Raw genomic sequence first — 57,671 nt, 5'->3', positions numbered from 1 at the left:
CGACGACTGGCCGGAATCATCCGCCAGGCCCGGCAGGACGGCATCAACAAGATATTCTATCAGAATCAGTTCCCGGAGTCGGTCGTCGAGGTCATCGCCCGTGACATGCAGGCCCGATACATCGAAATCGACCCCCTCGAGGAACAGGTCATCGAAAATATCGACCGAATCACCGACTTAATCACCCTGCCATGACCCTGGTCTCTCTACACGACGTTTCGGTCGCTTACGACGGCCATGAGGCGCTACAGCATGTCAACCTCGAAATATTCGACCGCGATTTCCTCGGGATCATCGGACCCAACGGCGGCGGTAAAACAACCCTCGTCAAGGCTATTCTGGGGGCTATACCCTACTCCGGAGTCATTCAATATGCTCCGGAACTCTTCCGGGGTCGCGAACGGCTGATCGGATACATGCCCCAGATCGCACACTTCGACCGCGCCTTCCCGATCTCCGTATTCGAGGTCGTTCTATCCGGGCTGCAAGGCCATCACGGATTCCGGTCGCGATACTCCCGGCAAGACAAACTGCGGGCCATGGAGCTGATCGCACAATCAGGACTCGAAAACGTGGCCCGCCACCCCATCGGCGAGATATCCGGCGGGCAGATGCAACGCGCCCTGCTTGCCCGCGCCATCATCTCCGAACCCCGCCTGCTGATCCTCGACGAACCCACGAACTTCGTCGACAACCGCTTCGAAAAGGAGCTCTACAATACGCTCCGAGAGCTGAACAGCCACATGGCCATCGTCATGGTCTCGCACGACATCGGAACCATCTCCAGCGTCGTCAAGCAGATCGTTTGCGTCAACCGACACGTACATCGGCACCACTCGAACATCCTTACTCCCGAACAACTGCACAATTACGACTGCCCGATTCAGCTGATCACCCACGGAACCATTCCGCACACCGTCCTGGAGCACCACCCCGGCGACTGCTGCTCCGACCACGAATAGGCCCGGCAGTCACCGTAATTCGACTATACCACTGGGAATCACCGTATTACGACTAAAGCCGGCATTGACGCTTCCAAGGTGGATGCAGCCCCTGCAAAACAAACAGGGAGGACATCCCAACGGATGCTCTCCCTGTCTTATCGTCGGCCGGCTCTGCTCCGGCATCCTCCGGCAATCGAACGGCTACTTGGCGCCGTTGATCGCGCTCAGTTTCTCGAACAACTTGCCAAATGAATCCTCCATCTCGGCCCGAAGCGCCGCGTAGTGCTTGCGGACCAACGAACGATTATGAGGCTCGGCCGGGTTCATCGCTTTGACGAACAGATCGTTGCGAACGGAAACTGCCTCCTGCATCACCTCGAAGATCTCCTTCTCCTTCGAAGGCTGAAAACAGATTGCCATGTCGCAGTCGAATACAACCTCCTCGAGGCGGTAGTCGATCTCCTTCTTCAGGACACGTAAATTTGCCATTGTATCTCGGTTTTAGAATTTTTGCTTCGACAAAGGTAGCAATTCCTTTCGGATTAACAAACCTTTTCCCCCGATTTGCTGTCTATTGCCCTACCCTACAGAAAACCAACCACAAAAGACCCGGCCTGTTCAGGTCGGGTCTCCATTCGGCTGTCAGTCGGTCGGAAAACAGGCTGGCCGGAATAACTCTCCGGGCTGAAAAGATATCGCAAGGCCCGCATCGAGGCTTCGAAGGGTCAGTCTCCAGGGGCCGAGGATCTGGAATCGGGATCCGGACCGGGAACGAGGGGCGGGAACGAGGACCGGGAATGAGGGGCGGGAACGAGGGGCGGGAACGAGGGGCGGGAACGAGGGGCGGGAACGAGGGGCGGGAACGAGGGGCGGGAACCGGGAAACAGAACCGGAATTCGGAAACCGAACGCCGGGAATCAGACTCCAAACGCAGAACTCCGAACCATCACATCTTCTCGAGCTCCTTATAGGTCTTGCCCGTGGCTCGGGCCGCCTTCTTGGCTGCCTTGGCCTCCTTCCTGGCAATCTTCTTCGCGGCCTTCTCCTGTGCCCGGGCAATCTTGGCCGCCTTACGTGCATCCCGTTTGGCCTGTCGTACGGCCGCCTTCGAATCCTTCTTTACGGCGTGTGTCTCCTCGCGAACCGCCTTGCGAACCTCCCCCTTGTCGGGCATCTCGACAATCACGCCGTTCACATCCTCCTCAACCACCACGTAATCCTGTGCCGGAGCTGCCGGTTTCGGCGCCGGAGCCGGCTTCTTGATCAGCGTACGCTCCTCCACAACCCGATCCGTCGCGTAGCCGATCATCACCTCAACACGCCGCATCGGTGGCAGAATCTCCTCGGCCAGGTAGTTCCAGACCGCCGGATTGCGCTTCAAGTCCTGCTCCTTCGCCATCGGCGGCTGCGTCCCGTCGACGATCCCGAGAACCATCGCGCGATCGGGAACCGACGACGAGGCTATCGCTGCGTGGGTCGTCTTCCAATCCTCGGCTACGGATTTCACCGTTACGTTATAATGCTTCGAAAAGTTATACTTGCCGTCAACGTACGCCTTGAAATCATTCGCCCGCTGAGCCGCCAGCTTCTCATTATAGGCCACACTGCCGTCCGGCGAGGCATAGCCCGTGATGATCACCTCGCAGACCCGACGCGTCGTGTCCTGCATCAATCCCTCCACGAAGCTGTTCAGCTCACTCAGCGCCTGGGCATTGCCCTTCAGGGCCGCATTGAGCTTCGCCACGCTGATCCGATAAAGAACCGAATAGTCCACATCCGACATGCTGCGGATCAGATAACGCCGAACCTGGTAGTCGCCCTCGACCCGATCCGACAACATCACGGTATCGGCGGCTGGAATCGTGGCCTTGACCGCCGTCTGCGCCGTCGCTCCGGCAGCGCCCATCATCGCAACCGACAGTGCGATGGTTGATACAATTGTTTTCACGTTTGTTGAGTGTTGGTTTACGAACACTCCCATTCACAAGTTTCGTACCACAAAACCCCTGGCATCGGTTGCCACGCCAAAGCCCGGACACAAAAAAACAGAGGTCCCGAAATTCGGAACCTCCGTTTCGTTCTCTCGTTACGGGGTTTGTCCGCAGGATGGAGACTGGATGCGGCTTATCCTCGAGACCCCTGTCCCAGTCGCCCCGGGGGGGGCACCCATCCCTGGCTACCCGCCACGACTACATGCGCTCCGGAACGTCGATGCCCAGCAGCGACATGCCCTTACGGATTACGCGGGCCACCTGTGCGGCCAGCGCCAGGCGCATCGACCGCGTGGCGGCATCCTCCTCCTTAAGGATCGAGTGGTCGTGGTAGTAGCCGTTGAACTGCTTGGCCAGGTCGTAGACGTAGGCCCCGATGAGCGACGGCGCAAAGTTCTCCCCGGCGGCCTTCACCGTGGCCGGGTACTCCGTCAGCATCTTCACCAGGTCGATCTCCTCCGGAAGCAGCGTCACCTCAGGGGCAATCTCACGCGATGCCTCTACCCCGCTCTCCGCTGCCTTGCGAAGCACCGAGCAGATCCGCGCGTGCGTATACTGGATGAACGGACCCGTATTGCCGTTGAAGTCAATCGACTCGCGCGGATCGAAGAGCATCGTCTTCTTCGGGTCAACCTTCAGGATGAAGTACTTCAGCGCCCCGAGGCCCACCATCGTCGAGACGGCATTGGCCTCCTCTTCCGTGCAGCCGTCCAGCTTGCCCAGCTCGGCCGACATCTCGCGCGCCGTCTTCACCATGTCGGCGATCAGGTCGTCGGCATCGACCACCGTGCCCTCGCGCGACTTCATCTTCCCCTCGGGAAGCTCCACCATGCCGTACGACAGGTGCGTGATGTGGTCGCTCCACTCGGCGTAGCCCAACTTCTTCAGCACCAGTTTCAGCACCTGGAAGTGGTAGTTCTGTTCGTTGCCCACCACGTAGATCATGTCGTCGAGCTTGTTGTCCTCGAAACGGCGGTAGGCCGTACCCAGATCCTGCGTCATGTAGACCGACGTGCCGTCGCCGCGAAGCAGCAGCTTCTCGTCCAGTCCGTCGTTGCGAAGATCGATCCACACCGAATTGTCCGGACGGCGGTAGAAGACCCCCTTCTTCAGACCCTCCTCAACAAGCGATTTGCCCAGAAGGTAGGTCTGAGACTCGTAGTAGACCTTGTCGAAATCGACGCCCAGCGCCTTGTACGTCACGTCAAAACCCGCGTAGACCCAGCTGTTCATCTTCTCCCACAGCGCGTAGACCTCCGGATCCTTCGCCTCCCACTTGCGCAGCATCTCCTGCGCCTCAAGCATGATCGGTGCGTGTTTCTTGGCATCCTCCTCGCTCTGCCCCTGCGCCATCAGCTCCTTGATCTGCGCCTTGTAGTGCTTGTCAAACTCGACGTAGTATTTGCCCACCAGGTGGTCGCCCTTCATGCCCGATGACTCGGGGGTCTCGCCTCCGCCGTAGAGCTTCCACGCCAGCATCGATTTGCAGATATGGATGCCGCGGTCGTTCACCAGGTTGGCCTTGATCACCGTGTGGCCGTTGGCCTTGAGAATCTGGGCCACCGAATAGCCCAGCAGATTGTTGCGGATATGGCCCAGGTGAAGCGGCTTGTTCGTATTGGGCGACGAGTACTCGATCATGATCGTCCGACCCGTCGACGGCGCCTCGCCGTAGTGCTCGTCCGAGGCAAGATCCGTAAAGCGACCCTTCCAGAACGACGCATCCAGCACCAGATTCAGGAAGCCCTTGATGACGTTACAGGAGCGGATCTCCGGCACGTTGGCCGTCATGTACTCGCCGATCTCCTGCGCCGTGGCCTCCGGCGATTTCCGGCTCCGGCGCAGCAGTGGAAACGTGACCAGCGTATAGTCGCCCTCGAACTCCCGCCGCGTCTTCTGAAGCTGCAGCTGCTCGTCGCCCAGCGGACCGTACAGCGCCTCGACCGACCGCCGAACCGCTTCCGTAAGATAACTTTCAATATTCATTTCTCTGTCCGATTTTGACCGCAAATTTAACGTTTTTCATCGAATTACCAATCCCTTCCGCCCCTTTCTTTTGGCTTTTCACCCGACTTCCATTATCTTTGCACATCGAATCACCCCTTATCCGATCATGGAAATCCTCATCATCGCCCTGCTGATCCTGCTCAACGGCATCTTCGCCATGTCCGAAATGGCCCTCGTCTCCGCCCGCAAGTCCAACCTCGAAATGCAGGCCCGGCAGGGCAGCCGGGGTGCCCGCAAGGCGTTGCGGCTGGCAAAGGATCCCGACCGTTTCCTCTCGACCGTACAGATCGGAATCACGCTGATCGGAATCCTCACGGGTATCTACTCCGGGGACACACTCGCCGCACGCTTCGGCGAACAGCTCGCACGCCTGGGGCTCTCGCTGCGTTCGGCAACGGCCATCGCGCAGGTCGTCATCGTCATCCTGGTCACCTATCTGACCATCATCTTCGGCGAACTCGTCCCCAAGCGTATCGGCATGAATGCCGCCGAAAAGGCCGCATCGATCCTCGCCCGACCCATGGGCGCGCTCTCCACGATCGCTTCGCCGTTCGTCTGGCTGCTCGCAAAAAGCACCGCCGCAGTAACCCGTCTGCTCGGGCTCCAGAAGGCCGAAAGCAAGGTCACCGAAGCCGAAATCCGATCGATCATCCAGGAGGGCGCCGAGGACGGCGAGGTCCAGGAGGTCGAACAGCAGATCGTCGGTCGCGTCTTCTCGCTCGGTGACCGGACCGTCGAGTCGATCATGACACATCGCAGCGAAATCGCCTGGATCGACGTGGCAATGTCCGTCGACGAGATCAACCGGATCGTCGCCGAAGCCCCCCACAACCGGTATCCCGTCGGTGACGGAAGCCTCGACAAGCTGCTCGGCGTGGTCTATCTCAAGGACCTCTTCCTCCACCTCAACGAGCCCGGTTTCGACATCCGCAAGATCCTGACCCCAGGCAAGTTCTTCCACGAAGAGTTCGAAGTCTACAACGCCCTCGAACAGCTCCGATCCGAACAACTCGGATACGGCATCATCTGCGACGAATTCGGCGTTACGCGCGGAATCATCACCCTGAAGGATATCTTCGAAGCCCTGGTCGGCGAACTGCCCGATCCGCGCGAGGAGCCCGACATCGTCCGCCGCGACGACGGCAGCTCGCTCATCGACGGGCAGTGCCCCTTCTACGACTTCCTGGCCGCATACGGAATCGAGGACGATATCCCGTCGAACGCATACAACACCCTCAGCGGCCTGATCCTCGATCTGCTCGGACACATCCCCTCGACCGGAGAAAAGGTCGAATGGCGGGGATTTACCTTCGAAATCGTCGACATGGACGGTGCCCGAATCGACAAGATCCTCGTCGTATACCACAAACCCACCACCGAAGAGGAAGCATGAAAATAGCTGATCTGGAACTCGGCGAACAGCCCCTGCTGCTCGCCCCCATGGAGGATGTCACCGACCCCTCGTTCCGATACATGTGCAAGCGCTTCGGCGCCGACGTCGTCTACACCGAGTTCATCTCCTCGGACGGACTGATCCGCGACGCCGCAAAATCGCTCAAAAAACTCGAAATCGACGACGCAGAACGTCCCGTCGGCATTCAGATTTACGGACATCTGATCGAACCCATGGTCGAGGCCGCACGTATGGCCGAAGCCGCCGGCCCCGACATCATCGACATCAATTTCGGCTGTCCGGTCAAGAAGATCGCCGGCCGAGGCGCCGGTTCGGGCATGATGCGAACGCCCGACCTGATGGTCGAAATGACCCGGCAGATCGTCCGCGCCGTCCACACCCCCGTCACCGTCAAAACCCGGCTGGGCTGGGACGACACCTCGAAAAACATCGAGGAGATCGCCCTCCGTCTGCAGGATGTCGGCATCGCCGCCCTGACCATTCACGGCCGGACCCGAGCCCAGATGTACCGCGGCGTGGCCGACTGGACCCTCATCGGAACCGTGAAGAACAACCCCCAAATCCACATCCCCATCATCGGAAACGGCGACGTCGATTCGGGCCCCAAAGCCAGGGAGATGTTCGACCGTTACGGCGTCGACGGCGTGATGATCGGCCGTGCCACCTACGGACGGCCCTGGATCTTCCGCGAAATCAAGCACTTTCTCGCGACGGGCGAGGTGATGCCCCAGCCGTCGGTCTCGGAACGTGTGGCCATCGCCAAGGAGCACCTGCACAAGTCGCTCGAAATCAAGGGCGATCATGTCGGTATTCTCGAAATGAGACGCCACCTGACCAACTACTTCAAGGGGCTGCCCGACTTCAAGTCGACACGGCTGAAGCTCGTCACCTCGCTCGACATCGACGAATTGTTCTCAACGCTCGACTACATCGCCGAGCGTTGGGGCGATTATGACCTCTCGGCGGCCGTGCCCGCTCCCCTCTCCCACGACCTCTGACGCCCCGGAGAAGAGGCTTAGGAGGTGCCGGAAGAAGGTCGGAAAAGCCGGCCTCCCCGCAGGAAGACCGGCTTCTGTCATTCGTCCGGAGCTGCGTCCTACAGCAGCACCCGCTCAATATAGGCCTTGTAGTCCTTGACCACCGGCGTGTAGTTCTCGTCCTCGAACAGCGGCGACGAAATCAAAAAATCCGCCGACGAACGGTTCACTGCCGTCGGAACGTTATACAGCGTCGCCAGCCGAAGCAGCGCCTTCACGTCCACATCGTGCGGCTGGGCCGACATCGGGTCCCAGAAGAAGATCAGGGCATGGATCTTGCCATCGGCAATCATCGAGCCCAACTGCTGATCGCCGCCCAGCGGGCCCGATTTCAACAGCGTGATCTCCAGTTCGGGGGTCTCGTTGCCCTCCGTCTGCTGCTCCAGATGGTGAGCTCGAGCCCGCAGCGTCCGCTCAACCATCTTGCCCGTAGTTCCCGTGCACACCAAGTGATGACGGCTCAGCTTCTCACTGTTCCAGTCCACCCACTCCGCCAGGTCACGCTTCATGTTGTCGTGCGCGACCAAAGCCAACACTTTCGGTTGCTTTTCCATATCCCTCTCTGTTTTTAGTAGCGGAACGGCTGACACCGCTCCGTCGGTCATTCTCTTCCTCGGCCGTTCTCTCTCCCGGTCATCCTCTTCCCCGGTCATTCTCTTCCCCGGTCATTCTCTCCCCCCCCCGGCGGCCGGCGCTACTTCGCGTCTGCCTCGCCGGCAGGCTCTTCGGCTGGCTCTTCGGCAGGCTTGAACTCCGTGAAGCCCGCCTGCAGCAGGATATTATACCACGAGAAGCACTTCTTGATGTCCGATACATGCACCCGATCACGGTCGTACTCCGGAAGAACCTCCGCAAAAGCCGCCTTCAACTGCTCGGGTGTCGATTTCGGGCTGATGGCCTCCTTGCCCCCCGTGTGTTCGTAGATGCGCGTAAAAACATCGGCCAAGGCAATGTCATCCCCTTCGGTAAACATCGATATGTCCGACAGCGCACTCACCCGTGCACTCGCCGAAGCATTCATCCGGTGGCCGTCCAGAAGCGACTCCACAATCACGCCTCGCGTCGACTGCGCCACGTATTTATACAATCCGGGTTGCCCCGTAATAGCCAGAATCTCTTTCAGTTCCATAATTTGTTTCTCTTATTGCTTGTTGGGTTCATAAATGATCGTTTCTCGCTCGCAACCGACCCAATGCCGGCCCGTCAATCCTGCTTCACGTGAACGTCCATCTGCGGGAACGGAAAGTTGATCCCCGCCTTCGGCAACTCCTTGTAGAAGCGTTCGTTATATTCGTAGAAGACAGTCCAGTAGTTGGCATTCACCGTCCACGCCCGGATCTTCAGATTCACCGAACTGTCGGCCAGTGCCTCGACAACGACGACCGGTGCCGGCTGCGGAAGAATCCGTTCGTCGGCGGCAAACATCGCCAGAATCGCCGCCCGGGCCACGTCTACGTCGTCGCCGTAGGAGATCCCTACCGTCCAGTCGACCCGTCGTTCGGGGGCTGTCGAATAGTTGTCGATGATGGCCGTGGCGATCGAGTTGTTCGGGATGTAGATCGTCTGGTTGTCGTTGGTCGTGATCACCGTCGAGAAGAGCTTGATCTCGCGCACCGTGCCCGACTCTCCCTGTGCCGAAATGTAATCGCCTACCCGGTAGGGCTTCATCAGCAGGATCATCACGCCGCCCGCAAAGTTCTGCGCCGTGCCGCTCAACGCCATACCGATGGCCAGCGTCGCGGCCGATGCCACCGCAATGAGCGACGTCACGTTGACGCCCAGCGTCGAAACCACGATCAGGATCAGCAGCAGCATGAAAACCGCACGCACCGAACTCCGCGTAAAGGCCCGAAGCGAAAGTTCCACCTTCCGATGCTCCATCGCCACGTCAATCAGCCGGACCAGACGCCGCATCAGCCAGCGCCCGATATAGTAGATCACCAGCGCGATGACGATCTTGATCACCACCCACAGCGTCTCCGACAACAGATTCTGAGCAACCTGACTGAAATCCAGATTCACCAGCCGGTTCACCGCCTCGGCAAAATTCGCCTTCTGCACACTGTCCGGTACAATGAGCGGAGCCGCCGGCTCCTCGGCCGCAACGGCCGCAAGTATTCTCCACATAGCTTTCTCCAGTTTTATCAACCTGTCGTCACCCGCAAAAATGCATCCACCTGTGCCTCTCTGCGCCGGACTCTCCTGTTTTATGTGCAAAAATAACCAAATTTTGCAGAACTTTATTAACTTTGTCTAGGCTTTTTGCCCCAATCACAAAATCCTACCCGTGACAGCATGCAGAACAACGTCGAAATCATCCAGATAAATATCTCCGGGGAAGACAAACCCGGAATGACCTCCTCGCTCACCGAAATCCTCGCCCGATACGATGCCTTCATCCTCGACATCGGTCAGGCGAACATCCACCAGTCGCTGACCCTCGGCATCCTGATCAAAACCTCCTCCGACAAGTCCGGGTTCATCATGAAGGAGCTCCTGTTCAAGGCCTCGGAGCTGGGCGTGATGATCCGATTCACCCCGATCTCCGAGGAAAAATACAACGACTGGGTCAGCCGCCAGGGCAAAAACCGATACATCATCACCCTCTTGGGACGGACCGTCACCGCTCGGCACATCGCCGAAGTGACGAAGGTCGTCGCCGAACACGGCCTGAACATCGACGCCATCAAGCGTCTGACCGGTCGCATGCCCCTCAAGGAGGACAACCGTGCCGCAAAATCCTGCATCGAACTCTCCGTGCGCGGATCGCTCACCGACGAGGAACGAAGCACCATGCACGAAGGATTCATGAACCTGTCCGAATTCGGCCTCGACGTCTCCTTCCAGAAGGACGACATCTACCGCCGCAGCCGTCGCCTGATCTGCTTCGACATGGACTCCACGCTCATCGAAACCGAAGTCATCGACGAACTCGCCGAACGCGCCGGCGTCGGTGACCAGGTCCGCGAAATCACAGCCAGCGCCATGCGCGGCGAAATCGACTTCTGCGAAAGCTTCACACGCCGCGTCGCCCTGCTCAAGGGCCTCGACGTCTCGGTCATGGAGGATATCGCCCGGAACCTCCCCATCACCGAAGGTCTCGAACGCATGATGACCGTCCTCAAACGCGTCGGTTACAAAACCGCCATCCTCTCCGGCGGTTTCACCTACTTCGGAAACTACCTCCGCCAGAAATACGGCTTCGACTACGTCTATGCCAACGAACTCGAAATCGAAAACGGCAAACTGACGGGCCGTTACGTCGGCGAGGTGGTCGACGGCCGGCGCAAGGCCGAACTCCTGAGGCTGCTCTGTCAGTTCGAGTCGATCAACATCGCCCAGTCCGTGGCCGTTGGCGACGGCGCAAACGACCTTCCGATGCTCAACCTCGCCGGCCTGGGAATCGCTTTCCATGCCAAACCGAAGGTCAAGGCCACGGCCCGCCAGTCGATCTCAACCATCGGCCTCGACGGAATCCTCTATTTCCTCGGCTTGAAAGACTCCCGAATCGAAGCATGACGCTTTGTCCCATCAACCGGTCGGACGGCACCGGCGGTCCGTCCGTTGCGGCCGCGCTTACGGCTCGATCCCGACTTGGACGGATGGCCCGACTATCGGTGCTGATCCTCCTCGGAGGCGGACTTCTCTGCGGCTGTTACGACTCCCGATTCGGATCCCCGGAGCGGGATGATACCGTTGAACCCGTCACATCCTCCATTGCCGAACTGAGAAAACGCTTCCTCGGAACCCCGTTCGTCGTGAACAGCGACATCTCCGTCAACGGCCGGGTCGTCTCGTCGGATCAGGCCGGGAACTTCTATCGCTCGATCTGCATCGAAAAGGAGCAGGCCGCTCTCGAAATCCTGACCGGCATCGATCAGTCGCACAACCTGTTCCCCGTGGGGTGCTCCGTGACACTCCGTCTGAAGGGACTCACCGTCGCCGAAAAGTTCGGGGTCCTGCAGGTCGGCGCCCAACCCCAGTCCGGAAGCGGATATGATGTCGATTACATCGGTTCGCTCCCCGCTCTGGAAAAGTGTCTCGTCCGCAACTCCGAGGAACTCGTCGATCCGCAGCCCGCCCGCTTGACCATCCCGGAGCTCGACCCCCTGCTATGCGGTACGCTCGTCAGAATCGACAACCTCCAATACACCCCCGAATCCGAAACGGAAAGCGGGTGGAGCGGATACCGAAAATTTGTCGACCCGGACGGCTGCGCCATCCACTCCTATGTCCGGGACTATGCCGACTTCGCCGACAGAGAGATCCCCGAAATGGTCATCTCGCTGATCGGAATCCTCCAGTACGACGACTCCGGCGAAGGTCGTTTCCTGATCAAACTCCGCGATGAGACCGATTGCCTGTTTTAGTCTGGGGGTACTGATGTGGGCCGGCAGTTGCGACAGGAGCTCCTCCTCCGAATTCAACGAAACTCCCCTCGAAACCGAAATCTCAATCGCCGGACTCAAGGCCCTGTGCGACTCGCAGGGAAGCACCACCATCTCCCGCGATGCCGCCATTTGCGGTAAAGTCGTGGCTAACGATCTTTACGACGAATTCTACCACGAAATCATCATCGAAGACGACAGCGGCGGCATCACAATCGCCATCAACGACAACAACCTCAACAAGACGTTCCCGTTCGGTGCATGGGTCGAGGTGCATTGCAACGGTCTGGTGCTGCATGACTACGGCGGAAAAATCGAACTCGGATCCGCACCCGACTCCTACGGAAACAGAGGTATTCCAAGCAGCGAAATCAATCGGTATATTCGCGTCAAAGAGTCCCAGGGCGAGTTGCCACGGGCCGTAAAGCTCTCGTTCGACGAGGTGCAGAGCCGCCATGTCGACACCCGCGTGCGTTTTGACGGAGTGCGATTCGCCGAGGCCGGAAACGCCTGGTGTGACACCGATCCCGAAACCGGAGAACTCGTGACGACCGAACGCGAAATCATCGATTCCAACGGAAACCGGTTTCGTGTCAGAACGTTGGGCAAATGTCACTATGCCGGCGAAGCGTTGCCCAACGGCCAAGGCTCCCTGTTCGGCGTGATCGACTATTTCAACGGTGAATTTTCCCTGCGGGTCACCTTTCATGAATTCGTCTTCCAGGCCAACGCTTTCCCGGAACGGGTCATCTCGGACGGTCCTCCGAACGGCCTTTCGCCGTCGTTGCAGGCGCCTGTCGGTCGTGAATACGACATCCGACCCTGACAAGCAGTCATACGATGGCTCCTCCGGGGTTGATCGCGCCCGGATCTGATTGTGTTTCGGAAATGATTATCCGCCGGGGATGATTGCGTGCCCGGTGTGAGATTGCGCGCTCCCGGTGTGAGAGATTGCGCGCTCCCGGTGTAAAATTACGCGCTCCCGGTGTAAGATTACGCTCCCGAAATGGAACTCCCGGAGTGAAATGAAACTCCCGGAATGAAATGGCGCGCGTCGGAAAAAACGAAAGACTCCGCAGCTAACGCTGCAGAGCCTCCCAAAGCATATCCTTCAGGGGCTGGATGTTGAGCCCCGTGACCGACGAAATAAAGACCGACGGAATTCCCTCGGGAAGATGTTCGCGCATCTGCCCGATCAGTTCGTCGTCGAGCATGTCGCACTTGGTGATGGCCAGCAGCCGCTCCTTGTCCAGCAGTTCGGGGTTGTACTGCGTCAGCTCGCCCAGCAGAATCTCGTAGTCGCGGCAGATGTCGTCGCTGTCGGCCGGAATCATGAACAGCAGCACCGAGTTGCGCTCGATATGGCGCAGGAAGCGCGTCCCGAGGCCCCGTCCCTCGTGGGCCCCCTCGATGATGCCCGGGATGTCGGCCATGACGAACGACTTGTGGTCGCGCACCTCGACGATCCCCAGGTTGGGCTCGAGCGTCGTGAAGGCGTAGTTGGCGATCTTGGGTTTGGCCGCCGATACGACCGACAGCAGCGTCGATTTCCCGGCATTCGGAAAGCCCACCAGCCCCACGTCGGCCAGCACCTTCAGTTCCAGCACGAAAGCCCCTTCGTCGCCCTCTTCGCCCGGCTGCGCATAGCGCGGCGTCTGGTTCGTGGCGCTCTTGAAGTGCCAGTTGCCCAAGCCGCCGCGGCCCCCCTTCAGCAGCACAAGACGTTCGCCGTCGGCCGTCACCTCCCCCACCGTCTCGAGGGTCGTCGTGCCGTCCTCCTGCTCCACCACACGCCGCGCTACCGTCCCCAGCGGAACCGGGATCACGATATCCTTGGCATCCTTGCCCGATGAGCGCGCTCCGGAGCCGTTTTCGCCATCCTCGGCAAACTGGTGGCGCTGGTATTTGAGGTGGATCAGCGTCCAGTACTGGCGGTCGCCCACCAGCACAATGCTTCCGCCCTTGCCGCCGTCGCCGCCGTCGGGGCCGCCGAAGGCCACGAACTTCTCCCGCCGGAAGTGGGCCGAGCCCGCTCCGCCGTGGCCCGATCGGGCAAATATCTTGACGTAATCCACAAAATTCGATCCTGCCATACGCTGTATTTATTAGGGGTATCCGGATAAATCCGCCTGCAAAGATAGTACAAAAAATGCAGACCGCGAAAACGGTCTGCACTTGAGCCTTTACAAAGGAAGAGATTCATGACCAGATCCGACCAGCAGGGACGGGTCCGGGAAGATCTGATCTGGAAGAGTCCAGCCCGAGAGGAGCTGCCCCCGGGGAGGATGGGCTCTCCTCCGGCATCATCGGTCCTCAGCCTCAGACGTGCGCCGCCACGTAGTCACCCACCTCCGAGGTCGAATAGCAACGCCCGCCCTCGCGGACCAGATCCTCGGTGACAACGCCTGCCTCAAGGGCCGTATTCACCGCCTCGCGAACGGCCGCACCCTCCGCCTCGAGCCCCAGGTGTTCGAGCAGCATCGCCGCCGAGAGAATCGTCGCCATCGGATTGGCGATGTTCCGCCCCGCAGCCTGCGGGTAGGAGCCGTGGATCGGTTCGAACAGAGCCACCTCGGCCCCGACGCTCGCCGAGGCCAGCATGCCGAGCGAGCCGCTGATGACACTCGCCTCGTCGGTCAGGATGTCCCCGAACATGTTCTCCGTCACGATCACGTCGAAGTGCGCCGGCTGTCGGATGAGCTGCATCGCCGCGTTGTCGACGAACATGTAGTCAACCTTCACCTCGGGGTACTCCTTCGACACCTGCTGCGCCCGCTCTCGCCACAGCCGCGACGTCTCCAGCACGTTGGCCTTGTCGACCACCGTCAGACGGCGCCGTCGCGACATCGCCAGCCGGAAAGCCACATGAAGTACGCGGTCAATCTCCTCAACCGTATAGCTGCATGTATCGAAGGCCCGGCGGCCATCCTCGTCACGACCCTGCGGACGTCCGAAATAGAGACCGCCCGTCAGTTCGCGCACGCAGATGAAGTCCGTCCCCCGCACCACCTCCGGCCGCAGCGGCGAACGGTCAACCAACGACTCGAAAAGCGTCACCGGACGCAGGTTGGCAAAAAGACCCAGCGACTTGCGCATGCGCAGCAAACCCTGTTCGGGACGCACCTTCGACGTCGGGTCGTTGTCGTACTTCGGGTCCCCGATGGCCCCGAACAGCACGGCATCCGACGTCTGACAGATGCGGTGGGTCTCCTCCGGGTAGGGATCCCCCGTGGCGTCGATCGCCGCGGCGCCAACCTGCGCCCGACGGTATGTGATCCGGTGACCGAAGCGCTCGGCCACCCGGTCCAGCACCTTCACCGCCTCCGAAATAATCTCCGGCCCGATTCCGTCACCGGGCAACAATGCGATCCTGATTTCCATGATTCGTTGGATTGGTTTCTATGATGTTCAACATTTTGATCGTCGCCTTGATCGCCGCTTCGGTCTGATCGGCATCCAGCCCGTGGGTCCGGAACGTGCGGCCGTCGGCCTCCCACGTGATGATCGTCTGCACGAAGGCATCCGTGCGGCCCCCCGGCGGAATCGACACCGCATAGTCCACCAGCATCGGGAAGCGCCGCCCCAGCTGCTCGCGGTAGATCTGGCGCAGGGCCCGCATGAAGGCGTCGTACTGTCCGTCGCCCGCCGATGTCTGCTCGTAGGGCTCGCCGTGGATCTCGATGCGCAGTGTCGCAACGGGGTGCAAACCCTGTGCCAGCGAAAGACTGTAGTTCAGAATCCGAACCGGTGCGTCCGTCTGGTCGTAACGCAGCACGTCGGCAATGATATACGGCAGGTCGTCCAGCGTCACCAGCTCCTTCTTGTCGCTCAGCTCCACGACCCGCTCGGTCACCTTGCGCATCGCCGCATCGTCCAGGTCGATGCCCAGCAGTTCGAGGTTCTTCAGGATGTTCGCCTTCCCGGAGGTCTTGCCCAGCGCATATTCGCGCACCCGGCCAAAGCGCTCGGGAAGCAATTCATTACAGTATAGGCCGTTCTTATTGTCGCCGTCAGCGTGAACCCCCGCGCATTGCGTGAAGACGCTCGCTCCGACAATCGGCCGGTTCGCCGGTATGCGGACGCCCGTATAGGACTCCACCGTGCGGCTCACGCGGTAGATCTTCCGCTCGACAATGTCGGTCCGGCACCCCAATCGGTCGTGGAGCACCGCCACGGTACTCGACAGCGGCGCATTGCCCGCCCGTTCGCCCAGTCCGTTGACCGTCACGTGAACCCCCCGGAAACCCGCCCGCACGGCCGCCGCCGTATTGGCCACGGCCAGATCGTAGTCGTTGTGGGCGTGAAAGTCGAAACGAAGGGTCGGATAGCGCGTCGTCATCTCCCGGCAGATGCGCTCCGTCGTCCACGGATCGAGGATCCCCAGCGTATCGGGGCACAGAAAACGTTCGACCGGAAGATCCGAAAGACCCTCCACCATCGAATAGACGTAATCCGGCGCGTGCTGCATGCCGTTCGACCAGTCCTCAAGATAGAGATTCACCCGCATGCCCCGATCCGCGGCCCGCAGAATCTCGGCCCGCACGTCGGCAAGGTGCTGCGCGGGCGTACGGCGAAGCTGCTCCTCGCAGTGGCGACGCGAACCCTTGGCCAGCAGATTCACCACGCGGCAGCCCGCCCGCCAAAGCCACTCGACAGAGATTCCTCCGTCGATGAAGCCCAGCGCCTCGATCCGGTCGAGATGGCCCCGCTTGCGCGCCCACTCCGTAATGGCCCGTACGGCCGCCTCCTCGCCGGGAGAGACCCGCGCCGAGGCGATTTCGATCCGGTTGACGCGAAGCTCCTCGAGCAGCAGACGCGCTATGGAGAGTTTCTCCCGCGCGTTGAACGACACACCCGAGGTCTGTTCGCCGTCACGAAGCGTCGTGTCGAGGATCTCCACCCCTGCGGGCATCGGCGTCGTCATCGGACCGCGTGTGTTTTTTCGTACGACTCGATCTGCGGAAGAATGCTCCGCAGGTAGTCCACATCGTCGTAGCCGTTCTGCAGGCACCGCTTCTTGTAGGCGTCGATCTCGAACGGCGTGCTCTCGCCGCTCGCCTCGATCGTGAAGCGCTGGTGGTCCAGATCGACCGTGAAGAGCGCCTGCGGATCACGCCGGATCGCCTCGAAGATCCGCTGCAGGAACGACTCCTCGACCCGAACCGGCAGCAGCCCGTTGTTCAGTGCATTGTTGCGGAAGATGTCCGCGAAAAAGCTCGACACCACCACCCGGAAACCGTAGTCGGCAAGCGCCCACGCGGCATGTTCGCGCGAACTCCCGCAGCCGAAGTTGCGCCCCGCCACGAGGATCTCTCCCCCGTAGCGCGGATCGTTGAGCGGAAAGGTCGCAACGGGAGCTCCAGAGGCGTCGTAACGCCAGTCGCGGAAGAGGTTATCGCCAAAGCCCTGGCGCTGGGTGGCCTTCAGAAAGCGGGCCGGGATGATCTGGTCGGTATCGATATTCTCCACCTCGACGGGTACCGCCCGCGAAGTGAGGGTTGTGAATTTGGGTATGGACATGGTTTTAACTGCATTTTGCATCCGGCATCGGGGCGGTCATGGAGATTCCGCCATGCGGGTTCCGTCATGCGGGTTCCGTCGTGCCGGAAAAGTTTCTGATTCTGCGTATCAAAGTTCCTCGCCGAAGAGTTCGCGCGGGTCCGTAATGCGGCCTGTAACCGCCGCGGCCGCCGCAACGGCTACTCCCGAGAGCAGCGTCCGGGCGCCGGGGCCCTGTCGCCCCTCGAAGTTGCGGTTCGAGGTCGAAACACTGTATTTCCCCGCCGGGATCTTGTCGGCATTCATCGCCAGGCAGGCTGAGCATCCCGGCTGCCGCAGCTCGAAGCCCGCCGCCGAAAGGATGCGGTCGAGCCCCTCGGCCCGCGCCTGCGCCTCGACGCCCTTCGAACCCGGAACAATCCAGGCCGTCACGCCGTCGGCCCGGTGACGCCCCCGGACCAGCTGCGCAAAGCGCCGAAGATCCTCGATCCGACCGTTCGTACAGCTCCCGACGAAGACGTAGTCGATCGGATGGCCCTGCAGGCGTTCACCCGCCCGGAAATCCATATAGTGCAGCGCCTTCGGGTCGGCATCCGCCGGGATCGTCCCGTCGACGGCCATTCCCATGCCCGGGTTGGTGCCGTAAGTGATCATCGGTGCAATGTCGGCCGCATCGAAGCGGTACTCCTTGTCGAAAACGGCGTCCGGATCGCTGTAAAGCTCTCGCCACCGTCCGACGGCCGCATCGAAGGCCGCTCCCTGCGGCGCCCGTTCACGCCCCCGGAGGTATTCGAAGGTCTTCTCGTCGGGGGCGATCATCCCGCCCCGCGCACCGCACTCGATGCTCATGTTGCAGACCGTCATGCGACCCTCCATCGAGAGCGAACGGATCGTCGAGCCGGCAAACTCGATGAAGTGGCCCGTGCCGCCCGAGGCCGTGATCCGCGAAATAATGTAGAGGATCACATCCTTGGCCTCGACACCCGGGCGCAGCGGTCCGTCGACCGTAATGCGCATCGTCCGGGGCTTGGTCTGCAGGATACACTGGCTCGCAAAGACCATCTCCACCTCCGACGTCCCAACACCGAAGGCTACGGCCCCCAGCGCTCCATGGGTCGAGGTGTGGCTGTCGCCGCAGACGATCGTCATCCCCGGCTGCGTGAAGCCCAGCTCCGGGCCGATGATGTGTACGATCCCCTGGCGCGGATTCCCCACACCGAAATGTTCGATGCCGTACCGTGCGCAGTTGGCCGCAAGGGTCTCCACCTGACGCCGCGACTCGGGGTCCTCGATCGGCAGGTGCTGGTTCACGGTCGGGATGTTGTGGTCGGCCGTCGCCGTGATCTGAGCCGGCCGCGCCACGCCGATTCCCCGGCGTTCGAGCCCCGCAAAGGCCACCGGCGAGGTCACCTCGTGGATATACTGGCGGTCGATATAGAGCACGCACCGCCCTCCGTCCTCGACACGCACCGTGTGCGCATCCCAGATCTTGTCCAAAAGTGTCCGTCCCATAAGCTACTCCTCCCCTTTACGTTCCGTCACGTTCAGCGCCCGCAGTGCATCGAGGAAGGCCTCGATCGACGCCCGAGTCGTATCCGTATGCGCGGCAAAGCCGTGAACCGTCCGCGAGCCGCACTGGACCTGCACATGAACCCGGCCCACGTCGTTCGAGCCCCGCGTGATGGCCTGCATCAGAAACTCCGTCAGCACGACCTTCTCGTTGATGAGCTTCTTGATCGCCGTAACGGCCGCATCGACCGGTCCGTTGCCCGTCCCGATCGCCATCCGCTCGTGGTCGCCGAACTTCAGTACCACCGTGGCCGTCGGAACCAGCGTACCGGTGGTCACCTGCAGGAACTTCAGCGCAATGGACTGCTGCTTCATCCGGTCGATGTCGCCCACCAGATACAGCAGGTCGTAGTCGTGGATCTCCTTCTTGCGGTCTGCCAGCGCCAGGAACTTCTCGTAGGTGGCGTCCAGCTCCTCCGGCGTGAGGTCGTAGCCCAGCAGCTCGAGCCGGTGGACCAGTGCCGCACGCCCGCTCCGCGCCGTAAGCGCAATGACCGATTCGTTCAGCCCGATATCGTGCGGATCGATGATCTCGTACGTCTGCCGGTCCTTCAGCACCCCGTCCTGGTGGATGCCCGACGAGTGCGCGAAGGCATTCCGCCCGACAATCGCCTTGTTCGGCTGGACGGGCATGTTCATCAGGCTCGACACCAGGTGCGAGGCCTTGGTGATCAGCTGTGAGCGGATCCCCGTGTCGATATCCACATCCTTGTGGCAGCGGAGCGTCATGACCACCTCCTCCAGCGAGGTGTTGCCAGCCCGTTCGCCGATGCCGTTGATCGTCACCTCGGCCTGCCGGGCCCCGTTCAGAATGCCGCTCAGCGTGTTGGCCGTCGCCATGCCCAGGTCGTTGTGGCAGTGCGTCGAAAGAATCGCTCGGTCGATATTGGGCACGTGCTCCATCAGGTAGCGGATCTTGGCCCCGTATTCGTCCGGAAGGCAGTAGCCTGTCGTATCGGGGATGTTCACCACCGTCGCCCCCGCAGCAATCACCGCCTCGACGACCCGCGCCAGGTACTCCGTATCGGCCCGGCCCGCATCCTCGGCGTAGAACTCCACGTCCTCGACGTAGCGTTTGGCATACTTCACCGCCGCAATGGCCCGCTCGTAGATCTCATCCGGCGTCGAGCGAAGCTTGTCGTAGATGTGCTGCGGCGACACCCCGATCCCCGTATGGATCCGTTTGCGTTTGGCCAGCCGCAAGGCGTCGGCCGCTACGTCGATATCCTTCTCCACGGCCCGCGTCAGCGCGCAGATCGTCGGCTCCGAGACCGCTTTCGAGATCTCAAGCACCGAATTGAAATCGCCCGGACTCGAGATCGGAAAGCCCGCCTCGATCACATCCACTCCAAGGGCCTCCAGCAGTTTGGCTACCTCGATCTTCTCCGTCGTGTTCAACTGGCATCCGGGAACCTGTTCCCCGTCGCGCAGGGTCGTGTCGAAAATGTACAGTCTTTCGCTCATACTCGATACGTCGTATTTAATGGGTAAAAATTTCAGTGACGCAGCCTCACGATCGCCGTGCTGCATACGCCACCGTTCTTCTATTTTTTCGCCCGTAGATTACAATCCGTAACCTAAAGACGCTTTTTTACGATTGTTTCAGCCAAGAACCGCCCTCCACCCTATCACTCCAGAATCAAAGCCCGTTCATAACGCGCTCGTTCTTTGGCAAATATAATCATTTTTTAAGATTTTCAAAAACAAATCCGCAAAATATCGATCCGTTACATCACCTCACGGACAAAAAACGGGACTGCGAACCCGCAGTCCCGTTAACATTCGGCTCCGGAATGGCCTACTTTTCAAACGTCAGCTCGTCGAGCAGCCACGTCGCTCCGGCATACTTCTCGATCACCCACATCACGTAGCGGATGTCGACGCAGACCGTCTTGGCCAGCTCCGGATGGAACCACACGTCGCCGGCCATCGACTCGCGGTTGCCGTCGAAGGCCAGACCCACCAGACGGCCCCGGGCATCGAGAACCGGACTGCCTGAATTGCCGCCCGTAATGTCGTGGTTGGTCAGGAAATCGACGTAGAGCGTCCCCTTCTCGCCCCAACGACCCCAGTCCCGGGCCGCCAGAAGCTGTCGCAGATGGTCGTCGACCCGGTATTCATACTGTCCGGGATTGTACTTCTCCATGTAGCCCGCCGTCGTCGAGCGCGAATCGTAGTGCACTCCGTCCGAGGGCGAAACCGGGCCCACCGTGCCATAGGTCAGGCGCATCGTCGAGTTGGCGTTCGGGTACTGGAGGATCCCCTCCGAGTCCCGGAAATCGTAGAGCAGATCGGCATAGATCGACTCGAGGCGCATCACGTAGTTGCCCCCCAGCATCCGACCCATACCTTTGCCCTTGCCACGACCCATGCCGGGGCCCTTGCCACGACCCTCGCCCCGGAAGGCGCCGTAGCCGCAGCAGGCTTCGTGCTCAGCCCGGTTGACACAGTGGGTGAAGGTCTGCACCGGAACCGATTCGGTCAGTGCTACCAGCGGATCCTGCTGGATTTCGGCAACCGAACGGTCGCAGGCAAAGTAGGCGTCAAAGCGGTCGGCCGACGAGCAGAACGATGCATCGAAAGCTGCACGCGCCATGCGGTCGGCATCGCCGCCCGCCGCATCGTACTGCCGGCAGAGCGCTTCTCCCCACATCTCGCGCGGAACACTTGCCGTAAAGTTCACCGCCATGCGGGCGAACAAATCGCGATCCGTCGCCGGATCATAGTTCTTGCGCAGGCGGAAGCCCGCACGCAGTACGCCGGCAACGTCCTCGTCCGAACGACGCAGCGAATCGCGATGCGTACGCTCGAGTTTGCCCAGATAGGAGGCTACCCGATTGGCCGTCAACAGCGCCTCGCTCGGACCCAGCCATGCCTCGCGGAAGTAGTTCAGCGCCACCTCGGCGTCGCGGCGCTTCGCGTAGCCCGCCGAAAGGTACTCCAGCAGATCGCCATACTGCGCCCGCCGCGCCGAATCGGCGTCGATCCACGCCTGAAGGCGCTCCTCTTCGGCTCGGCGGATCGACGACACGCCGAACCGTTGCAGGCAGCGGGTCTCCCACTTGGCGTAGTCGGCGTAGTTGCTCAGCGAGAAGAAGGCATCGGAATAGGCCATCCGAACCAGCGGATCCCGCTCCATGTGGCGCCGGATGATGTCCATGCGCTCCTGGCGGTTCTGGACCACCACCGGATTCTTGACGTACTGCTTCTCATCAATGGCATACGACGAGGCGTAGCGGTTCGTGCGGCCCGGGAAGCCCAGGATCATCTGGAAATCGCCGTCGTGGACTCCCCCCGTCGCAATCCGCAGCACCGTGCGCGGTTTGAGAGGAACGTTCTCCGCTGCGTACTCCGCCGGACGGCCGTCCGGAGCCGTATAGACCCGGTAGAGGGCGAAATCTCCCTTGTGCTGCGGCCAGCCCCAGTTGTCGTAGTCGCCGCCGAAGGCTCCGATCGAAACCGGAGGCGCACCAACCAGACGCACGTCACGGTAAACCTCATAGTAGAACATCTGGTAGAGTTTGCCGCCCCACATCGACATGCACGAAACTTCAAGGTCGGTCGTCGCGGCGTACTTCTTCTCGATCTCCGAGTAGACCCGACGCATCGACATCGGACCCCATTTCCCTTCGTTTCGGAGGCGCGTCTTGATCGCCTCGACCTCCGCCGTCACATCCTCGATCCGACGCAGAAACGACACCGTCTTGCCCGGTACGGGAATCTCCTCCCCGCGCGTCCGCGCCCAGAAGCCCGTCTCCAGGTAGTTGTGCTCCTCGGTCGAAAGAGCGCAGATGTCACTGTAGGCCACGTGGTGGTTCGTGATCATCAGCCCCTCGTCCGAAATCATGCTTCCGGTACCCATGCCTCCGTCAACGGCAACCACCGCATCCGACAATGCCGGAGTCTGCTCGTCGTAGATGGCCGAAGCCTTCAGCTTCAGACCCTCGGCTCGCATCCGGGGGTAGATCTTCCCCAGATCGGTCATCAGCCACATCCCTTCGTCGGCCCGTACCGACTGAAGGATCGTCAACAGCGCCAGGGCGCCCGTAATCCATCTCTTCATGTTGTCTCTTTTTCGCTTGTTGTCTGCTTTCTCCTCATCGCAGAAGCGACACACGCCCCTTGATGCCCCCATCGGGCCCGGGTGTGTGTCGCTTTGCTGCGGTTTACCGGTATCGGAACACTACTTCGTAGCTGCCGCGGCGGCCGGTTCCTCGACCGTGTGGCCCTCAACCGTGAACTTCAGCCGCGGTGCCGACTCCTGGAACGTGCCGTCGGCCATGCGAAGCGTCCACTTCTCGGCCTGGAAAATCTCCTTCCAGATCCGCGCATCGTCCCACATCGACTTCACGTAGTGCAGTCGCATCACCGGTACGGTGTCGCGAAGCACGAAGTCCAGCGACGTGATGCCATCCTGGCACGACAGAAAACTCTTGAAATAGGGGAACGTACGGCGGATAAGCGGCTTCTCGATGCTCGGGAACTCCATCTCGTAGACCGCCTTCGGGAAGGCCGCGTCGTCGCCCCACTTCTCCTGGTTGGCCACGAAGCGTCCGTTCATCTCCTCGATCTCGCGGAACATCACCTGGGCAAACTCCTCGCGCGAAACCTCTCCCGTCCACTCGAAGCTCTTCAGCACCGTGTGCATCGGGATCGTCTTCTCACCCTCCTTCATCGGAATGATCAGCTCCCTGGCATCGATTGCCTCGGCCATCTGCTTCTCGGTAATCGTCACCGACGGATCCGTATAGACCGTCACCGCTACCGGGCAGGCAAACTCCGACGTGAAGCCGTAGATACCCTCGATTTTCTGGAGCACCATGCCGAAATAGACCATGTCCATCCGGTCGTGGAGCCCCTCAACGCCCAACTGCAGCACCCGCAGCGTCGGCACATCGGCCGTCGGCATGGCATACTTGCGCATCGTCGGCGTAAAGATCGCCTCCTGGATCTTCACCGTATCGGTCTTCGCCGGGTCATAGAGAATCTCGACGCCGTGGTGACGGACATACGTCTTCACGCCATAGACGCCCGGCACCGTCTGCATCTTGGCCGAGAAGGCCTTCGACGAGCCGTAGCACTTCACCGTCTGCAGCCCCTGCATCTCGTAGGTCGTCAGGTTCTCGACCTTCTCATAGTCACCCCACTTCTCGTCGATGGTCGGAAGTTCCAGCGTGTTGCCCAGCCACAGCGCTATGGCAAACAGTACCACCGTCAGAATACCCGGCACCCAGCGCAGCGACCGCCGCCCGTTGAACTGAAGCGCATCCTGCGAACACGACGAAATGCACTGTCCGCACATCGTACAGTCGACATGCTTCACCTTCCCGAGATCCTGCACGCGGATCCCGTAGGGGCACTTCTTCGTGCAGAGTCCGCACCCGTTGCAGGCCTCCGCATCACGCACGACGTACATCAGCGGGAAGGTGCAGCTGCGCAGCTTGATCATCTCGATCAGGTAGGCCGCCAGGCACGTCGCACCGATGATCCACGGCCAGCTCCCCTCGATTCCCGTCAGTCCGAGAATCCACGCTACAACCGCGGCGGCCAGCAGCAGCCACGTGAACTTGAAGATGTTGCTCGCGGCGCCCAGCGGGCAAATGTACTTGCACCAGAACATCTTCACCACAAAACCGCCCAGCAGAAGCAGCACAAGGCTCGTGATGGACATCCAGAGGACGATCTCGCCCTTGAAGCCCGTGGCCACAGCGTAGTAGGGATCCAGCTGCTTGCAGAACAGCTCGCTCGACGAAAGCGTGTTGTAGAGAATCGTGAACAGCAGCACGTATTTCACGACGCGCAAGGCGCGGTCGGCAATGCTCCCCGGACGGATCTCAACCTGTACGTGCAGCTTCTTGCCCACGCGGCCCATCGCTTCACCCACGGTACCTACCGGGCAGAGGTAGCCGCAGAAGAGTTTCGAGAAGAGGATCACCCCGACGGCCAGCACCAGCCCCATCATGATCTGAAGCATCGACATCGAGCAGGCCAGCGAATTGTTGACCACATAGGTGCCGAAGGCCTGCAGTCCGCCGAACGGACAATACTTCTCCACGTCAACCGCCTTGTCGGCAAACGTGCTCCAAAGCACCGTGACCACAATGGCGGCCAGAACGCCCCATTGCAGCACGTGTTTCAGGTAATTGGGTTTTCTTTTCATGAATCGTTAATAGTGTTGTGTGTGTTGTCTTTGCCTGTTCAGCCCCGGTGCTACTCCGCATCCTTGATACAACGGACCGGGACTCCGCAGAAGCCGCTGTTGTAGGCGACCGTCACGCGGTTATAGGTGTCATTATAGGTAATCATAGCCGCGAAATACTGGATATTCTTGATGCCGCTCATCGCATCGCCTGCCGTATTATAGGTGATCTGGTAGGCCGTCGATCCGGCATAGTAGCCCATACCGTAGGCCGTATCATCAGCCTTGGATACCGACGCCATATAAGCAGGCGTTGCAGTCGCATTATTGGCGTTGATATAACCACAGCCCGAGAAGTTGAAGCCGTCTTCGTTGAGCTTGACCATCGAACCGCCGTTCTGGGCCGCATCATAATAGGGAGCCGTCGGATCGGAAAGTCCGCCCGAACCGGCTCCGGCCAGTTTCATCCATTCATCCTTCGTCGGGATGTGCCAGCCGTCGGGGCAAATACCCTGAGCACCCTCCTTCGTATTGTAGTTCTCCGCCGTCAGCTCGCCATCCAGACCCAGCAGCACCGGATAGCTGTACAACAGGCCGTTCGTCTCGGCCAGATCCGGATCGACCTCCTTGTCCAGGTTGCACGGGTACCATACACCGTTGCCATCGGCCGGATTGCTCGAAATGCTCTTGCCTTCGGGTACGTAGCGCAGGTTCTCGGCCATCCACGTCCGGCCGTCCTTCAGCGTCACGATCTTGTACTTCACGCCGCCCCACTCAACCGTGGCAGCTTCGCTCGTGCCCTGACCCTCGGTCGGGATCTCTTCGGCATCCTCCCAGCCCTCGATCGGACCTTCCATCGCAATCTCCATGTTGGTCGGCTTGACACGAACCGTTACCGGGTAGCTCTTGCCGCCCTCGAGTTCCGTCTCGCTGTAGCTCTGCGAACGCGTGCCCTCGGCCGTCGTCACCGTTACGCTGAACTTCGCCGACTGCGGAACTACCAATGCGTAGTACTTCGAATTGGCCGTCACCTCACGCGCCGTAATGTCCTGCGTCGCAGCATCCGACTTGACCGTCACCGTATTGGCCGCGGCGTCGATCACGGCCGTGCCGATCGTCCCCGTCACCACAAGCTGCGTCACCGGGAAGTCCGTCTCGTTGTCGATCGTGAAGACCAGACGCGACATCTTGTGGCGGAAGGTCATCCCCACGGCATTCTTCGTTGGGTAGACGCCCGTCTTCAGGGCCGTCATCAGGTCCGAAGCATCGTAGCCGTCACCTCCCTGGTCGGCCTTCACCGTAAACTCCGAAGGTGCCGGATCCGAATAGGGATAGTAGGCAAATAACGTCGCCGGGGCATTCACATCTTCGTACCACAGCAGACTCTCCTCGCCCGCAAAGCGGCTGTCACTGCCGTAGACAAACTTGCGGTTGGTCACGTAGGCCTCCGCTGCCGTCGTCACCGTTACGCCAATCGCATCCCCCGTCTCGAAATCCACCTCCGTGGCTCGCGTGATCGTCGGATCGATCGTCAACTGCATCGGACCCGAAGGCCCGCTCTCCTCCTTCGAACAGGCCACCACCATCGCAGCAGCCACTGCCATCGTCAGAATCCTTTTCATAAGCGTCTGTTTTTATCGGTTAAAAATTATATCCTACGCCCAGTGTCGCCCGAACCCGGTTGGGTTGCGACACGTAATGCACGTCAAATCCATGCTCGTAGCGCGCCGACAGGTCGATATAGAACCGCCGGATGTTGCGCCGCACGCCCGCTCCGGCCCCAACCCGCGGCATCGTCCAGTATTCGTTCTCGCAGTTGTAGAAGTCGGTCAGCTGCATCGGGTATTCACCCGGCCGGGCCGGCGACTCGCCCAGTTCCTCCCGTTCGCTGAAACCGCCCCGCCGGAAATCAGCCGCAAGGGTCAGCTCCCACGCCCCGAAGCGGTAAAGCCACGTACTCCAGACCATCGTCCACTGCAGCCGCTGACCCCGCGTCTGCGGGTACATCAGCGTCGACTCGCGGTTCAGATCCGTATGGCTTATACCCACACGCCAGTCCATGCGTGTCGTCGTCCATTCGTATTCGGCGCTCAGGTCGAGCCGCTTGCGTCCGAAAATCGGCGTCGAGCCGTGCAGGTGAGGGGTCGAAACGCCGTTGACCGACTCGTAGGTGAGGATGTTCTCGCGGTTGGCAAGCGACTCCCACTCCATACCGAGTCGTACGTAGTGGAGGTCGGACGCCTCGCCGAGGGTCAGCACACCGTTTGCCGTCACCCGATCGGCATCGTATTCGTGCCAGATCGCACCGCCCTCGCCCGTGTGCCCCTGCCGGTTGCGGTAGGCCGCATCCACGTAGAGAGGACCGTACTGAAGCTGGAGCCCCGCACCCTGGGTCGTCTCGCGGATCGGGAAGCCCGTCACGCCCGACGTCGTCAGGTGAAGGTCGTTGCTCTCCCACAACTGCAGCGTTCCGTAGCGAAGTCCCCGGTCAAAAAAGGCCTGGTACGATTCCGGCGTTGAGCCGATCTCCTCGGCCTCGATCTTCTCGTTGTCGATCCCGACGATATAGGCCGCGCCCACGGCAAAACGTTCCGAACGATACATCACGCCCGGCGAAAACTCGAAGTCCAGACGCGTGTTCTTGTGGCGGAGGTCCTTGCGCTTGGCGTAGTTGCGCGCCTCGAACGAGACGTTCAGTCCCACCAGCCACCGCCGGGTCAGCTCGGCAGAAAGCCCCGCACGGAAGTTATAGCTCTCACGAACCTTCCGTCCCGGCGTGAACTCCACGATATCAACCGGATAGTAGCCCGGGACGGTAAACATCGACCCGCACATGTTCCGGCCGTCGAAATAGTCGTAGTTGAAGCCACCGGCAAACGAAATCCGGTTCAGGTGGCGGATCGATTCCGTACGCACCCCGGCGTTCCAGCTGTTGTCCGACGACGAAGGGTCCGTCAGCCCGCCGTTCTCCTTCGTGAAGTAGGCCTCCGCGTAGGAGTGGCTCACGCTGTCCTGACGAAGCCCCGCCGCGTTGACCGACCCGTTCCACGCATTGCGCCGGAAGGTCTCTTCAAAGCGATCCTGCGCCACGGCTCCCGTGGCGGCGATCAGAAGCAGTATGGTTACAATCCGTCTCATAAGCCCTCTCGCAGCGATTGTGTCTCCCGCTCATAGAAGTCGTTCGACGAGTTGTTCGTATCGTAGTAGACGTCGAAACCGGCCGTCGCCGTCGTCGTCTCGTTCAGCCTCCGGTGGAGCGTATGCCCCTGCGACATGGCCGAGAACTCCACGCCCGCAGCGTCGATGTCGGAACGCAGCCGCTTGGTCCGTGCCGCCCCCGTCTTGTCGATCACCTCAACACCGTCGATGACCCAGTCCCACGGAATCTTCGTATAGAGCAGCGATCCGTCCTGCGTCTCCGAATCCTTCGACGCCAGATACGACGTCAGATCATACCCCTCCGGGGCCCGGAAGATGATGATCGCCGGCGAATTGTTCGATATCACATAGGCGCTGCTCTTGCCCGTCTTCTTGAGCATCTTCAGGTAGTGCGCCTCGTCGATCTGGTCGCCCGGAGCCGGCGTCGGGTAGGTCGTCGTTCCCGGATAGTTCAGCAGATCGTAGAGGACGAAATAGCCCTTGCGGTTCAGATTCACCGACATCGAGTAGGTCTGCGTATGATCCACGCCGTGGTAGGCGATCACCGCATCATCGCCCGGTGCCAGCGGATAATCCTCCCCGCTGCCCGGGAACTGCCAGACGCAGTCCGGAACCGGAGCGAAATCCTGGAAAACCAGATTGCCCGTCGCATCGGTCGTCGTCCACGGGTTGTTCGTCGCCGACGAGTTATAGGGCGCTACGGTACTCAGACACAATCCATCGAGATATTGCGTCTCAAACGAATTGTTGTGCAGGATGATGTACTTGTCGTTGGTATAGGTTCCCGTCGAGGGGTAATCCTGCGGGCAGCCGCCCGAGTAGATCTCCTTGATGATGACCGTACCCGGCTTGGAGTACGACAGTGCAACGGTCAGGTTCTGGTCCCCGGACGAAAGATCCACCAGCTCCACCGAACCGTTGAAAACCGACTCTTCATCGGCAAGGTCCAGCACCGAAAGCTTGTAGTGGCCCGCCGAAACGCGGAAATCCGCAGCCCCCGCAGCATCGGTCAGCGCCGTATAGACATTGCCCGAATTGCGGTCGGAAAGAGTCACCGCAACACCCTCGCGCAGGTAGTCCGCATACTCCTCCGGGTAGCTCACCGCCACATGCAGGCTGCGGACCGAACGCCCGTAGGGATCACTTCCGAACGACGTGCAGGCCGCCGAAAACATCACAAAACAGATAAGTGTCAGCTTCTTCATCGTCGTCAGAATTTGAGGCGTACCGTCAGGCCGTAGTAGAACGACGGGGTGAAGACCACCCGTACTCCCGTCGCATAGGAGCGCATGAACGGTCGCGAATTGGTGAAGTTATTGGCGTAGAACGAAATCGACACATGGTCGCCGATCTCCTTCGTTATGCTCAGATTGGCCGAAAAATAGGGGTCGTAGCCATCTTCGTTAAAGGCGTACGTGTTGGCCGAACGCAGCAGCAGCGACGCAAAATCGGGATTGTTCCGCTCGGCATCCGTAAAGGGATGCCGCTCGCCCGACTGGTCGATATAGGCAATCGGCCAGATGGCCGTATAGCTGTTGCCGTCGTAGATGCTCCCGCCCGTCGGATTGCGGTTCTCGTCGACGTTGAAGGCGTACTCCTCGCCGTTATACTCCGAAAGGTGCTGCGAACGCTTAAGAAGCGACGCCTCCAGCCGCAGCGAGATGATCATCCGGATCGACGGCAGGTGCGTCGTCGCCGTCAGGTTCGCATCCAGGGAGTGGGTCTTCGTGCCGTTGTAGGTGATCGTCGAGTTGCTCCCGTTGTCGGCGTAGATGCCCACGTAGGGGTAGAAGTTTCCGCCCGTCGTGACACTCGGATAGTACCACGCCTCACCCGTATTGATGTACTTCGTATAGCCATAGGCTCCGTCGAGCCGAAGCTGCGTCCGCAGGGGCCGGATCTCCGGAAAGTCGAAGACAAACTCCAGTCCCATGCGGTCGACCGGCGATCCGTTGCTCTGGTAGGTGTTCCGAACAAAGGTCTGCTTGTCGCTCCCCGTCATCAGGATCCATCCCTGCGACAGGTTGTCCGCATCGCGGATAAACATCTCGCCCGTCTGGCTGTCCACCTTGAAGAGCGGATGGGTCGGCATCGTGAAGGGTTCGCCGTCCGGCGTGGTCGTCGGCAGCGAACTCAGCCGGTAGGTATAGGGTTCGTACTCGTTCTTGAGCTCAAAGGGGTATTTCGTGCGGTTGAAGTAGCCAACCAGCGAAATCGACGTCCCGCCGATGCGCAGATCGACACCCACCTCCGAATTGCGGTTCCGCTGCCAACGCAGGTCGGGATTGTACATGATCTCATAGGGCCGCGTGTGGAAAACGTAGAGGCTCTGGCCGCCGTACGAAACGCCGTAGACCTGACGGTCGAGATAGTTCGGGTCCGGGTAGAGAATCTTGAACGACGGCAGTTTGTCGGTCAGACCCCACCCGCCGCGGATCGTCAGCCAGTCCGTAATGCGGTACTTCAGGTTCAGTCGCGGAGAGAGGCTCTGCGTCTTGTCGTAGCGCGACCCCTTGATGAAGGTCTTCTCCGCACGCAGTCCCGCCATCAGCTGCACCGATCCGCTGCCCACGGGCAGTGTCAGCGTCTCCTCAAGGTAGGCCGCCAGATTGTGCATGTACGGAATGTCGGTATAGGGCCGAGGACGGTAGCCGTTCGGCGCCAGCGCCGGATCCTCGTAGTAGGCCCCCTGGCCCACGTTGCCGTCGGCTCGCCACGATACGCCCACCTTGGCATTGCTGTGAATGTCTCCCCAACTGCGGATCCACGTCGCCTTGAGATTGGCCGCATAGTCCAGCTCCTTCGAATCGACACACTGCGTCGTATAGTAGGTCGACGGAAGCAGGTCCGCTACAAAGTAACCCTCGTCCGTCGCGTGGACCGCCGGACTCATCGTCGAACTCGTATTATAGGTATGGATCCGCGTAAGATTGTCCGCATAGTTGATCGAGGCGTCGAAATCCACACTCGTGATCGCCTTGCGGTTGAGCAGCCACTTGAGCGACGTATTGGCCCGCAGGGCATTGTCTCGGTCCTTCTCCCACTCGCCAGCCTGCACGTCGGGATCATCCTCCGAGTTCATGCCGCCCACGTTGGCCGAAACCCCGAAATCAAAGCGCAGCACCTTCGCAAAGGTATTCTGGTAGTTGAGCGAAAGCCCCGTGCGCGAATAGGAGGTATAGGGCGAGGTCGGATTCTTCGTCGCCCGCGTATACTCGATGTTCGAATTCAGCACTCCGCGGTCGTCGCCCAGATCAAAACCCTTCGAGGCGGCAATCTGCTTGGTCCGCGGATTGGTCGAGAGAACCAGCATGTAGGGCGTGCGACCCTTGCGCGTCGAGATCTTCACCATACCCGACGAAATATCCCCGTACTCGGCCGACGGAACGCCCGTGATCACCTCGACCGATTCGATCGACGTCGAGGAGATGTTGCGTGTACTGACGCCCGTCAGGTCCCCCAGCGAAGCGTTGGTCGACAGGCGTACGCCATCCACCTCTACGGCCGTTCCGAACGAGGCATTGCCCGCCGTCGAACCGCCGTCGCGCAGCGAAAAAGTGTTGTTCTCCATCAGGTCCGGATTCACCGTCTTGCCGCCAGGAAGCAGCGTCGAGATGTCCGACACGTTGACCATCTGCAGGTGGTTGATGGCATTCCCCTCGATCGTACGCGAGGTCGCCATGGCGTTGGTCGCCTCACGCGCCGTAACCACCACACTCTCCAGCTTGAGGTTGTCCTCCGGGGCGTAGAGGCACAACGAATCCAGGTCGCGGTGAACCTCAACCTCCGTAAGCGTCGTCACGTAGCCCAGGCACGAGACCGAAAAGAGCACCTTGCCCGCCGGTACGTTCTTCACCGAAAAGTTTCCCTCGTTGTCCGCTACGGCCCACAAACCCGCCTTCGGAAGCTCCACGACGGCCAGCCCGATCGGGGTCGGTTTCTTTCCCCCCCCCTTGACCAGTACGCGTCCCGACACGTTGTATTGCTGTGCAATTAAGGCAGTCGGTAATGCCCAAAACAATACCAACAGGAGTAGATATCGTCTCATAATAGCCTAACTAACACTACAAATATATAAAAAAAGCGCATGATATTCTTTTTATCAACTCTTTTTTCAGATATACAGACCCTTTCTTAAATTTATTAAACAAAACAAAGACAGCATAACGGACAGATATTCCGTCAGATAAAACATTTCCCAAAGGACGATCGGAACGGATACGCCAATCGGGGAAATACGCAAAAAAATAAGCCGGAAATTCCGGCATCAAAGGCTTTGAGGCCATGGAGCTTTGAGGTCCTGAGTCTTTGGGGGCCATGGGGCTCAAAGACTCAGGACCTCAGACATTCAGTTTTCTCGGATTCAGAGGCTCAGAGGCTCGCAGGAAAGCCCCCAGGCCTCGGCTACCGGCCGGTAGACCACCTTGCCCGAAACCACGTTCAGCCCCAGCGCCAGCTCCGCATTCTCACGCGCGGCCCGCTGCCAGCCCTTGTCGGCCAATTGCAGCACGTAGGGAAGCGTTGCGTTGGTCAGCGCCAGCGTCGAGGTCCGCGGCACGGCCCCCGGAATATTCGCCACGCAATAGTGCAGAATACCGTCCACGTAGTAGACCGGATCCTCGTGCGTCGTCGGGCGCGACGTCTCGAAGCACCCTCCCTGGTCAATCGCAACGTCCACCATCACCGTTCCCGGCTCCATCAGTTTCAACATGTCGCGCGTCACGAGTTTCGGAGCCTTCGCCCCAGGAATCAAAACCGAACCGATCACCAGATCGGCATGACGCAGCTCCTCGCGGATGTTATACTCCGACGACATGAGCGTCTTGACGTTCTTCGGCATCACGTCGGCCAGATAGGTCAGGCGCTGCAGCGAAATGTCGCAGATCGTCACGTCGGCTCCCGTGCCCGCCGCCGTACGCGCCGCAGCCGTCCCGACAACACCCGCTCCGATCACGAAGACCTTCGCCGGCTTCACGCCCGGAACACCTCCCAGCAGTACGCCCTTGCCTCCACGCGGCTTCTCCAGGAAATAACACCCCTCCTGTGCCGCCATGCGCCCGGCAACCTCCGACATCGGAATCAGCAGCGGCAGCGACCGGTCCGCACGCTCGACCGTCTCATAGGCGCAGCACACGGCCCCGCTGTCGATCATCGCATGGGTCAGCGCCTCGCTGCTCGCAAAGTGAAAATAGGTGAAGACCAGCTGGTCGCGACGGATGAGTTTGTACTCCGGGGCAATCGGCTCCTTGACCTTCACGATCATCTCCGCCGTGGCGTAGACATCCTCGATCGTGGGCAGAAGCTCCGCCCCGACGGCCGTATAGGCCGAGTCGGCAAATCCGCTGTTCTCTCCGGCCGTAGCCTGCACATACACCTTGTGTCCCCGCTTGACGAGCTCCTGGGCGCCCGCCGGGGTCAGAGCAACGCGGTTCTCGTTGTTCTTGATCTCTTTTGGAATACCGACAATCATGGGTTTGAAGTTTTTAAGGTTTTTGCCTCTCAAAATACGAAATCGTCAGCTAATTCCAAAAAAAATTCCGACAATATGACCGATCTCTCAGAATCGGCAGGAGACCGTCACGTAGAACGACCGCGGTGGCACGTAGCTGTAACGCGTCGCCTGCGGCGTGTAGAAGGTCGCATCGCCGCTCCGGATCCGCCGCACGCGCAGCGATTCGTAACCGCTGTAGACCATATCGGAATCGCCCAGCAGATTGCGAAGCAGCAGCGCCACAGTCAGCCGCGAACGCTCGAACCAGAAGCTCCTGAAGAGCGATGCATCGAGCGTGAAGGCATCCGGCAGCCGCTCCTGGCGCGTGAAGGCAGCGAAGGCTTCCTGCGTGATGCCGCCCTGGCCGGCCAGCCGATCGGTACGCCGTAGCGCCATCGGCTCGACGTAGCGCTCCGCGGCATACCCCGCCGAGGTGTGGATCCCCCACCCCCGACGCCCGAACCACGAAAGTTCGGCCGAGGCGGTCACGGCAGGAGCCCCGCCTACCCGGCATCCGCCCATCCGGCTCGCCGAACCCCGGTCGACCGGCGTATTGTCCACGTCGGAGAGCACCTCAACACGCGGATCCCGGACATACCGATAACTCCCCGCCGAGGCCGCAAGCGTCAGCCGCCAACGATCCGACAGACGAATCTCCGCTGCCGTCTCGATACCCAGACTCCGAATTCCGATCCCGGTGACGGCCAAGTCGCAATAGACGTAGGACATGTCGTCGTAATAGCGGAGAGTCTGCGAACCGTCGAGCCGCAACAACGCAAAAAGCGACGTCTGAAGGTTGACGGTCGGGCCCGTCAGGCGGTAGGTCAACTCGGCGCCATATGTGCGCCCGGCCTTTGCATCGGTGAGCGTGCGGTTGTTGTAGAGCGGCTGGTAGAAGAGATCTTCGGCGTCGGGGATCTCCGCTGCGGCCAGCAGCGACAGCTCGACGTAGTGGCGCGGCGTGAAGGCCCAACCGCCCGAGAATTTCAGCCGGTAGGGCGAAAAGCGCATGACCCGTGAGCGTCCGAAGGACTGGCTGCCCGGAAAGAGCTCCTTCTCGTAGTGGCCCCGGCGGCTGACGGCCCCGCTACCGACAGCCAGCAGCACCTCGCCCCGAAAGCGGTCCGAACGGTAGTCGGCCTGCAGATACACCTCGGCCGAGCGCGTGGTGAGCGAATAGTCATAGGCGAAGCGGTCACCCCGACGGATCTTCCGGTCGGGATGGCGCAGGTCGTTCTGAAGCAGCGTGCCGTAGGTGTCGTCGTCGACCAGAAACTGGTCGATATCCGTGAGGTAGTCCGCCTCGAGCAGATCGCGCATCTGCTTGTAGTTGCGGCGGTCGTCGAGTTGCAGCTGCGCCCCGTAGCGAAGCGTCAGGCGACGTTCGGCCTCCGTCGTGAAGCTGAGATGAAGCGTCGCGTCCCAAAGCCGCTCGACTCGGTCCTCCAGCGCATAGACCGCCTCGCCGCCCGCCATGCGGTTCTCGCGGATCAGTTCGTCCCAGTCGATCTGCGTATAACGGGGATCCCGCGTCAGCCACGCCTGCTCGGTGGCCCGGTCGCCCGTATAGCTCGGCAGGTAGCGGTAGTTGTCCGGCATCGGCGTGCGCGCGTCGTACCACCCCAGCATGCTGTAGCGGCTCTTGCCCGCCTCAACGCCCGCCGAGGCCGAAAGCCGCGTTGAAGCGGTGAGCTGCCGCTCCCACACGGCCGCGGCCAGCGGAAGCGTCTCGCGCCGGACCCGCGAATTGCGCACCCGGCCGTCCTGATAGCCCCAGGCGGGATTATAGAGCCGGTCGCCCGTCAGCTGAAAGGCCTCCTCCGAGGTCGTGAGGCGGGTGCCCCGCACGGAGGTCGGGACGATGCAGACGAGCGAAAGTTCGCCCTGCTTATCCCAGCGGCGCGTCAAGCGCACTCCCGCGGTCAGGGCATTCGTGAAGACCCCCTCGACGTGCAGGTCCCGGCCCGTGCGGAAGTCCGCGGCGGCCGTCAGTTGCCAGCCGTGACCCAGGCGGCGGGTGGCCGCCACACGCGAACCGAAACGGTAGTTGCGGTCGGAGAAGCGCACCGAAACCAGATAGGGCTGGAGCGGTTCGCCGGCCGGAAAGTGGAGCTGCGTCGTGGAGACGGCGCCCCCGAAAGGGGCCGGTGAGCTCTGAAGTCCCGCAATACGCTGCTCCTCGGCGCCCAGCAGACGCATCAGCCCGAGATAATGATAGGAGATGTCGATTCCGGAAAGCTGCGTCCGTTCCGACGCATAGCCGCACCCCCGACGGGCAAGGGCCACTCCCGGAAGCGTAAAATCGGTGGAGATGCCATAGAGATCCGCCGGACCCTGAATCGCCCGGTAGAAGAGTGTCGTATCGGTCTGGAGCCGAACAGGTCGCTCCTCCCGCCCGGCATAGGGATAATATGCATCGTCGGGATGCTGCTGGGCCGCGGACGTCATGGGGTATGACAACCCCACCATGACGATGGCCAGCAGAGAAAAATGCCCGTTCGACATATTCCGAAAAACTTTTTCATATACAAAGATAGTGAAATATGTCAATTGCGGAAATATTCTGCACGGTTTCTGCCGCCCCGGAATCAGAAGCGAACCATGAACTCCGCTACGAACTTGTCCTGCTCGGAGAGGTCCGGCTCAGCCGTCGGACGATAGAAGTAGGCCTCATAGTTGACGCGGATGTCGGCCCGGAAGGGAAGACCCAGGCTGAAGGTCAGACCGCCGGTCACCCGGTGGCGTTCGGGATCGTCGGCAAGCAGCACGCCTCCCGCTCCGGCAATACCCGTGCTGTGGTCCGACATATAGTCGTAGCGCGCCAGCACCGAAATCTGGCGCAGCGCCCGGCTTCGCAGCGGAAAGTTCCGGCACACGAAGGCATCCACGACATTCACCCCGGGGAAGGCCTCCGATGCGTAGTTCTTGCGCAGGTACTCCCCCTCGATGTGCCACAGGCTATTCTCGTAGTAGGCGCCGATGTCGTACATGTGGATGTCGACCAGATCCGGGTGGGTCTTCTGGATGCTCAGCGAAAGGTTCACCCGCTCGGCAAAGCGGAAGCGCGCCTTGGCCGAATAGTTGAACGACCGCGTCCAGTAGTCCTTCTGATTGGTCAGCCCCGAGCCGTTGAAGAGCCCCCCTTCGAGCGTCACCGGAACCCGCCGGCCGAAGCTCCACGCCAGCGTCGCACCCACGTCACGCACGTTGCCCGCCTGTTTGGCAATGAACGAGCGGTTGGCAAAGTACTGTTCGTGGGGCGAGCGGTGGGCGTCGATCGTAAAGGGTACGCGCATCTGGCCGATCGTGAACCGCAGACGCCGCTGCAGCAGGTTCAACCGTGCGTAGGCATCCAGCATCTTGATCGAACCCTCGTCCGAAAGGTCAATCTCCGCCTTGTAGTTCACCAGCGGAGTCACCTGGCCCGAAAGGCTGAAGCGTGCGTTGCGCACCTCGAAGCGGCTCTTCCCCAGGTCGGGCTGGTACTCGAATTTCGCCCGCACCGTTCCGTGGAGCTGCACCGTGAAGGTCGGCTCCTTGACCGCCGAAGCCGGGGCCGATGCGGACGAAGCCGCAGGGGCTGCAGGGGCCGTGGCAGAAATCGCAGATGCCCGAGCAGTCGGAGTCGTCGGAACATCGGCGGTCGGGGAAACCGAAACGGGCATGGCGGCCGCAGAGAGGGTGGAGACGTCCGAAGGTGCGGGAACCGCAGAAGACGAAGACTCCGTACGCAGTGAATCCGGCGCGGCAGGGCTCAGAACGGGAGTCGTGGCGGGGCCTGTGACGGGGCTTGCAGCGGGACCTGCAACGGGGTCTATGACAGGACTGGCAGCGAGACCTGCAACGGGGCTTGCGGCTTCGGCCGCAGGGATCAAAAGAAACGAAGCCAGAATCAGGGAGAGGATGGATCTCTTCATGGACGTTACTTGTTGTGTCGGCAAAGGTCTGAAACAGTTGTTGCAACACCGTAACACGGCGGTTAGATTTCCGTAACACGCCCCGCCGGAAACAAGCAGGCCCCGGTCCGATCGGCCGGGGTCCCGCATCGTATGGGAATTCACGCCGCCGGCGTCAGAGCGTCCGAAGCGTCTCGCAAAGCAGCTGCCAGAACTTCATGACCGTAGAGATCTCCAGCCGCTCGTCGGGCGAGTGGACACCCCGCAGCGTCGGACCGAACGACACCATCTCCAGATCGGGATACTTCTCCAGGAAGAGCCCGCACTCCAGTCCGGCGTGGATCGCACGAACCTTCGGATCCGTGGCGAAAAGACGCCGGTAGGCCTCCTCGGTCACCTTCAGCAGGTGCGACGTCGGATTCGGCGTCCAGCCCGGATAGCCGTCCGAATGGGCCACGTCGGCTCCCGCCAGCGCGAAGACCGACTCGACCATCTGCATCACGTAGGTCTTGGCACTCTCGACCGACGAGCGCTGCGACGAGGTCACCACGATGCGGTCGCGACCCTCGAACTTCACCGAAGCCAGGTTCGTCGACGTCTCCACCAGACCCGGAACCGCAAACGACATGGCTACCACGCCGTTCGGAACCCCAACCAGCGAGTAGACCAGTCCGAACTGCGTCCGCGCGTCGAGCACCTCCTCCACCTCGGGCATCTCGTTGAGCGTAATCTTGAAATTCGGCTCCCGGAAACGGAACTCCGCCTCGAGATCCGCCGCAAAGAGCCGGTAGCGTTTCTCGAAATCGCCCTTCAGACGCGTCGGAACTCCGAAGATGGCGTAAGCCTCACGCGGAATCGCATTGCGCAGGTTGCCGCCGCTGAAATAGCTCAGCCGCAGCTCGCACGACTGCATCCCGTCCCACAGCAGACGCGCCACCATCTTGTTCGAATTGACACGGCCCTTGTCGATGTCGTCACCCGAGTGGCCGCCCAGCAGATCCGAGACATCCACACGGAAGAACGAATAGTTCTTCGGGGCCGGCTCCATCGTACAGTGAAACGTGGCAATGGTGTCGATGCCGCCGGCGCAACCGATGAAAAGCTCGCCCTCGTCCTCCGAATCGAGGTTGATGAGGTATTTGCCCGTGAGCATCCCCTCGCCCAGCTCGAAGGCTCCGGTGAGGCCCGTCTCCTCGTCGACGGTGAACAGCGCCTCAAGCGGTCCGTGCTGCACCTCCGCGTCGAGCAGCACGGCCAGCGCCGCCGCCATGCCGATGCCGCAGTCGGCGCCCAGTGTCGTCCCTTCGGCCTTCACCCACTCGCCGTCGATGCGCGTGCGGATCGGGTCGTTCTCGAAGTCGAACTCCACGTCCGAATTCTTCTCGCACACCATATCCATGTGCGACTGAAGAATCACCGCCGGACGATCCTCATAGCCCGGCGTCGCCGGCTTGCGCATCACCACGTTGCCGATGGCATCCTTCTGATACTCGATCCCGTGTTCCTGGGCGAAACGAACCAGAAAATCGATGATCTTGCCCTCCTTCTTCGAGGGGCGCGGTACCTGGGTGATGGCGTCGAACTGCTCCCATACCAGGCGCGGTTCAAGGGTTGAGATTGCTGACATAGGTTTCTTGTATTTTTGCAAAGTTACACTTTTTTCCCTATTTTGGCAACCAAAATTGCACGTTATGACGGATTTCAGAATCGGACACGGATATGATGTCCATGCGCTGGCCGACGGGCTGCGCCTCGTTTTGGGAGGAGTGGAGATCCCTCACTCGAAGGGTTGCGTCGCCCATTCGGACGGCGATGTGGCCATTCACGCCCTGTGTGACGCCCTGCTCGGTGCCGCCGCCCTTGGTGACATTGGCCTCCATTTCCCCGACACGTCGGACGAGTTCCGCGGAATTGACTCCCGCCGACTGCTGCGCCGCGTCGCGGAGATGGTCCGCGAAAAGGGCTATCAGATCGGAAATGTCGACTGCACCATCCGCATGCAGCGACCCAAACTGCGCCCCTACATCGACCGCATGCGCGAAACTCTGGCCGCCGACATGGGCATCGACCCGGACCGCGTCTCGGTCAAGGCCACGACCACCGAACGGCTCGGATTCGAAGGACGCGAAGAGGGCGTCTCGGTCTCGGCCGTGGCACTCATCTTCCGAAATTGAAGCACAAAAAAACGAATCGACGGAGCCCGTCGAATGGGTATACACCGAGACCGGCAAGACGCTGGCCGTCACCTTCCCGAAGGCCGACGGCGACCGGAAAACCTATACCGTGGAGGAGCTCTCCGAATCGCAGCTGGTTCTCGTCCAGCACACCATTCAGCCGGAATACAGCTACGAATACTACAACCGGGAGACCTATGTGAGAAAGTAACGCCTCCCAGCACCGCAAAAAAACGGACTGCAGCCAGACTGCAGTCCGTTTTTTGTACACCGGCAGCCCCTCCGGATCAGTAGAGCTGCGAGATCGTCCCCGAATACTGGACGGGATTGTACCACGGGTTGGTGATCGTCAGGTTGGCCCCGCCCGTCTGCGAGAAGATCTCGAACGTAAACGTATAGGTCGAGGCCGTGAACAGCGACGTCGAGAAGGTTACCATCCACCCCTCGTGGGTCTGTTCGGTCGTGTAGCCCTGTACGCTGGGAACCGTACAGTTCAGAACCGTCGTGTAGTAGGGAGGAACGTACCCCTTTACGTACGGGAGACAGATGTCCACCGTCTCGTCCCAGATCCCCACGTTGAAGGTCGGGTTCATGATCTGGCGAAGCGGCCCGGCCGGCTGGCGCTGCATGGTCTGCGGGTTGAACTGGAAGTTGCGCGACAGAATGATCGAATCCATCGTCTTCTGGTAGTTGGCCAGGCGCTCGGCCCGACGCTGCTCGCGCACCTCGCGCTGCTCCTGTTTCGGCGACAAGACCTTCTTCTGTCCAATCACGGCGACGGCCCCCGCACACAGCAGAAGGCCAACGAGGATAATGGCTGTTTTTTTCATGGCACGATAAGGTTTGGTTTCGTCCATGCGCGCAAAACCAATGCCGCAATCGCCCCTTCGGCCGCCTCCCAGGCCGCCCTCCCGGCAAAAAAAACCCGGACGCCCATCATGGCGTCCGGGAGCGTTTCCTCAAAGGCCTATTCGCTTCAGGAACTGGCCCGTATAGCTGCGTTCGCACTGCGCCACCTCGTGCGGAGTCCCCTGGGCGACGATCTCGCCGCCGCCTACCCCACCCTCGGGCCCGATGTCGATCAGATGGTCGGCCACCTTCACCACGTCGAGGTTGTGCTCGATGACGATCACCGTATTGCCCCGGTCGACCAGCTTGTTCAGCACCTCCAGCAGCAGGCGGATATCCTCGAAATGGAGGCCCGTCGTCGGCTCGTCGAGAATGTAGAGCGTACGGCCCGTATCGCGTTTCGAAAGCTCGGCCGAGAGCTTGATCCGCTGGCTCTCACCCCCCGACAGCGTCGTGCACGGCTGCCCCAGCGTCAGATAACCGAGCCCCACCTCCTGGATCGCCTTGAGTTTCTGGTAGATCGACGGGATATTCTCGAAGAACTCCACGGCCATGTTCACCGTCATGTTCAGCACGTCGTCGATATTTTTGCCCTTGTAGCGCACCTCGAGCGTCTCGCGGTTGTAGCGGTGGCCGCCGCACGCCTTGCAACGCACGTAGACGTCCGGCAGAAAGTTCATCTCGATGGTCTGCACACCGGCCCCCCGGCACTCCTCGCACCGTCCCCCCTTGACGTTGAACGAAAAGCGCCCCGCCTTGAAGCCCCGGATCTGGGCGTCGGGCGTCAGCTCGAACAGCTTGCGGATGTCCGCGAAGACGTTCGAATAGGTCGCCGGATTCGACCGCGGCGTGCGCCCGATGGGCGACTGGTCGACGACCACCAGTTTGTCGATGTGTTCGATCCCCTCGATCGAGTCGTACTCCAGCGGCTGGTCCAGCGACCGGTAGAGCGCCTTCGAGAGGATCGGACGCAGCGTCTCGTTCACCAGCGTCGACTTGCCCGAACCGCTCACTCCCGTCACGCAGATGAACTTGCCCAGCGGAAAGCTCACCGTCACGTTGCGCAGGTTGTTGCCCCGCGCCCCGCGGAGCGTGATCGACTCGCCCGTTCCCGGCCGCAGCGTCGAAGGAATCTCGATGCGGCGACGGCCCGTAAGGTAGTCGGCCGTGATGGTATTCGCGTGCAGGATGTCGTCGAACGTCCCCGCGGCCACGATGTAGCCGCCGCGGCGCCCCGCCTTCGGCCCCACGTCGACGATGAAATCCGCCGCGCGCATCATGTCCTCGTCGTGTTCGACGACGATCACCGAGTTGCCGGCGTCGCGCAGCTCCTCCAGGCTGCGGATCAGCCGCTGGTTGTCGCGCTGGTGGAGGCCGATCGAGGGCTCGTCGAGGATATAGAGCACGTTGACCAGTTTCGAGCCGATCTGCGTCGCCAGCCGGATGCGCTGGCTCTCGCCCCCCGACAGCGATCGCGACGAGCGTGCCAGCGACAGGTAGCCCAGCCCCACGTCCATCAGGAAGCGCAGCCGCTCGGAGATCTCCTTGACGATCTCCTGCGCAATGCGCCACTCCTTGTCGGTCATCGAGGCGCGGATGGTCGGCACCCACTCCGAAAATTCGGCAATCGACAGGGCCGAAACCTCGGCGATGTTCTTGCCCGCGATGCGGAACTGCAGCGCCTCCTTCTTCAGGCGCGTCCCCCCGCAGACCGAGCACTTGCGGTAGACGAGAAACTGGTCGCGCCATTTCTGCCCGCGTTTCGAGTCGTCATCCTCCGTGCGCCCGATATACTCGGCGACCCCCTCCCACGAGAGGAACTGCCGCCCGCCCGAGGAGCTGAACTCCGAAAGATCGACCGTCAAAGGTTCCGAATCGCCGTAGAGCACGGCGTTCAACGCCTCCTCCGAGAAGCTCTCGATCGGGTCATCGAGCGTAAAGTCGTAGCGGCGCCCCAGCATCTCGAGCGTCGCGAAGAGCATGTTGTTGCGGTATTTGCCCAGCGGCTCGACAGCCCCCTCGCGCAGCGACAGCCGACGGTCGGGGATGATCTTCCCCACGTCGAAGACCGCCTCTTCGCCCAGACCGTTGCAGTGGGGGCAGGCCCCCTTCGGCGAGTTGAACGAGAAGGTGTGCGGCGCCGGATCCTCGAAGGCAATGCCCGTCGTCGGGCACATCAGGTGGCGCGAATAGAAGCGCTGCTGCTCCGTCCCGTAGTCGTAGACGGCCATCGTCCCCTTGCCCTGCCGCATCGACTCCTTGAGCGACGACATCAGCCGCTCGCGCGAATCCTCGCTCACCACCAGCCGGTCGACAACCAGGTCGATCGTGTGGATCTTGTAGCGGTCGAGACGCATGCCGATCGAGATCTCGCGGATCTCACCGTCGATGCGGGCGTAGATATACCCCTTCCTGGCCAGCGATTCGAACAGCTCGCGGTAGTGGCCCTTGCGCCCCTTGACGATCGGCGCCATCAGCGCGATGCGCCGGCCCGAGAACCCCGTCAGGATCAGATCGGCGATCTGGTCGTCGGTATAGTGGACCATCTCCTCGCCCGTCACCGGCGAATAGGCCCGCGACGCCCGCGCGTAGAGCAGGCGCAGAAAGTCGTTGATCTCCGTCACGGTGCCCACCGTCGAACGCGGATTCCTGTTCGTCGTCTTCTGCTCGATGGCGACCACCGGGCTCAGACCCGTGATCTTGTCCACGTCCGGACGCTCCATCGTCCCCACGAACTGACGTGCATAGGTCGACAGCGTCTCCATGTAGCGCCGCTGTCCCTCGGCGTAGATCGTGTCGAAGGCCAGCGACGACTTGCCCGAACCCGAAAGGCCCGTGATGACCACCAGCTTGTGGCGCGGAATCTCCAGATCCACGTTCTTCAGGTTGTGGACCCGCGCACCCTGTATCTTGATCGTTTCCTCCATAATGTGCGTATCGTAGCCCGGGAGGCACACAACCTCCCTCTCCTCCCCGCCCCTCGCGGCGCGGGGAATCGTGCAAAGATACGATATTTTCCGCGATTTATTGCTTCAAAACGAAGTCATCCGCGTCGCGCCACGTCGGGAAGCGCTCCCGGAAGCGGTTCTGCTCGTCGAGCGAAAAGTGGACCGTGCGGCACGCCGCCCCGCGTTCGGGAGCCTCGGCCCGAAAGCGCCCGTAGCAGTCGATGATGGCCGACGAGCCGGCGTAACGTCCCGACGAATCCTCGCCGCAGAAGTTCGTCCCCACGATCCAGGCCTGGTTCTCCAGCGCCCGCGCGCAGAGCAGCGTCCGCCATACGTCGCGCCGCGACTCGGGCCACGCCGCACTGCACAGAATCACGTCGTAATCCCGCCGGCAGCGGCTCCACACCGGAAAGCGCAGGTCGTAGCAGACCAGCAGCAGAAAACGCAGTCCCCGGTATTCGACCACCGTGCGGTCGCTGCCCGGCGTGAAGGGCCCGGTCTCGCCCCCCGGACGGAAGAGGTGGCGCTTGTCGTACCAGGCGAGCTCTCCGCTCGGGTGGGCGAAGAAGAGGCGGTTGCGCAGCGTCGCGCCGTCACGCACGGCCACACTCCCCGCTACGGCCTTGCCGCTTTCGGCCGCCCACCCACGCAGCGCCGAGACAATCTCCCCGTCGGCGGGCTGCGCCACCGCGGTGGCATCCGGGCGGAAGCCCGTGGCAAACATCTCGGGCAGCAGAACCAGATCGCCCGGGGCCCGGAGAACGGCTTCGCCGATGGTTTCGAGCGATTGCGCGGAAACGGTTGCCGCATCGAGCTGCAGCAGGGTCAGATCGAAAATTTCGTCGTTTTTCATAAAATGTTGCTGTTTTTGTCGCCTGGCTCCGGACCTGTGGCCCGGACTCTTGTAAAGGTAACCATTTTCGTCCGAGTTTCCAACTCCCAACGGCCATTTTTCTCGCCTTGTTCCCACCGGAGTTTGCAAACCCACGAAATTAAACGTACTTTTGCACCGGACTATTTCCACCACGTTATGCTCAGAGCCGGATACATGCAAACCCTGACCGTCAGCCGCGTCTCGGACCACGGTCTCTATCTCGCCGACGAAGAGCAGCAGGAGGTCCTGCTGCCTAACCGCTACACCTCGCTCTCCGACAAGGTCGGCGACCAGAAGGAGGTATTCGTCTACCACGACTCCGAGGACCGGCTCGTCGCCACGACCGAAACACCGCTGCTCAAGGTCGGCGAGGTCGGCTATCTGCGCGTCGTCGACAAAACCCCACACGGCGCATTCCTCGACTGGGGCCTCCACGGCAAGGACCTCTTCCTCCCGAACCGCAATCAGCAGGGCGGCGTGCTGGTCGGGCACTCCTACGTCGTCTATCTCTACGAGGATGCCATCACCGGCCGCTGCGTGGCCACCGAAAAGTTCAAGGCCTGGGTCAACAACGACTCTATCACGGTCAAACCCCGCGACGAAGTCTCGCTGCTGGTCGCCTCCGAAAGCCCGATCGGATTCCGCGTCGTGGTCAACAACCGCCATTGGGGAATGATCTACCGAAACCAGATCTTCCGCCCCGTGGCCGTCGGTGACCGTCTCTCAGGTTATGTCAGCCGCATCACCGACGACAACCGCATCGACATCTCCCTCCAGCAGACCGGTTTCGCCCAGGTCAAGGACTCGGCCGAGGTGCTCCTGCGGCTGCTCCGCGAAAACGGCGGATTCCTCCCCCTGAACGACGACTCGTCGCCCGAAGCGGTCAAACACCTGACGCAAATGAGCAAGAAGGTCTTCAAACGCTCGCTCGGCATGCTCCTCAAACGCGGCGCCGTCGTCACCTCCGAGGAGGGCATGCGGCTGGTGGAGAAGCTCCCCGAGAAAGAGAAACATTAACCCCCCCGAAAAATGGCTACGATCAATACCGCCGAAAGGGTCTCGCGCGAAGCTTCGGACAACTTCGTCTTCCAACGTTCGCTGCTCGCCTACCACGCTGCCGCACAACGCATTGCGGGCGATGTGCTCGAGATCGGCACAGGCGCCGGTTACGGAATCGAGGTCGTCGCTCCCCATGCCCGGCGATTCGTCACCCTCGACAAGCACGTTCCGGCCCCTGAACTGCTGGCACGGCCCGACGTCGAGTTCCGGCAGGCCGTCGTTCCGCCGCTGAAGTTCCCCGACGAGTCGTTCGACTGCGTCATCTCGTTCCAGGTCATCGAACACATCCGCGACGACCGGCGCTTCGTCGACGAAATCCACCGCGTACTGCGCCCCGGCGGCCGCTTGATCGTCACCACCCCCAATGCCCCGATGTCGCTCACGAGGAACCCCTGGCACGTACGTGAATACTCCGCCGCAGAGCTCCGGCAGTTGCTCGGCAGCGTATTCAGCCAGGTCGAGGCGCTCGGCGTCTTCGGAAATGACCGCGTCGCGGAGTACTACGAAAAAAACCGCCGCGGTGTCGAACGTGTCACCCGTTTCGATGTGCTCGACCTCCAGCACCGGCTGCCCCGCTGGATGCTCCAGATCCCCTACGACCTGCTCAACCGCCTCAACCGACGCCGGCTCCTGCGCGAAAACAGCGATCTGACCGTCTCCATCCGCATGGACGACTACCGCATTGCGCCCGTGGCCGACGGGTGTTACGACCTCTTCTTCGTCGCCGTAAAATAGGTGTGCAAAACGGTGCGGCCAGCCAGTGGGGAAGGGGCGCGGCTGCACTCCGCCAAGGCTGCTCCACGCCGCTCCACACGTCAGCCTGCACCGCTCAGCAAAACAATCGGTCCCGAAACCTGATTTCGCCGAAAAATGGCCCTAAAAGCACCGCCAGGGCCGTTTTCTGTCCACTTCGTACACACAGGTCTCAAGATTCTGCAATTTTTTTGTTTTTCTCGTTTTTTTTATATTTTTGCAATTCAATCATCGGAAGGCAATCCTCCCGAAAGCGACCAAACTGCTGATTGTTAACAACTTAAAATTTTATAGCTATGTACTGGACGCTGGAATTGGCCTCGAAGCTCGAAGATGCTCCCTGGCCCGCAACAAAAGACGAGTTGATTGACTATGCTGTCCGTTCGGGTGCCCCACTCGAGGTGCTCGAGAATCTTCAGGAGATCGAGGACGAAGGCGAAATATATGAATCCATCGAGGATATCTGGCCCGACTACCCCTCCAAGGACGACTTCTTCTTCAACGAAGAGGAGTATTAGTTCAGAGTCGGAGGCCCCGGTCCCGAAACTTGTCTCGAAAACTGAAATGCGACCCCGCGGGTCGCATTTTTTTCGAACCCTGCCGCCGCCCCCTCCCAAACCTTTAACCATTCGAAACCATGTGGAAATACTATGCCCTGCTCTCGGCCCTGTTCGCCGCTCTGACGGCCATCTTTGCCAAAGTCGGCGTCAGGGAGATCAATTCGGATCTCGCCACAGCTATTCGCACCTCCATCATCCTGATACTGACGTGGGGTATCGTGATTTTCCGGCATCAGGCCGCTGCCATCCGCGAGATCGAAACCCACACGTGGCTCTTCCTCGTCCTCTCGGGAATCGCCACGGGACTCTCCTGGCTCTTCTACTTCAAGGCCCTCCAGACGGGAGACGTGTCGCGCGTCGCCCCCATTGACAAACTGAGCGTGGTCATCACCATCGTCCTGTCGATACTCTTCCTCAAAGAACCCGCATCGCCCCGCGTAGTGGCCGGAGCCCTGCTGATCACCTGCGGAAGCATCATCATGCTGATCAAGTAACCGACGGAAACACCGGCTGAGACTCCGGCAGAAACAAAAAACCGGCATCCGAGGAATGCCGATTTATAAAGAAAAATCCTGCGAAGCGGGTCAGGGGATCCACAGCGTCTCCTCAACGCCGAAATGGACCGTCAGCATCCGCCCCAGCACGTAGAAGTAATCCGACAGCCGGTTCAACCACACCAGCGCCGTCGGGTCAGCCCCGTATTTTGCATCGGCACGCAGCGCCGCCCGCTCCGCCCGGCGGCACACCGTCCGGCAGACGTGACTCCACGACACGGCCGGATGACCCCCCGGAATCGTGAACTTGTCGATCGTCGGAAGCCGGGTCTGCATCGCATCGATCCTCCCCTCAAGCCATGCAATCGCCTCGCCGGACAGCGGCGAGAGTCTCTTACGCCCCTCGCTGTCAGCCGCCAGCAACGCCTCGACCGTCATCAGCCGCGAAAGGATCCGGTTCAGATCGTCGACCGTCGGGGCTAGTGCGGCATCGCCCCGCAGTTGGTCGGTCAACAGCGCCGTGAAGGCCGTCAGTTCGTCCACCGTACCGTAGGCCTCGACCCGTTCGTCGCTCTTCGGGACCCGCTCTCCCCCGATCAGCGAGGTCTGGCCCCGGTCGCCCGTCTTCGTATACACTTTCATAGTCGGAAATGTTGTTTCGGTAAATAATTATTGAATACAAGCAGGTAACCCCGGTTGTCGACCGTCGTCGAGCGGTGGCCCGCCACAATCTGCGCGCAGAGCGCCTGCCGCTCGCGTCCGTCGTAGGGCGACATCACCGCCACGGTATGACCCTCCTCCCGCGCCCGGCGCAGAAGGGCCAGCGTCTCGGCCCGCGGAAGATCCCGCGTGACGATGCACAAATCCGCATCCGCACGATTCATGCCGAAACTCGCATAGCCGCAATGGATCGCCAGATTCTGCAGCTGCACGGCCCGCCGGTGCGGAACGCCGGCCGACAACAGCGTCTCGTAGAGCCGCCGGTCGCCGTCCAGCAGCGTGTGTCGCATGAAAACCTCCCGCACGATATCGTAGACAAAGGGCGAATGGACACCGTGACCCCGGAAATAGCGCGCCCGCGAAAGGCGGTTGCGCAATTCGGCCATCCGTCGCGGAAGGTGCAATGACAAACGGTGTCCGGTAAGTTTCATTCTGTTGCGCCCCCCCCGATTATTTCCTGAGCTGGCCTGCCAGACGCCCCGTCGAAAAGGCAATCTGAAGGTTATAGCCCCCCGTATTGGCATCCAAGTCGAGCACCTCGCCCGCCAGGTAGAGCCCCGGGACCTTCAGCGACTCCATCGTCTGCGGGTTGACCTCGTCGCAGCGGACCCCGCCGGCCGTCGTCACGGCATATTCGAACGGCGCGTAGTCCGAGATCGGAAAGGTCAGCCCCTTCAACGTGCGGATCAGGCGCGTCACCTGTTCGTCCGTAATCTTCGAAACGTAATCCTTCGTGTGGATGTCTATCTCGTGGGCCAGCGGCTGCACCAGCGGCTGCGGAACCAGTTTGCGCAGCAACTCGCCGAAGAACTCCGTCGGGGCCATCTCGGCCCGCTCACGTGCGATGCGGTCGCGCAGCTGCTCTTCGGTCAGCGCCGGCTTGAGGTCGACCACGAGTTTCACCCGATGGCCGTCGATCAGCGCATCAACCGCATCGCGGCTCATCCGCAGCGCCACGGCCCCTTCGATGCCTCGCTCCGAAAAGCCCAGTTCGCCGAACTCCTCGCGGACCGGAGCGTTATCGACGTAAAGCGTCGCCCGCACGTTGCGCAGCAGCAGCTTGTGGAGGTAGCGGACCTGCGGGTGCGACGTCACAAGCGGCGTGAGCGACGGCCGCAACGGTTCGATCGTGTGGCCCAGGTCCGCCGCAAAGGCGTAACCGTCGCCCGTCGACCCCGTGGCCGGATACGAAACACCCCCCGTGGCCAGGATCACCCGCGGAGCCTCCTCCTTGCGCTCAAAGCCCCGCTTGTTGATGTATTTCACCCCGAAGACCCGACCGGCAAGGGTCAGGATCCCCGTCACGCGCGTATCGTAGAGGATCTTCACGCCGTTCTCGACGCAGTAGTCCAGCAGCGCATTGGCGATGTCCCACGCCTTGCCGCTCTTCGGAAAGACCCGTTCGCCGCGTTCAATCTCGAGTTTCACCCCCCGGCGCTCGAAAAAACGGATCGTCGCCCGGTTGTTGAAGGCCGCAAAGGCCGGGGCGAAGAACTCCGCGTTGGTCCGCACCTGCGAGGCAAACTCCTCGGCCGGCCGGGCGTTGGTGACGTTGCAGCGACCCTTGCCCGTTATGCGGACCTTGCGACCCGACTTCTCCATCTTCTCCAGAAGCAGCACCCGATGGCCGTTCTGTGCCGCCGTGCCCGCAGCCATCAGTCCCGCGGCTCCAGCCCCGATGACGATCACGTCGCAGGGTTGTTTTTCTTCATTCTGTTCCATACGCTGCAAAATTAGGAATTTAATGCGAAATTTTTCATTTTTTGCCCCCTTTTCACTACCTTTGCGCCCGAAAAACATCGTTCTAGATATGTTGAGCAGAAGATTACTCCGCATCAAGGTCATCAAGGCCCTCTTCGCACACCTCAAATCGGGAGCCGACAACATGATGGCTTCGGAAAAGACCCTGATGGCCTCCGTGGACAAGGCCTACGACCTCTATTTCCAGATCCTCATCCTGCCCGTCGAGGTCACCCGTTACGCCCAGCAGCGGATCGATATCGCCAAACAGAAGAAACTCCCCACCTACGAGGACCTCAACCCCAATACCAAGTTCGTCGACAACGCCGTCATCCGCATCATCTCCAACAGCGATGCCGTCAACGACCGGATCGCCGCCCGAAAACTCGGCTGGAGCCAATACCCCGAACTCATCCGGACCCTCTACGCGCAGTTCGCCGAAACCCCCGCCTACAAGGAGTACATGCAGCACGACAGCCGCTCGTTCGAGGAGGACAAACAGCTCGTCGAGGAGTTCTTCAAGTCGCTGCAGGAGTCCGACGCCCTCGAAGAGGCCCTCGAGGAGATTTCCCTGCTCTGGAGCGACGACCTGCCCTACATCACCATGATGATCCTGCGCTCGCTCTCAGGCCTGCGCGCCTCCCACTCCGAAATCCGCATCCCGCCCAAATTCAAGAGCGAGGAGGATCCCGAATTCGTCAAGACCCTCTTCGAAAAGGCTCTGGTCAACTACAACTCCTATCAGGACTACATCGAAAAGTTCACCGCAAACTGGGACGTCGACCGAATCGTTTTCATGGACAACCTCATCATCGGTACGGCCATCGCCGAGCTGACCTCCTTCCCCTCGATCCCCGTCAAGGTGACCCTCGACGAGTGGATCGAAATCTCGAAATACTACTCCACGCCCGGCAGCAGCACCTTCATCAACGGCGTGCTCGACAAGATCGTCGCATCGCTCACCGAGGAGGGGCGCATCAAAAAGGCCGGACGCGGTCTGATCTAAATCCTCACGGATCATGCATATGCAGCGATTCCTGATCCGAATCCTTGCCGCCGGCACCATCCTGGCGGCTTTGGCCGCTTGTGGCGGCGCGTCCCGCAAAGCCGGGGCTGCGGCCGGGGCCGAAACGGGGCAAACGGCGGCGGAAGAGACGGCAGGAACAACGGATGGCGTGACGGCGGATGCAGCAACGGGAACCGGAGCGGCGGCAGAAACAACGGATGGTGCGACAGCGGGAACAACGGATGGTGCGGCGGCGGACCACGACGCTCTCCGAGGAAAAGCATCGGCGCAATCCGACGGCAAGAGTCTCGCCCAGCCCGGAAAACGGAAGCCTTTCCGAGGCCGAATCATCGCAATTTCAGACTCGGTGCTTATGCACGGCAGCACGGATACGCTTCGTTTCGGACGCCTCGGATCCGGCGAAATCGCCGTCCTGCGCTTCCAACTCGAAAACACCTCGGCCAAACCTCTGGTCATCCTCTCCACCCAACGCAGCTGCGGCTGCATCTCGCTCGACCATGACGCCCAACCCCTTGCACCCGGCCAGGCCCGAACCCTCGAAATGACATTCGACTCCCGCGGCGAATACGGCTGGCAGCTCAAACGCATGGATCTCATCCTCTCCGGCGCCCGAAAGCCCCTGCGGATCTTCGTCGAGGCCGACATCGAATAAATCCTTGTTTTTTCGACAATATTTTCTATCTTTGTCGCGTTAAGTTTTCCAAACACCCGAAATTTTCACCAAAAAAACCGAATAACCATTATGATTCAATTCCTTCAAACTCCGCCCGTGGAACCGCAGCCCGGATTCATGCAGCAGTACAGTTTCATTATCATGATCGTCCTGATGGTGCTGGTCCTCTGGCTCTTCATGTGGCGACCCGAAGCCAAGCGCCGCAAGCAGATGCAGGCGTTCCGCGACGGCCTCAAAAAGGGTGACAAGATCATCACCGCCGGCGGTATCTACGGTACCGTGAAGGAGATCAAGGAGACGACCCTCCTGATCGAAGTGGACAGCAACGTAACGCTCCGCATCGACAAAAACATGGTCGTTGCCGACAACTCGGATCTCCAGCGTCAGTAATATCCCCGCTCGGATCCCCGACAAGGAGGGCCGCAACTCAGAAGTTGCGGCCCTCTTTCCTTTACCCCTCTGACGGAAAGATCCTCGCTCCGGCACCGGGAGTTGCACGAAGCCCTCCGCTTTCGTATATTTGCAGGCGGAAAACCCAAATAACGATTCATTCCATGATCCGACACATAACCCACCCCTGCCAGGGAACCTGCTCGCGGCAGATCGACATCGATATCGAAGACGGAATCGTCCGCAACGTCTCCTTCACGGGCGGTTGTCACGGCAATACGCAGGGGGTTGCCGCCCTGGTCCGCGGCATGAAGGCCGACGAGGTGATCGCCCGCCTCGAGGGTATCGACTGCCACGGCAAAGGGACCTCCTGTCCCGATCAGCTGGCCCGGGCCCTCAAAACCGGGTGCTGAGCCCCGCTCCGACGGCAAAGCGCTGAAAGGAATGGCTCCGTCCGTCGCCCGGATCCGGTTTCGGAACGGATTTTGCTCCCCTGCGATGCGTAATCAAAAAACGCATCGACCTATGTATTTTATCTGGTATCTTCTGATCGGTCTGGCGGCCGGATGGATCGCCAACCTAATTGTCAAGGGCAGCGGCTCGGGATTATTTGTCAATCTGCTCGTCGGACTCATCGGCGGCATGCTCGGCGGTTGGGTCCTCTCCTGGATCGGGCTCGTTCCCGTCGGAACTCTCGGCAGCCTCGTAACGGCCGTCATCGGCGCCATCCTGCTCTTGTGGATCGCCGCACTGATCTCTCACCGCAAAAAAACAAACCGCAAATAGTCCTCAAACGGACAAGCGCATGAAACAATCCACGCACGACATCTCACGTCCTTCGAACGAAAACGCGAATTCCGCAGAAACGGACCCGGACAATCTCGAAACCATGGCACTCTTCTCCTCCTGCATCGACAGCCGCACCCGCTGCTCCCGAGAAAATCCCGCCGAGGGGTCTCAAACGCAGGAGTGCGACCGGGAGTCCCGGCCGGAAGCGCACAAGAACCGACAATAACCGGCTCCGGCAACTCCGGCAGGGGAAGGATTTCGGCAGGAAGAGGGCGATGTGGCGGTTCCGGCACTGGGTTCCGGCGTCAGACATTGGCCCGGGCATTGACACGGGGGTCCGCCGGCAACGGCTCGGGATCGGGCATCGGCAACGGACTTCGGCAACAGGCTCCGGGCTGTTCCTATTGGCCTCTTCGGGATCGGCGGTCCACGGGTTCGCTCCAAGGCTCCGGGAAACTTTCGGGAAACTTTCGGATGGGTTCCGACAGAGGCTCCTTCCGGATAAAAAGGAGTTCTCACCGCTCCTCCCGAAAGTGGGCCTCCCCTGCCCTCACTCCATTCTCACCCCCCCCTCATCCCTCTTCATCCAAAAAAAGGTGGCCCCTCCTTGCGGATGGCCACCTTTCTCAGGTTGAGCTGCCGGGATTCGAACCCAGAACGACAGAACCAAAATCTGCTGTGTTACCATTACACCACAGCTCAATCTCTTGCTCGAAAGCGGGACAAAGATACGAAATTTTTTCCAATTCCAAAGCCCGGTTTCAAAAAAAGCCCGGTTTCAAAATCTGGAACCTCTGGCCCGCTCCTCCGGACCCCAAACCTTCACCACCACGACAGCATGATCACCTCCATGGCTCTGCTCTTCGCGATCGGATATCTCCTGATCGCTCTCGAGCACAAAACACATATCGACAAATCAGCCATCGCCCTGCTGATGGCCGGCGGAATCTGGACCCTGCTCAGTCTCGCCGGAAACGACCCCTCGATCCAGCAGCAACTCGTCGAACAACTGGGCGACACGTGCGAAATCCTCGTCTTCCTGATCGGAGCCATGACCATCGTCAACCTCATCGACTCCTACGGCGGATTTGTCGTCATCACCGACCACATCTCCACCCGAAACCATCGCAAACTCCTCCTCATCGTCGCCGCAGTCGCCTTCCTGCTCTCGGCCGCGCTCGACAACATGACCACCACGATCATTCTGGTAATGCTCGCCAGGCGGCTGATCGCCGATCCGCGCGAACGCCGGATCTTCGCCTCGGTGATCGTCATCGCCGCAAACAGCGGCGGAGCCTGGTCGCCCATCGGTGACGTGACGACCATCATGCTCTGGATGCGGGGAAATGTCACCGCCGCCCGGCTCGTCGCGGCACTGCTGCTGCCCTGTCTGGTCTCGGTCGCCCTCCCCACGCTGCTCGCCATGCGTTTCATCACCCCGGGCAGCACCCCCGCTCCGCAACCTCTCCCGAACGTCTGTCCTCCCTATATCGGCCCTCGGCTGCGGCGCTTCATGCTCCTCGTCGGTGTCCTCAGCCTGCTCTTCGTCCCGCTCTTCAAAAGCCTCACCGGACTGCCCCCCTACATGGGCATGATGATCTCGCTGGGCGCCATGTGGATTCTCTCCGAGGTGATCTACTACCGAAAACGCGCGCTGCGAAATCTCGAGGAGTCGATCCAACCCCGCGTGGCCAAGGTCCTCAAGCACATCGACATGCCGACCATCCTCTTCTTCCTCGGAATCCTTATGGCCGTCGGTGCCCTCGAATCGGCCGGAATGCTCGCGTCGGCTGCCCGCTGGCTCGACCTGCACGTACACGCCGCCTTCCCGATCGCTTCGGTCATCGGTCTGCTCTCGTCGGTGGTCGACAATGTCCCGCTGGTGGCCGCCTGCATGGGCATGTATCCCGTGGCTGATGCCGCCGCGGTGGCCGCGGCGGCCGATCCCGCCTTTGCCCGGGCATTCCTCCCCGACGGCCTCTTCTGGCATCTGCTGACCTACTGCGCCGGCGTCGGCGGCAGTCTGCTCATCATCGGTTCGGCCGCCGGTGTCGTCGCCATGGGACTCGAAAGAATCTCCTTCGGATGGTATGCCCGCCATATCTCGCTCCTGGCTCTGGCCGGATATGCCGCCGGAATCGGCGTCATCTGGATCGAACACCTCTGGTTCGGATTCGGCGGATAACCTCCATCGGAAAACGCCCGCCGGAAAGTCTCCTCCCCGATCCGTCTGCTCCCGGAAAGAGGGAGGGTGACCGCCCCGAGAACAGACAAGGCAACCCCGAGAACAGACAGGGTACCACCCCCGGAAAACAGACAGGGTACCACCCCCGGAAAACAGACAGAGTGACCGCCCCAAGGGGCAGCCACCCTGTTTGCCGTACGGCACGGGCCGGCGTCGTTCACCGGCTGCGAAGTCAGCCCAGTTTTTCCAGGAAGCGGCGGCGGTCCACCACGTAGCGGACGTGCGTTCCCTCGCCGATCAGTCCGACCTCGTCGCGCGCTCCGACGTTGAAGGTCAGTTTGCGCCCCTCAACCGCCGTCAAAACCGCCGTGGCGGTGATCTCGGCTCCCAATTTCGAAGGCTTCACGTGCGTCGTGTTCATCTCCGAGCCCACGGTCGTCGACCCCTCGGGCAACTCCCCGGCCACGGCCTCCATCGCCGCATGCTCCATCAATGCCACCATCGCCGGCGTGGCAAATACCGCAAGGTCGCCCGATCCCATCGCGGCGGCCGTATTCTCAGCCGTCACCATCGTGGTGCTGCGGCCCGAAAGTCCTGCTTCAAGCATCTCCTTTTCCTGTTTTGGTTCGTTTTTCTTCATTCGCACACCACTCGCTCCCGACATCCGGATCCGTTCCGCACCCCCAGGATTTGCTTCTCCCGCGAAGTTGTCGTATATTTGCGCAGGTGTGACGCCGGCAAAGATAAGCAAATCGGGCGCAAAAAACGACCTTTCGACGCAATTTTAACCCCGGGCCGCCCGTTTTTCTGTCGACTGATCCCCCATTGCCGATCATGAAAAAGTGGTTCCTGCTCCTCTTCCTGATCACGGCCGCACTCCCCGAAGTGATGGCCCAGGGCGGTCGCGGATTCTGGCATCAGGAGTGGGAAGTCCAGAAAAACGGCGACTCCATCGCTCTGGTCCATATCCTGCCCGTCTACGTCTTCAGCCGACCGGTCGACCTGCGACGTTACCGCCGGTTGGTCGATGCCGTGCGAAAGGTATACCCCATCGCCAAGATCGCACGCGCCAAAATGGCCGAAATGGAGGACGAACTCTGCCGCCTCCCAACAAAAAAAGCCCAGAAAGCCTATATCAAGGAGGTGTACAACCAGATCAAGGAGGAGTACACCCCCGTACTGAAACACATGACACGAACCCAGGGCCGCGTCCTGCTCAAACTCATCGACCGCGAAACCGAATACACCGCCTACCAGGTCCTCAAGGAGTTCCGCGGTGGATTCATCGCCGGATTCTGGCAAGGCGTCTCGAAGGTCTTCGGACAGGATCTCAAATCGCAATACGACCGCGAGGGCGAAGACAAGATGATCGAACAAATCATCATCTACTACGAAGCCGGTCTGATCCGCTGACCCAGCCCTGTCCGCAACCCCTCTCCATTGGACAATCCGGACAGTCACCCCCGCTCCGGACAAAACCCATCGGGAGTGCTGTCAATATCCGTAAAATATATATTTACAGGACTTTGCGCATCAAAACGGGATCCAGCCAAATCGGATCGCCCCGCCCCCAGATCCAACAATAAGCAGATCCGATCATATAAACGAAAATGGCCGAAATAGTTTTCCGGAAACAACGCTCGTAAAATCCGGTTGCAAATCACATCAAAATTTCATATCAAAAGTATTTTGGCCATTTTTGATTACAATCTATTACTTTGGACTTTCTCCACATAAACGATCGACACAACGGGTCATTCAAGAGTTGAGGAAGCCAATCCTCTTTCTTTACCAAAATTGGCAATCAATCCAAAAAACCGCCCTACAAGGGCATATAAGGCTACTTTTAGTACATTACGTCCCCTCGGCAACCTTCAAGAATCAACCTGCTTCCGCTCCGGGAACTCCTCCTTGTTTTCTGCCAAATTCCCCTTTTCCGCCCCATTTTCCGAGTTTTGAAAAAATTTTTTTATATTTTTTTCGCCTTTTAGATTACAAACTGTTATTTTACATTAAAAGACTGTAAAACAAGATATTAAATTATTTCAATAATAGGCGACAATACACTTTGTCAACAGAAAGATTACATTTCGGTCCATTCACCGGTTTGTTTAAATCATTTATTTATAATATTCACATTTGTGGCGACAGAAAGTAATTTCACTATGCAACAATCAAAAATTCTACTACTGAAATTCGCTTTCCTTTTGTGTTCATTACCCGCTCTGGCCCAGGGGGGGGGAAAGTATCACGGTTAGCGGTGTCGTCACATCGGCCGAAGACAAAGCTCCTCTGGTCGGTGTTCACGTACTTTCCGGCAGCACCAGCGGTGTCAGCACCCTCGGCGATGGATCCTACTCCATCGTCGTCGCTCCCGGAACAGTTCTCTCCTATCACTACATCGGCTTCAAGGTCGCCGAATTCACCGTCCCCGAGGGAACTGCCAAACTCACTCACAAAGTCGAGCTCCAGCCCGAAGCTCAGGCCCTCGACGATGTCGTGGTCATCGCTTACGGTGTCCGCAAAAAGGGAACAATCACCGGTTCGGTCTCAACCGTCAAGGCCGAAAAGGTCGAATCAACTCCTACGGCCGCCTTCGACCAGGCCCTCCAGGGACAGGTCCCCGGTCTGACCGTCATGTCCAACACCGGTGAACCCAGCGTCGCCGCTACGTTCACCATCCGCGGTACAAACTCCATCAACTCCGGTACCGCCCCCCTGTACATCCTCGACGGTATTCCCATCTCAAGCTCCGACTTCAACGCCATCAACCCCTCCGACATCGAGTCGATCTCCGTCCTCAAGGACGCCTCGTCGACCTCGATCTACGGTTCGCGTGCCTCGAACGGCGTCGTCGTCATCACCACCAAACGCGGTCGAATGGCCGAAAAGCCCATCATCT

49 protein-coding genes, 1 tRNA gene and 1 pseudogene (2 of these 51 cut by a window edge) are annotated in these 57,671 nt (G+C 60.5%); 21 read left to right on the top strand and 30 right to left on the bottom strand.

Features of this window, described 5'->3' with window-relative positions:
- Positions 1-195: the final stretch of a metal ABC transporter solute-binding protein, Zn/Mn family gene (locus tag PUQ42_RS01135; protein ID WP_273370186.1), read on the top strand. 711 nt of this gene lie to the left of the window's left edge; only the last 195 of its 906 coding nucleotides appear in the window; its start codon lies off the left edge, out of view; the stop codon is at positions 193-195.
- Positions 192-962, top strand: coding sequence for a metal ABC transporter ATP-binding protein (locus PUQ42_RS01130; protein WP_087403999.1), 771 nt, complete (start codon positions 192-194; stop codon positions 960-962). Before PUQ42_RS01135 ends, PUQ42_RS01130 begins: the two co-directional genes overlap by 4 nt.
- Before the next feature lie 183 nt (positions 963-1,145).
- On the opposite strand, the gene PUQ42_RS01125 is transcribed toward PUQ42_RS01130, so the two are convergent.
- The 3 genes from PUQ42_RS01125 to argS all read right to left on the bottom strand — a co-directional run bounded on the left by PUQ42_RS01125 (position 1,146) and on the right by argS (position 4,921).
- Complete coding sequence (locus PUQ42_RS01125; protein ID WP_087404000.1) at positions 1,146-1,433, bottom strand: hypothetical protein; 288 nt, start codon at positions 1,431-1,433, stop codon at positions 1,146-1,148.
- 457 nt (positions 1,434-1,890) lie between these two features.
- A complete protein-coding gene (locus PUQ42_RS01120; protein ID WP_273370184.1) occupies positions 1,891-2,892 on the bottom strand; it encodes a hypothetical protein in 1,002 nt (333 codons plus the stop codon).
- A gap of 241 nt (positions 2,893-3,133) precedes the next feature.
- A complete protein-coding gene (argS, locus tag PUQ42_RS01115; RefSeq protein WP_273370181.1) occupies positions 3,134-4,921 on the bottom strand; it encodes an arginine--tRNA ligase in 1,788 nt (595 codons plus the stop codon).
- 127 nt (positions 4,922-5,048) lie between these two features.
- Between argS and PUQ42_RS01110 the strand changes: the two genes are divergently transcribed.
- Positions 5,049-6,335, top strand: a complete 1,287-nt coding sequence (locus tag PUQ42_RS01110; RefSeq protein WP_273370179.1) for a hemolysin family protein — start codon at positions 5,049-5,051, stop codon at positions 6,333-6,335.
- Positions 6,332-7,354, top strand: coding sequence for a tRNA dihydrouridine synthase DusB (dusB, locus tag PUQ42_RS01105; protein ID WP_273370178.1), 1,023 nt, complete (start codon positions 6,332-6,334; stop codon positions 7,352-7,354). The genes PUQ42_RS01110 and dusB overlap by 4 nt, the downstream gene beginning before the upstream one ends.
- A gap of 98 nt (positions 7,355-7,452) precedes the next feature.
- Here the strand turns inward: dusB and PUQ42_RS01100 are convergent, their stop codons facing one another.
- The 3 genes from PUQ42_RS01100 to PUQ42_RS01090 all read right to left on the bottom strand — a co-directional run bounded on the left by PUQ42_RS01100 (position 7,453) and on the right by PUQ42_RS01090 (position 9,520).
- Entirely contained in the window at positions 7,453-7,947 is a 495-nt protein-coding gene (locus tag PUQ42_RS01100) for a methylglyoxal synthase (RefSeq protein ID WP_087309220.1), read from the bottom strand.
- Between the two features lie 140 nt (positions 7,948-8,087).
- The gene (locus PUQ42_RS01095; protein WP_273370175.1) at positions 8,088-8,522 is read right to left on the bottom strand and encodes a DUF5606 family protein; all 435 of its coding nucleotides are present in this window, start codon (positions 8,520-8,522) and stop codon (positions 8,088-8,090) included.
- A 74-nt stretch (positions 8,523-8,596) separates the two neighbouring features.
- Entirely contained in the window at positions 8,597-9,520 is a 924-nt protein-coding gene (locus PUQ42_RS01090; RefSeq protein WP_273370172.1) for a mechanosensitive ion channel family protein, read from the bottom strand.
- 168 nt (positions 9,521-9,688) lie between these two features.
- On the opposite strand from PUQ42_RS01090, the gene serB reads away from it, so the two are divergent.
- The 3 genes from serB to PUQ42_RS01075 all read left to right on the top strand — a co-directional run bounded on the left by serB (position 9,689) and on the right by PUQ42_RS01075 (position 12,607).
- Positions 9,689-10,912 carry a phosphoserine phosphatase SerB gene (gene serB / locus PUQ42_RS01085; protein WP_087404006.1) on the top strand — a complete coding sequence of 408 codons (1,224 nt, stop codon included), beginning with the start codon at positions 9,689-9,691 and terminating at the stop codon, positions 10,910-10,912.
- Between the two features lie 83 nt (positions 10,913-10,995).
- Positions 10,996-11,763, top strand: a complete 768-nt coding sequence (locus PUQ42_RS01080; protein ID WP_273370169.1) for a DUF5689 domain-containing protein — start codon at positions 10,996-10,998, stop codon at positions 11,761-11,763.
- The gene (locus PUQ42_RS01075) at positions 11,741-12,607 is read left to right on the top strand and encodes a DUF5689 domain-containing protein (protein WP_273370166.1); all 867 of its coding nucleotides are present in this window, start codon (positions 11,741-11,743) and stop codon (positions 12,605-12,607) included. The genes PUQ42_RS01080 and PUQ42_RS01075 overlap by 23 nt, the downstream gene beginning before the upstream one ends.
- Positions 12,608-12,860: 253 nt before the next feature.
- Here the strand turns inward: PUQ42_RS01075 and obgE are convergent, their stop codons facing one another.
- From obgE to PUQ42_RS00995, 16 genes are all read right to left on the bottom strand, one after another.
- Positions 12,861-13,874 (bottom strand): GTPase ObgE, encoded by a 1,014-nt coding sequence (gene obgE / locus PUQ42_RS01070; protein WP_273370163.1) that lies wholly within the window; start codon positions 13,872-13,874, stop codon positions 12,861-12,863.
- Positions 13,875-14,100: 226 nt separating this feature from the next.
- A complete protein-coding gene (gene leuB, locus PUQ42_RS01065) occupies positions 14,101-15,162 on the bottom strand; it encodes a 3-isopropylmalate dehydrogenase (protein ID WP_087309214.1) in 1,062 nt (353 codons plus the stop codon).
- A complete protein-coding gene (locus PUQ42_RS01060) occupies positions 15,131-16,705 on the bottom strand; it encodes an alpha-isopropylmalate synthase regulatory domain-containing protein (RefSeq protein WP_420534941.1) in 1,575 nt (524 codons plus the stop codon). Before PUQ42_RS01060 ends, leuB begins: the two co-directional genes overlap by 32 nt.
- Positions 16,702-17,301: a 3-isopropylmalate dehydratase small subunit gene (gene leuD, locus PUQ42_RS01055; RefSeq protein ID WP_087309213.1), complete on the bottom strand. Its 600-nt coding sequence runs from the start codon at positions 17,299-17,301 to the stop codon at positions 16,702-16,704. The genes PUQ42_RS01060 and leuD overlap by 4 nt, the downstream gene beginning before the upstream one ends.
- Positions 17,302-17,409: 108 nt before the next feature.
- Positions 17,410-18,792: a 3-isopropylmalate dehydratase large subunit gene (gene leuC, locus PUQ42_RS01050; protein WP_273370159.1), complete on the bottom strand. Its 1,383-nt coding sequence runs from the start codon at positions 18,790-18,792 to the stop codon at positions 17,410-17,412.
- A 3-nt stretch (positions 18,793-18,795) separates the two neighbouring features.
- Positions 18,796-20,313: a 2-isopropylmalate synthase gene (locus PUQ42_RS01045; RefSeq protein WP_087404009.1), complete on the bottom strand. Its 1,518-nt coding sequence runs from the start codon at positions 20,311-20,313 to the stop codon at positions 18,796-18,798.
- 334 nt (positions 20,314-20,647) lie between these two features.
- The gene (locus tag PUQ42_RS01040; protein WP_273370156.1) at positions 20,648-22,912 is read right to left on the bottom strand and encodes a S46 family peptidase; all 2,265 of its coding nucleotides are present in this window, start codon (positions 22,910-22,912) and stop codon (positions 20,648-20,650) included.
- A 120-nt stretch (positions 22,913-23,032) separates the two neighbouring features.
- On the bottom strand, positions 23,033-25,009 hold the full coding sequence (locus PUQ42_RS01035) for a 4Fe-4S binding protein (RefSeq protein WP_273370153.1): 1,977 nt from the start codon (positions 25,007-25,009) through the stop codon (positions 23,033-23,035).
- Positions 25,010-25,059: 50 nt separating this feature from the next.
- Positions 25,060-26,610 (bottom strand): fimbrillin family protein, encoded by a 1,551-nt coding sequence (locus PUQ42_RS01030; RefSeq protein WP_273370150.1) that lies wholly within the window; start codon positions 26,608-26,610, stop codon positions 25,060-25,062.
- A gap of 19 nt (positions 26,611-26,629) precedes the next feature.
- Positions 26,630-28,126 carry a DUF6850 family outer membrane beta-barrel protein gene (locus PUQ42_RS01025; protein WP_273370149.1) on the bottom strand — a complete coding sequence of 499 codons (1,497 nt, stop codon included), beginning with the start codon at positions 28,124-28,126 and terminating at the stop codon, positions 26,630-26,632.
- Entirely contained in the window at positions 28,123-29,352 is a 1,230-nt protein-coding gene (locus PUQ42_RS01020) for a DUF4876 domain-containing protein (protein WP_273370146.1), read from the bottom strand. The genes PUQ42_RS01025 and PUQ42_RS01020 overlap by 4 nt, the downstream gene beginning before the upstream one ends.
- A 5-nt stretch (positions 29,353-29,357) precedes the next feature.
- On the bottom strand, positions 29,358-32,195 hold the full coding sequence (locus PUQ42_RS01015) for a TonB-dependent receptor (protein WP_122120656.1): 2,838 nt from the start codon (positions 32,193-32,195) through the stop codon (positions 29,358-29,360).
- A gap of 315 nt (positions 32,196-32,510) precedes the next feature.
- Positions 32,511-33,617 (bottom strand): alanine dehydrogenase, encoded by a 1,107-nt coding sequence (gene ald / locus PUQ42_RS01010; protein WP_273370142.1) that lies wholly within the window; start codon positions 33,615-33,617, stop codon positions 32,511-32,513.
- 87 nt (positions 33,618-33,704) lie between these two features.
- On the bottom strand, positions 33,705-36,143 hold the full coding sequence (locus PUQ42_RS01005; protein WP_273370139.1) for a TonB-dependent receptor: 2,439 nt from the start codon (positions 36,141-36,143) through the stop codon (positions 33,705-33,707).
- 83 nt (positions 36,144-36,226) lie between these two features.
- Positions 36,227-37,303, bottom strand: coding sequence for a porin (locus PUQ42_RS01000; protein WP_420534942.1), 1,077 nt, complete (start codon positions 37,301-37,303; stop codon positions 36,227-36,229).
- A 406-nt stretch (positions 37,304-37,709) separates the two neighbouring features.
- Positions 37,710-39,161 (bottom strand): aminoacyl-histidine dipeptidase, encoded by a 1,452-nt coding sequence (locus PUQ42_RS00995; RefSeq protein ID WP_122120651.1) that lies wholly within the window; start codon positions 39,159-39,161, stop codon positions 37,710-37,712.
- A 64-nt stretch (positions 39,162-39,225) separates the two neighbouring features.
- Between PUQ42_RS00995 and ispF the strand changes: the two genes are divergently transcribed.
- A complete protein-coding gene (ispF, locus tag PUQ42_RS00990; protein ID WP_273370132.1) occupies positions 39,226-39,708 on the top strand; it encodes a 2-C-methyl-D-erythritol 2,4-cyclodiphosphate synthase in 483 nt (160 codons plus the stop codon).
- Positions 39,709-39,995: 287 nt separating this feature from the next.
- Here ispF and PUQ42_RS00985 read toward each other — a convergent pair whose 3' ends face one another.
- From PUQ42_RS00985 to PUQ42_RS00975, 3 genes are all read right to left on the bottom strand, one after another.
- Positions 39,996-40,538 (bottom strand): DUF4251 domain-containing protein, encoded by a 543-nt coding sequence (locus tag PUQ42_RS00985; protein ID WP_273370130.1) that lies wholly within the window; start codon positions 40,536-40,538, stop codon positions 39,996-39,998.
- Between the two features lie 129 nt (positions 40,539-40,667).
- Positions 40,668-43,484, bottom strand: a complete 2,817-nt coding sequence (gene uvrA / locus PUQ42_RS00980; protein ID WP_273370127.1) for an excinuclease ABC subunit UvrA — start codon at positions 43,482-43,484, stop codon at positions 40,668-40,670.
- A gap of 97 nt (positions 43,485-43,581) precedes the next feature.
- Complete coding sequence (locus PUQ42_RS00975) at positions 43,582-44,358, bottom strand: nitrilase-related carbon-nitrogen hydrolase (RefSeq protein ID WP_122120647.1); 777 nt, start codon at positions 44,356-44,358, stop codon at positions 43,582-43,584.
- A gap of 177 nt (positions 44,359-44,535) precedes the next feature.
- Between PUQ42_RS00975 and PUQ42_RS00970 the strand changes: the two genes are divergently transcribed.
- The 4 genes from PUQ42_RS00970 to PUQ42_RS00955 all read left to right on the top strand — a co-directional run bounded on the left by PUQ42_RS00970 (position 44,536) and on the right by PUQ42_RS00955 (position 47,245).
- Entirely contained in the window at positions 44,536-45,396 is an 861-nt protein-coding gene (locus PUQ42_RS00970) for a CvfB family protein (RefSeq protein WP_087309199.1), read from the top strand.
- 12 nt (positions 45,397-45,408) lie between these two features.
- Entirely contained in the window at positions 45,409-46,173 is a 765-nt protein-coding gene (locus PUQ42_RS00965; protein WP_273370121.1) for a class I SAM-dependent methyltransferase, read from the top strand.
- A gap of 314 nt (positions 46,174-46,487) precedes the next feature.
- Complete coding sequence (locus tag PUQ42_RS00960) at positions 46,488-46,709, top strand: DUF2795 domain-containing protein (protein WP_009597992.1); 222 nt, start codon at positions 46,488-46,490, stop codon at positions 46,707-46,709.
- 119 nt (positions 46,710-46,828) lie between these two features.
- Entirely contained in the window at positions 46,829-47,245 is a 417-nt protein-coding gene (locus tag PUQ42_RS00955; RefSeq protein ID WP_087309197.1) for an EamA family transporter, read from the top strand.
- A gap of 90 nt (positions 47,246-47,335) precedes the next feature.
- Here the strand turns inward: PUQ42_RS00955 and PUQ42_RS00950 are convergent, their stop codons facing one another.
- The 3 genes from PUQ42_RS00950 to PUQ42_RS00940 are packed head-to-tail and all read right to left on the bottom strand — an operon-like array spanning position 47,336 to position 49,687.
- Entirely contained in the window at positions 47,336-47,887 is a 552-nt protein-coding gene (locus tag PUQ42_RS00950; RefSeq protein ID WP_087309196.1) for a cob(I)yrinic acid a,c-diamide adenosyltransferase, read from the bottom strand.
- A complete protein-coding gene (locus PUQ42_RS00945) occupies positions 47,884-48,396 on the bottom strand; it encodes a hypothetical protein (protein ID WP_122120641.1) in 513 nt (170 codons plus the stop codon). The genes PUQ42_RS00950 and PUQ42_RS00945 overlap by 4 nt, the downstream gene beginning before the upstream one ends.
- 19 nt (positions 48,397-48,415) lie before the next feature.
- Entirely contained in the window at positions 48,416-49,687 is a 1,272-nt protein-coding gene (locus PUQ42_RS00940; protein ID WP_087309194.1) for a BaiN/RdsA family NAD(P)/FAD-dependent oxidoreductase, read from the bottom strand.
- An 88-nt stretch (positions 49,688-49,775) separates the two neighbouring features.
- Here PUQ42_RS00940 and PUQ42_RS00935 point away from each other — a divergent pair, with 88 nt between their 5' ends.
- From PUQ42_RS00935 to PUQ42_RS00910, 6 genes are all read left to right on the top strand, one after another.
- A complete protein-coding gene (locus PUQ42_RS00935) occupies positions 49,776-50,711 on the top strand; it encodes a transcription antitermination protein NusB (RefSeq protein ID WP_273369938.1) in 936 nt (311 codons plus the stop codon).
- Between the two features lie 373 nt (positions 50,712-51,084).
- Positions 51,085-51,384 carry a DUF1573 domain-containing protein gene (locus PUQ42_RS00930; RefSeq protein WP_087309192.1) on the top strand — a complete coding sequence of 100 codons (300 nt, stop codon included), beginning with the start codon at positions 51,085-51,087 and terminating at the stop codon, positions 51,382-51,384.
- Positions 51,385-51,474: 90 nt separating this feature from the next.
- The gene (gene yajC, locus PUQ42_RS00925) at positions 51,475-51,795 is read left to right on the top strand and encodes a preprotein translocase subunit YajC (RefSeq protein WP_162992884.1); all 321 of its coding nucleotides are present in this window, start codon (positions 51,475-51,477) and stop codon (positions 51,793-51,795) included.
- A 164-nt stretch (positions 51,796-51,959) separates the two neighbouring features.
- Positions 51,960-52,208, top strand: coding sequence for a TIGR03905 family TSCPD domain-containing protein (locus PUQ42_RS00920; RefSeq protein ID WP_087309191.1), 249 nt, complete (start codon positions 51,960-51,962; stop codon positions 52,206-52,208).
- Between the two features lie 112 nt (positions 52,209-52,320).
- Positions 52,321-52,581, top strand: a complete 261-nt coding sequence (locus PUQ42_RS00915; RefSeq protein ID WP_087309190.1) for a GlsB/YeaQ/YmgE family stress response membrane protein — start codon at positions 52,321-52,323, stop codon at positions 52,579-52,581.
- Positions 52,582-52,600: 19 nt separating this feature from the next.
- Positions 52,601-52,810, top strand: a complete 210-nt coding sequence (locus tag PUQ42_RS00910) for a hypothetical protein (protein ID WP_122120639.1) — start codon at positions 52,601-52,603, stop codon at positions 52,808-52,810.
- A gap of 405 nt (positions 52,811-53,215) precedes the next feature.
- Here PUQ42_RS00910 and PUQ42_RS00905 read toward each other — a convergent pair.
- Positions 53,216-53,286: transfer RNA gene (locus PUQ42_RS00905), tRNA-Gln, on the bottom strand.
- Positions 53,287-53,422: 136 nt separating this feature from the next.
- On the opposite strand from PUQ42_RS00905, the gene nhaD reads away from it, so the two are divergent.
- The gene (gene nhaD, locus PUQ42_RS00900; RefSeq protein ID WP_273369936.1) at positions 53,423-54,769 is read left to right on the top strand and encodes a sodium:proton antiporter NhaD; all 1,347 of its coding nucleotides are present in this window, start codon (positions 53,423-53,425) and stop codon (positions 54,767-54,769) included.
- Between the two features lie 232 nt (positions 54,770-55,001).
- Here the strand turns inward: nhaD and PUQ42_RS00895 are convergent, their stop codons facing one another.
- Complete coding sequence (locus PUQ42_RS00895; RefSeq protein ID WP_273369934.1) at positions 55,002-55,376, bottom strand: thioesterase family protein; 375 nt, start codon at positions 55,374-55,376, stop codon at positions 55,002-55,004.
- A gap of 227 nt (positions 55,377-55,603) precedes the next feature.
- On the opposite strand from PUQ42_RS00895, the gene PUQ42_RS00890 reads away from it, so the two are divergent.
- Positions 55,604-56,182 carry a DUF4294 domain-containing protein gene (locus tag PUQ42_RS00890; RefSeq protein WP_087309189.1) on the top strand — a complete coding sequence of 193 codons (579 nt, stop codon included), beginning with the start codon at positions 55,604-55,606 and terminating at the stop codon, positions 56,180-56,182.
- Positions 56,183-57,016: 834 nt separating this feature from the next.
- Positions 57,017-57,671: pseudogene (locus PUQ42_RS00885) on the top strand (SusC/RagA family TonB-linked outer membrane protein); it runs 1,822 nt beyond the window's last position.

This window comes from Alistipes megaguti (assembly GCF_944320325.1).
Taxonomy (GTDB): Bacteria; Bacteroidota; Bacteroidia; order Bacteroidales; family Rikenellaceae; genus Alistipes; species Alistipes megaguti.
This window is presented reverse-complemented; position numbering and strand designations above follow the sequence as displayed.

Excerpts from the sequence above, each read along its gene's own strand:
- PUQ42_RS01130 (WP_087403999.1), top strand. The coding sequence starts at position 192 with ATGACCCTGGTCTCTCTACACGACGTTTCGGTCGCTTACGACGGCCAT.
- PUQ42_RS01125 (WP_087404000.1), bottom strand. The coding sequence starts at position 1,433 with ATGGCAAATTTACGTGTCCTGAAGAAGGAGATCGACTACCGCCTCGAG.
- argS (WP_273370181.1), bottom strand. The coding sequence starts at position 4,921 with ATGAATATTGAAAGTTATCTTACGGAAGCGGTTCGGCGGTCGGTCGAG.
- PUQ42_RS01110 (WP_273370179.1), top strand. The coding sequence starts at position 5,049 with ATGGAAATCCTCATCATCGCCCTGCTGATCCTGCTCAACGGCATCTTC.
- dusB (WP_273370178.1), top strand. The coding sequence starts at position 6,332 with ATGAAAATAGCTGATCTGGAACTCGGCGAACAGCCCCTGCTGCTCGCC.
- PUQ42_RS01100 (WP_087309220.1), bottom strand. The coding sequence starts at position 7,947 with ATGGAAAAGCAACCGAAAGTGTTGGCTTTGGTCGCGCACGACAACATG.
- PUQ42_RS01095 (WP_273370175.1), bottom strand. The coding sequence starts at position 8,522 with ATGGAACTGAAAGAGATTCTGGCTATTACGGGGCAACCCGGATTGTAT.
- PUQ42_RS01090 (WP_273370172.1), bottom strand. The coding sequence starts at position 9,520 with ATGTGGAGAATACTTGCGGCCGTTGCGGCCGAGGAGCCGGCGGCTCCG.
- serB (WP_087404006.1), top strand. The coding sequence starts at position 9,689 with ATGCAGAACAACGTCGAAATCATCCAGATAAATATCTCCGGGGAAGAC.
- PUQ42_RS01080 (WP_273370169.1), top strand. The coding sequence starts at position 10,996 with ATGGCCCGACTATCGGTGCTGATCCTCCTCGGAGGCGGACTTCTCTGC.
- PUQ42_RS01075 (WP_273370166.1), top strand. The coding sequence starts at position 11,741 with ATGAGACCGATTGCCTGTTTTAGTCTGGGGGTACTGATGTGGGCCGGC.
- obgE (WP_273370163.1), bottom strand. The coding sequence starts at position 13,874 with ATGGCAGGATCGAATTTTGTGGATTACGTCAAGATATTTGCCCGATCG.
- leuB (WP_087309214.1), bottom strand. The coding sequence starts at position 15,162 with ATGGAAATCAGGATCGCATTGTTGCCCGGTGACGGAATCGGGCCGGAG.
- PUQ42_RS01060 (WP_420534941.1), bottom strand. The coding sequence starts at position 16,705 with ATGACGACGCCGATGCCCGCAGGGGTGGAGATCCTCGACACGACGCTT.
- leuD (WP_087309213.1), bottom strand. The coding sequence starts at position 17,301 with ATGTCCATACCCAAATTCACAACCCTCACTTCGCGGGCGGTACCCGTC.
- leuC (WP_273370159.1), bottom strand. The coding sequence starts at position 18,792 with ATGGGACGGACACTTTTGGACAAGATCTGGGATGCGCACACGGTGCGT.
- PUQ42_RS01045 (WP_087404009.1), bottom strand. The coding sequence starts at position 20,313 with ATGAGCGAAAGACTGTACATTTTCGACACGACCCTGCGCGACGGGGAA.
- PUQ42_RS01040 (WP_273370156.1), bottom strand. The coding sequence starts at position 22,912 with ATGAAGAGATGGATTACGGGCGCCCTGGCGCTGTTGACGATCCTTCAG.
- PUQ42_RS01035 (WP_273370153.1), bottom strand. The coding sequence starts at position 25,009 with ATGAAAAGAAAACCCAATTACCTGAAACACGTGCTGCAATGGGGCGTT.
- PUQ42_RS01030 (WP_273370150.1), bottom strand. The coding sequence starts at position 26,610 with ATGAAAAGGATTCTGACGATGGCAGTGGCTGCTGCGATGGTGGTGGCC.
- PUQ42_RS01025 (WP_273370149.1), bottom strand. The coding sequence starts at position 28,126 with ATGAGACGGATTGTAACCATACTGCTTCTGATCGCCGCCACGGGAGCC.
- PUQ42_RS01020 (WP_273370146.1), bottom strand. The coding sequence starts at position 29,352 with ATGAAGAAGCTGACACTTATCTGTTTTGTGATGTTTTCGGCGGCCTGC.
- PUQ42_RS01015 (WP_122120656.1), bottom strand. The coding sequence starts at position 32,195 with ATGAGACGATATCTACTCCTGTTGGTATTGTTTTGGGCATTACCGACT.
- ald (WP_273370142.1), bottom strand. The coding sequence starts at position 33,617 with ATGATTGTCGGTATTCCAAAAGAGATCAAGAACAACGAGAACCGCGTT.
- PUQ42_RS01005 (WP_273370139.1), bottom strand. The coding sequence starts at position 36,143 with ATGTCGAACGGGCATTTTTCTCTGCTGGCCATCGTCATGGTGGGGTTG.
- PUQ42_RS01000 (WP_420534942.1), bottom strand. The coding sequence starts at position 37,303 with ATGCCCGTTTCGGTTTCCCCGACCGCCGATGTTCCGACGACTCCGACT.
- PUQ42_RS00995 (WP_122120651.1), bottom strand. The coding sequence starts at position 39,161 with ATGTCAGCAATCTCAACCCTTGAACCGCGCCTGGTATGGGAGCAGTTC.
- ispF (WP_273370132.1), top strand. The coding sequence starts at position 39,226 with ATGACGGATTTCAGAATCGGACACGGATATGATGTCCATGCGCTGGCC.
- PUQ42_RS00985 (WP_273370130.1), bottom strand. The coding sequence starts at position 40,538 with ATGAAAAAAACAGCCATTATCCTCGTTGGCCTTCTGCTGTGTGCGGGG.
- uvrA (WP_273370127.1), bottom strand. The coding sequence starts at position 43,484 with ATGGAGGAAACGATCAAGATACAGGGTGCGCGGGTCCACAACCTGAAG.
- PUQ42_RS00975 (WP_122120647.1), bottom strand. The coding sequence starts at position 44,358 with ATGAAAAACGACGAAATTTTCGATCTGACCCTGCTGCAGCTCGATGCG.
- PUQ42_RS00970 (WP_087309199.1), top strand. The coding sequence starts at position 44,536 with ATGCTCAGAGCCGGATACATGCAAACCCTGACCGTCAGCCGCGTCTCG.
- PUQ42_RS00965 (WP_273370121.1), top strand. The coding sequence starts at position 45,409 with ATGGCTACGATCAATACCGCCGAAAGGGTCTCGCGCGAAGCTTCGGAC.
- PUQ42_RS00960 (WP_009597992.1), top strand. The coding sequence starts at position 46,488 with ATGTACTGGACGCTGGAATTGGCCTCGAAGCTCGAAGATGCTCCCTGG.
- PUQ42_RS00955 (WP_087309197.1), top strand. The coding sequence starts at position 46,829 with ATGTGGAAATACTATGCCCTGCTCTCGGCCCTGTTCGCCGCTCTGACG.
- PUQ42_RS00950 (WP_087309196.1), bottom strand. The coding sequence starts at position 47,887 with ATGAAAGTGTATACGAAGACGGGCGACCGGGGCCAGACCTCGCTGATC.
- PUQ42_RS00945 (WP_122120641.1), bottom strand. The coding sequence starts at position 48,396 with ATGAAACTTACCGGACACCGTTTGTCATTGCACCTTCCGCGACGGATG.
- PUQ42_RS00940 (WP_087309194.1), bottom strand. The coding sequence starts at position 49,687 with ATGGAACAGAATGAAGAAAAACAACCCTGCGACGTGATCGTCATCGGG.
- PUQ42_RS00935 (WP_273369938.1), top strand. The coding sequence starts at position 49,776 with ATGTTGAGCAGAAGATTACTCCGCATCAAGGTCATCAAGGCCCTCTTC.
- PUQ42_RS00930 (WP_087309192.1), top strand. The coding sequence starts at position 51,085 with ATGCACGGCAGCACGGATACGCTTCGTTTCGGACGCCTCGGATCCGGC.
- yajC (WP_162992884.1), top strand. The coding sequence starts at position 51,475 with ATGATTCAATTCCTTCAAACTCCGCCCGTGGAACCGCAGCCCGGATTC.
- PUQ42_RS00920 (WP_087309191.1), top strand. The coding sequence starts at position 51,960 with ATGATCCGACACATAACCCACCCCTGCCAGGGAACCTGCTCGCGGCAG.
- PUQ42_RS00915 (WP_087309190.1), top strand. The coding sequence starts at position 52,321 with ATGTATTTTATCTGGTATCTTCTGATCGGTCTGGCGGCCGGATGGATC.
- PUQ42_RS00910 (WP_122120639.1), top strand. The coding sequence starts at position 52,601 with ATGAAACAATCCACGCACGACATCTCACGTCCTTCGAACGAAAACGCG.
- nhaD (WP_273369936.1), top strand. The coding sequence starts at position 53,423 with ATGATCACCTCCATGGCTCTGCTCTTCGCGATCGGATATCTCCTGATC.
- PUQ42_RS00895 (WP_273369934.1), bottom strand. The coding sequence starts at position 55,376 with ATGCTTGAAGCAGGACTTTCGGGCCGCAGCACCACGATGGTGACGGCT.
- PUQ42_RS00890 (WP_087309189.1), top strand. The coding sequence starts at position 55,604 with ATGAAAAAGTGGTTCCTGCTCCTCTTCCTGATCACGGCCGCACTCCCC.